The 56507-nt window shown below is 58.7% G+C and carries 52 protein-coding genes, 2 tRNA genes and 1 pseudogene (2 of these 55 only partly in view); 20 read left to right on the top strand and 35 right to left on the bottom strand.

Going from position 1 to position 56507, the window contains the following annotated elements; translation table 11 throughout:
- Positions 1-167, top strand: the 3' portion of a protein-coding gene (locus RMV17_RS01320; protein ID WP_409373123.1) for an RES family NAD+ phosphorylase. Its footprint begins 499 nt before the window's first position; the window shows 167 of its 666 coding nt (coding positions 500-666); the start codon falls outside the window, past its left edge; its stop codon occupies positions 165-167.
- A 43-nt stretch (positions 168-210) separates the two neighbouring features.
- Here the strand turns inward: RMV17_RS01320 and RMV17_RS01325 are convergent, their stop codons facing one another.
- Positions 211-492, bottom strand: a complete 282-nt coding sequence (locus RMV17_RS01325; RefSeq protein WP_034151916.1) for a DUF3077 domain-containing protein — start codon at positions 490-492, stop codon at positions 211-213.
- Positions 493-966: 474 nt separating this feature from the next.
- On the opposite strand from RMV17_RS01325, the pseudogene RMV17_RS01330 reads away from it, so the two are divergent.
- Positions 967-1101, top strand: a pseudogene (locus tag RMV17_RS01330) (transcriptional regulator); the annotation flags it as partial.
- A 302-nt stretch (positions 1102-1403) separates the two neighbouring features.
- Here RMV17_RS01330 and RMV17_RS01335 read toward each other — a convergent pair.
- The 7 genes from RMV17_RS01335 to RMV17_RS01365 form a co-directional block, all read right to left on the bottom strand.
- Positions 1404-1479, bottom strand: a tRNA-Thr gene (locus RMV17_RS01335).
- A 75-nt stretch (positions 1480-1554) separates the two neighbouring features.
- A complete protein-coding gene (locus RMV17_RS01340; protein WP_311884998.1) occupies positions 1555-2391 on the bottom strand; it encodes an FkbM family methyltransferase in 837 nt (278 codons plus the stop codon).
- Positions 2392-2736: 345 nt separating this feature from the next.
- A complete protein-coding gene (locus tag RMV17_RS01345) occupies positions 2737-3972 on the bottom strand; it encodes a methyltransferase (RefSeq protein WP_311885000.1) in 1236 nt (411 codons plus the stop codon).
- Positions 3953-4642: an ABC transporter permease gene (locus RMV17_RS01350; RefSeq protein ID WP_007909164.1), complete on the bottom strand. Its 690-nt coding sequence runs from the start codon at positions 4640-4642 to the stop codon at positions 3953-3955. Before RMV17_RS01350 ends, RMV17_RS01345 begins: the two co-directional genes overlap by 20 nt.
- On the bottom strand, positions 4642-5334 hold the full coding sequence (locus RMV17_RS01355) for an ABC transporter permease (RefSeq protein WP_311885002.1): 693 nt from the start codon (positions 5332-5334) through the stop codon (positions 4642-4644). Before RMV17_RS01355 ends, RMV17_RS01350 begins: the two co-directional genes overlap by 1 nt.
- A 78-nt stretch (positions 5335-5412) precedes the next feature.
- Complete coding sequence (locus RMV17_RS01360; protein WP_311885004.1) at positions 5413-6162, bottom strand: ABC transporter substrate-binding protein; 750 nt, start codon at positions 6160-6162, stop codon at positions 5413-5415.
- A 13-nt stretch (positions 6163-6175) separates the two neighbouring features.
- Entirely contained in the window at positions 6176-6949 is a 774-nt protein-coding gene (locus tag RMV17_RS01365; protein WP_108224284.1) for an ABC transporter ATP-binding protein, read from the bottom strand.
- 554 nt (positions 6950-7503) lie between these two features.
- Here RMV17_RS01365 and gabP point away from each other — a divergent pair.
- A complete protein-coding gene (gene gabP, locus RMV17_RS01370) occupies positions 7504-8895 on the top strand; it encodes a GABA permease (protein WP_034153032.1) in 1392 nt (463 codons plus the stop codon).
- A gap of 312 nt (positions 8896-9207) precedes the next feature.
- Here the strand turns inward: gabP and RMV17_RS01375 are convergent, their stop codons facing one another.
- From RMV17_RS01375 to RMV17_RS01390, 4 genes are all read right to left on the bottom strand, one after another.
- Positions 9208-9660 carry a hypothetical protein gene (locus RMV17_RS01375; RefSeq protein ID WP_311885008.1) on the bottom strand — a complete coding sequence of 151 codons (453 nt, stop codon included), beginning with the start codon at positions 9658-9660 and terminating at the stop codon, positions 9208-9210.
- A gap of 6 nt (positions 9661-9666) precedes the next feature.
- Complete coding sequence (locus tag RMV17_RS01380; protein WP_008080543.1) at positions 9667-10080, bottom strand: hypothetical protein; 414 nt, start codon at positions 10078-10080, stop codon at positions 9667-9669.
- Positions 10081-10109: 29 nt separating this feature from the next.
- Positions 10110-11084 carry an alpha/beta fold hydrolase gene (locus RMV17_RS01385; protein ID WP_311885010.1) on the bottom strand — a complete coding sequence of 325 codons (975 nt, stop codon included), beginning with the start codon at positions 11082-11084 and terminating at the stop codon, positions 10110-10112.
- Between the two features lie 67 nt (positions 11085-11151).
- A complete protein-coding gene (locus tag RMV17_RS01390) occupies positions 11152-12210 on the bottom strand; it encodes a PDDEXK nuclease domain-containing protein (RefSeq protein WP_311885012.1) in 1059 nt (352 codons plus the stop codon).
- A gap of 260 nt (positions 12211-12470) precedes the next feature.
- On the opposite strand from RMV17_RS01390, the gene RMV17_RS01395 reads away from it, so the two are divergent.
- Positions 12471-12920: a hypothetical protein gene (locus RMV17_RS01395; protein ID WP_108224289.1), complete on the top strand. Its 450-nt coding sequence runs from the start codon at positions 12471-12473 to the stop codon at positions 12918-12920.
- Positions 12921-12994: 74 nt separating this feature from the next.
- Positions 12995-13285, top strand: coding sequence for a YceK/YidQ family lipoprotein (locus RMV17_RS01400; RefSeq protein ID WP_196251131.1), 291 nt, complete (start codon positions 12995-12997; stop codon positions 13283-13285).
- A gap of 14 nt (positions 13286-13299) precedes the next feature.
- Here the strand turns inward: RMV17_RS01400 and RMV17_RS01405 are convergent, their stop codons facing one another.
- The 12 genes from RMV17_RS01405 to RMV17_RS01460 form a co-directional block, all read right to left on the bottom strand.
- Positions 13300-13647 (bottom strand): hypothetical protein, encoded by a 348-nt coding sequence (locus RMV17_RS01405; RefSeq protein WP_311885016.1) that lies wholly within the window; start codon positions 13645-13647, stop codon positions 13300-13302.
- A gap of 29 nt (positions 13648-13676) precedes the next feature.
- A complete protein-coding gene (locus tag RMV17_RS01410) occupies positions 13677-15155 on the bottom strand; it encodes a PLP-dependent aminotransferase family protein (protein ID WP_311885018.1) in 1479 nt (492 codons plus the stop codon).
- A gap of 27 nt (positions 15156-15182) precedes the next feature.
- The gene (locus RMV17_RS01415; RefSeq protein WP_311885020.1) at positions 15183-16607 is read right to left on the bottom strand and encodes an L-lactate permease; all 1425 of its coding nucleotides are present in this window, start codon (positions 16605-16607) and stop codon (positions 15183-15185) included.
- 17 nt (positions 16608-16624) lie between these two features.
- On the bottom strand, positions 16625-17239 hold the full coding sequence (locus RMV17_RS01420; protein ID WP_034153023.1) for a glutathione S-transferase family protein: 615 nt from the start codon (positions 17237-17239) through the stop codon (positions 16625-16627).
- Positions 17236-19017 carry an FAD/NAD(P)-binding protein gene (locus RMV17_RS01425; RefSeq protein WP_311885022.1) on the bottom strand — a complete coding sequence of 594 codons (1782 nt, stop codon included), beginning with the start codon at positions 19015-19017 and terminating at the stop codon, positions 17236-17238. The genes RMV17_RS01420 and RMV17_RS01425 overlap by 4 nt, the downstream gene beginning before the upstream one ends.
- Complete coding sequence (gene sbnB / locus RMV17_RS01430) at positions 19011-20042, bottom strand: 2,3-diaminopropionate biosynthesis protein SbnB (protein WP_311885023.1); 1032 nt, start codon at positions 20040-20042, stop codon at positions 19011-19013. The genes RMV17_RS01425 and sbnB overlap by 7 nt, the downstream gene beginning before the upstream one ends.
- A 5-nt stretch (positions 20043-20047) precedes the next feature.
- The gene (gene sbnA, locus RMV17_RS01435) at positions 20048-21022 is read right to left on the bottom strand and encodes a 2,3-diaminopropionate biosynthesis protein SbnA (protein ID WP_080762004.1); all 975 of its coding nucleotides are present in this window, start codon (positions 21020-21022) and stop codon (positions 20048-20050) included.
- A 418-nt stretch (positions 21023-21440) separates the two neighbouring features.
- Positions 21441-21516: transfer RNA gene (locus RMV17_RS01440), tRNA-Phe, on the bottom strand.
- Between the two features lie 104 nt (positions 21517-21620).
- Positions 21621-21893 (bottom strand): oxidative damage protection protein, encoded by a 273-nt coding sequence (locus RMV17_RS01445; RefSeq protein ID WP_016772129.1) that lies wholly within the window; start codon positions 21891-21893, stop codon positions 21621-21623.
- Positions 21890-22957 (bottom strand): A/G-specific adenine glycosylase, encoded by a 1068-nt coding sequence (gene mutY, locus RMV17_RS01450; protein ID WP_034153020.1) that lies wholly within the window; start codon positions 22955-22957, stop codon positions 21890-21892. The genes RMV17_RS01445 and mutY overlap by 4 nt, the downstream gene beginning before the upstream one ends.
- Positions 22954-25179, bottom strand: coding sequence for an AsmA family protein (locus RMV17_RS01455; protein WP_311885029.1), 2226 nt, complete (start codon positions 25177-25179; stop codon positions 22954-22956). Before RMV17_RS01455 ends, mutY begins: the two co-directional genes overlap by 4 nt.
- 78 nt (positions 25180-25257) lie before the next feature.
- The gene (locus RMV17_RS01460; protein ID WP_311885031.1) at positions 25258-25662 is read right to left on the bottom strand and encodes an acetyl-CoA sensor PanZ family protein; all 405 of its coding nucleotides are present in this window, start codon (positions 25660-25662) and stop codon (positions 25258-25260) included.
- A gap of 224 nt (positions 25663-25886) precedes the next feature.
- Here RMV17_RS01460 and RMV17_RS01465 point away from each other — a divergent pair, with 224 nt between their 5' ends.
- The 7 genes from RMV17_RS01465 to RMV17_RS01495 all read left to right on the top strand — a co-directional run bounded on the left by RMV17_RS01465 (position 25887) and on the right by RMV17_RS01495 (position 31875).
- On the top strand, positions 25887-27551 hold the full coding sequence (locus RMV17_RS01465; protein WP_311885032.1) for an OFA family MFS transporter: 1665 nt from the start codon (positions 25887-25889) through the stop codon (positions 27549-27551).
- Positions 27552-27824: 273 nt separating this feature from the next.
- Positions 27825-28418, top strand: coding sequence for an imidazoleglycerol-phosphate dehydratase HisB (hisB, locus tag RMV17_RS01470; RefSeq protein ID WP_007909204.1), 594 nt, complete (start codon positions 27825-27827; stop codon positions 28416-28418).
- Positions 28418-29056 (top strand): imidazole glycerol phosphate synthase subunit HisH, encoded by a 639-nt coding sequence (hisH, locus tag RMV17_RS01475; RefSeq protein WP_311885034.1) that lies wholly within the window; start codon positions 28418-28420, stop codon positions 29054-29056. Before hisB ends, hisH begins: the two co-directional genes overlap by 1 nt.
- Complete coding sequence (locus RMV17_RS01480) at positions 29057-29317, top strand: DUF2164 domain-containing protein (protein WP_007952545.1); 261 nt, start codon at positions 29057-29059, stop codon at positions 29315-29317. It abuts the gene before it with no gap.
- A gap of 101 nt (positions 29318-29418) precedes the next feature.
- Positions 29419-30168 carry a 1-(5-phosphoribosyl)-5-[(5-phosphoribosylamino)methylideneamino]imidazole-4-carboxamide isomerase gene (gene hisA, locus RMV17_RS01485; RefSeq protein WP_034153016.1) on the top strand — a complete coding sequence of 250 codons (750 nt, stop codon included), beginning with the start codon at positions 29419-29421 and terminating at the stop codon, positions 30166-30168.
- Between the two features lie 98 nt (positions 30169-30266).
- On the top strand, positions 30267-31037 hold the full coding sequence (gene hisF / locus RMV17_RS01490; RefSeq protein WP_007909211.1) for an imidazole glycerol phosphate synthase subunit HisF: 771 nt from the start codon (positions 30267-30269) through the stop codon (positions 31035-31037).
- 82 nt (positions 31038-31119) lie between these two features.
- Positions 31120-31875 carry an ABC transporter substrate-binding protein gene (locus tag RMV17_RS01495; protein WP_311885038.1) on the top strand — a complete coding sequence of 252 codons (756 nt, stop codon included), beginning with the start codon at positions 31120-31122 and terminating at the stop codon, positions 31873-31875.
- Here the strand turns inward: RMV17_RS01495 and RMV17_RS01500 are convergent.
- The 5 genes from RMV17_RS01500 to gpmI form a co-directional block, all read right to left on the bottom strand.
- A complete protein-coding gene (locus tag RMV17_RS01500) occupies positions 31856-33226 on the bottom strand; it encodes a Vps62-related protein (protein ID WP_311885040.1) in 1371 nt (456 codons plus the stop codon). The two genes, RMV17_RS01495 and RMV17_RS01500, sit on opposite strands and share 20 nt — an antisense overlap.
- Before the next feature lie 118 nt (positions 33227-33344).
- Entirely contained in the window at positions 33345-34121 is a 777-nt protein-coding gene (locus RMV17_RS01505; RefSeq protein ID WP_311885042.1) for a divergent polysaccharide deacetylase family protein, read from the bottom strand.
- A 2-nt stretch (positions 34122-34123) separates the two neighbouring features.
- Positions 34124-35443: a S41 family peptidase gene (locus RMV17_RS01510; RefSeq protein WP_034153013.1), complete on the bottom strand. Its 1320-nt coding sequence runs from the start codon at positions 35441-35443 to the stop codon at positions 34124-34126.
- 34 nt (positions 35444-35477) lie between these two features.
- Positions 35478-36764: a murein hydrolase activator EnvC family protein gene (locus tag RMV17_RS01515; RefSeq protein WP_034153012.1), complete on the bottom strand. Its 1287-nt coding sequence runs from the start codon at positions 36762-36764 to the stop codon at positions 35478-35480.
- 252 nt (positions 36765-37016) lie between these two features.
- On the bottom strand, positions 37017-38546 hold the full coding sequence (gene gpmI, locus RMV17_RS01520) for a 2,3-bisphosphoglycerate-independent phosphoglycerate mutase (protein ID WP_311885044.1): 1530 nt from the start codon (positions 38544-38546) through the stop codon (positions 37017-37019).
- A 153-nt stretch (positions 38547-38699) separates the two neighbouring features.
- Between gpmI and RMV17_RS01525 the strand changes: the two genes are divergently transcribed.
- Genes RMV17_RS01525 through secB form a run of 3 tightly spaced genes read left to right on the top strand, consistent with a single transcriptional unit; the run spans position 38700 to position 39912 of the window.
- Positions 38700-39113 (top strand): rhodanese-like domain-containing protein, encoded by a 414-nt coding sequence (locus RMV17_RS01525; protein WP_008080560.1) that lies wholly within the window; start codon positions 38700-38702, stop codon positions 39111-39113.
- 1 nt (position 39114) lies between these two features.
- Positions 39115-39369, top strand: coding sequence for a glutaredoxin 3 (gene grxC / locus RMV17_RS01530; RefSeq protein ID WP_034153010.1), 255 nt, complete (start codon positions 39115-39117; stop codon positions 39367-39369).
- Between the two features lie 57 nt (positions 39370-39426).
- Positions 39427-39912 carry a protein-export chaperone SecB gene (gene secB, locus RMV17_RS01535; RefSeq protein ID WP_007909233.1) on the top strand — a complete coding sequence of 162 codons (486 nt, stop codon included), beginning with the start codon at positions 39427-39429 and terminating at the stop codon, positions 39910-39912.
- 122 nt (positions 39913-40034) lie between these two features.
- Here the strand turns inward: secB and trmL are convergent, their stop codons facing one another.
- Entirely contained in the window at positions 40035-40490 is a 456-nt protein-coding gene (gene trmL / locus RMV17_RS01540) for a tRNA (uridine(34)/cytosine(34)/5-carboxymethylaminomethyluridine(34)-2'-O)-methyltransferase TrmL (RefSeq protein WP_027611265.1), read from the bottom strand.
- Between trmL and RMV17_RS01545 the strand changes: the two genes are divergently transcribed.
- From RMV17_RS01545 to RMV17_RS01560, 4 genes are all read left to right on the top strand, one after another.
- Entirely contained in the window at positions 40489-40929 is a 441-nt protein-coding gene (locus tag RMV17_RS01545) for a hypothetical protein (protein ID WP_034153008.1), read from the top strand. The genes trmL and RMV17_RS01545 overlap by 2 nt on opposite strands.
- A 191-nt stretch (positions 40930-41120) precedes the next feature.
- The gene (locus tag RMV17_RS01550) at positions 41121-44471 is read left to right on the top strand and encodes a hypothetical protein (RefSeq protein WP_311885051.1); all 3351 of its coding nucleotides are present in this window, start codon (positions 41121-41123) and stop codon (positions 44469-44471) included.
- Between the two features lie 111 nt (positions 44472-44582).
- Positions 44583-46574: a leucine-rich repeat domain-containing protein gene (locus tag RMV17_RS01555; RefSeq protein ID WP_311885053.1), complete on the top strand. Its 1992-nt coding sequence runs from the start codon at positions 44583-44585 to the stop codon at positions 46572-46574.
- A 119-nt stretch (positions 46575-46693) separates the two neighbouring features.
- Positions 46694-49159, top strand: coding sequence for a hypothetical protein (locus tag RMV17_RS01560; protein WP_311885055.1), 2466 nt, complete (start codon positions 46694-46696; stop codon positions 49157-49159).
- 652 nt (positions 49160-49811) lie between these two features.
- Here RMV17_RS01560 and ntrC read toward each other — a convergent pair.
- The 5 genes from ntrC to glnA form a co-directional block, all read right to left on the bottom strand.
- Complete coding sequence (gene ntrC / locus RMV17_RS01565; protein WP_007909238.1) at positions 49812-51248, bottom strand: nitrogen regulation protein NR(I); 1437 nt, start codon at positions 51246-51248, stop codon at positions 49812-49814.
- Entirely contained in the window at positions 51245-52330 is a 1086-nt protein-coding gene (gene glnL, locus RMV17_RS01570; protein ID WP_064117045.1) for a nitrogen regulation protein NR(II), read from the bottom strand. The genes ntrC and glnL overlap by 4 nt, the downstream gene beginning before the upstream one ends.
- 231 nt (positions 52331-52561) lie before the next feature.
- Positions 52562-53185 (bottom strand): DUF4124 domain-containing protein, encoded by a 624-nt coding sequence (locus tag RMV17_RS01575; RefSeq protein ID WP_311885059.1) that lies wholly within the window; start codon positions 53183-53185, stop codon positions 52562-52564.
- On the bottom strand, positions 53182-53694 hold the full coding sequence (locus RMV17_RS01580) for a DUF4124 domain-containing protein (RefSeq protein WP_311885061.1): 513 nt from the start codon (positions 53692-53694) through the stop codon (positions 53182-53184). Before RMV17_RS01580 ends, RMV17_RS01575 begins: the two co-directional genes overlap by 4 nt.
- A gap of 287 nt (positions 53695-53981) precedes the next feature.
- Positions 53982-55388 (bottom strand): type I glutamate--ammonia ligase, encoded by a 1407-nt coding sequence (gene glnA / locus RMV17_RS01585; RefSeq protein ID WP_007909254.1) that lies wholly within the window; start codon positions 55386-55388, stop codon positions 53982-53984.
- A gap of 328 nt (positions 55389-55716) precedes the next feature.
- On the opposite strand from glnA, the gene thiI reads away from it, so the two are divergent.
- Positions 55717-56507, top strand: partial view of a tRNA uracil 4-sulfurtransferase ThiI gene (gene thiI, locus RMV17_RS01590; protein ID WP_034153004.1) — the 5' portion only. 664 nt of this gene lie beyond the right edge of the window; the window shows 791 of its 1455 coding nt (coding positions 1-791); it begins with the start codon at positions 55717-55719; its stop codon lies beyond the right edge, outside the window.

Consider the following 56507-nt stretch of genomic DNA (forward strand, 5'->3'; position numbering starts at 1 on the left):
AATCGTGGGGACTGCTCTACAACAGCGTTCGCCTGCCGGGCCACGAATGTGTCGCCGCGCTTCGGCCGCCGACGGTGTCGATTCCCAAGCAGGGCAAGCATCTGCGGTATGTGTGGAGTGCGAGTCAGCAGAAGATTTCGTTTGTGCTTGAGATCAGTCAGGTCTGAAACGCAAAAAGCCCTCGCATCGGCGAGGGCCTTACACCGGTGTTTACATCAAGGGTTTGTCCGGCGGCGCATCCATCACTTTCACGACATCATCGATCAGCGCCTTGCTTAACTCCTGCAGATACTGCGAGGCATAAGCATGAAGGTCAGGATCGCGCGCGACTGAAGTGTCCGCAGTGAGCAGTCGTGAAATGTGAAGCAAGTGGGAGGCGTGGGAAAGGGCGGCGATTACCGGCACACCACGGTTGGTGCGGAACATCGCTTGATTGGATTGAAAGGAAAAGTGGGTAAGGCCGAGGGTTTTCAGATCTTGAGAATGGGTCATTTCGCTTCACCTATCGTTCGAGAAGGGCGGCGTGAAGTGACCGGTGTTACTGACGGATCAATGGCATTCATTTGTGAACTCCCTGTATCAAATGAGAGCTGCCAATTCGTTATCAGACGAATGGGTGGCAGCTATGCGCGGGCTGATAAACCGGAGATACAGGAACCCGGCAGACCCGAAGGTCTCCCACGCACAGCCGCCATTGCACGGTAGTGCAGACACAAAAAATGCGCCGGCAAACGTGAGTTGGGGCGCTGGTGCGCCTGTATCTTACCCGGGTTATCAGGCCCGGTCGCTGAATTGGCAGCGACGAACTGAACGGTAGCTTGAGGGAGAGCTGATGCACAATCGTGGCCAGTAGTGGCTTTGCGTGGCTTCTCGTTACAGCAAATTTCTCAGGCTTTCGCGCCATGCGTTTTGTCGGTCATGACTTGTACTTAGCCTTTTCTAAGCAACAAAACGAGGAGATCAGCGATGGTCGATGAACTGGAGCAATTCCAGCAGGACTTACTGGAGTCTGTACGTCAGATGAAGGCCGGTGAGGCAGCGCGGGTAACGCAGATGCTGCTCTCTACGGCGGAGGAACAAAGCGTCGAGGCCTCTATCACTCTTGGACTGGAAAACCGGGTTGCCATTGACTCCGCCGGTTCAGTGAGCTGAGAAACATGGCTGATGCAATTACACTTTTTTATGGGCACGCCATAATTATTGCCAGTTCATAATTTGGCATAAAAGCGGAAATTCGGGTGTTTTGGGCAAAAGCCGTGCTTTGTGGGATAAGGGCGTCTGGCGATTAGACCGACGTGTGTGGAGGAGAGGCGCTATTTCTACTGAAGCAGAAACGCTGCCAAAAATATGACCACCCCAGAAACAACAAAGCCCCTGCATTTCTGCAGGGGCTTCGTTTTGTATGGTGCCGGCACCAGGAGTCGAACCCGGGACCTACTGATTACAAGTCAGTTGCTCTACCAACTGAGCTATACCGGCGTGTGGGCGACGATTATAGCGATTGGGAAGATCCTGTAAACCCCTGAATTCAGACTATTTTTGCATTCGCTCGAATCAAGCCCTGCGCAGCACATTTCGCAGCGTTTGCACCGCCTTCAATGTGCGGCTGTTTTGCAGGGCTGCCAGTTGCGCTTCGGCCTGTTCGGCGCGTTGCAGAGCGTTGGCCAGTTGTTGGGCGGTGTCGACTTCGCTGGCGCTGATCGGGTGGGCGAAGGCGTGGCCTTTGCACAGTTGGAAGTTGTCGAGGTTGCACGGTGGAATGTCGAAAGCCGGTTTGAGCTGCATGTATTCGTCGGCGAGGAACCAGGTGTTGAGGCCGTCGAAGAGGATCGCTTGGTAACCGGCGTCGGTGACCAGCGGTTCCCAGGTGTGGTCGCGTTCCCATGGGGTTTCGATGACGATGATCCAGGGACGGAAACGAGTGAAGTCCATGCCGCGCAAGACGCTTTCTTCGTGGCCTTCGACGTCGATCTTCAGAAAGTGGATCGGCCGATCGGCGGCATATTGTTCGCAGATCGACGTCAGCGTACGGGCCTTCACGGTGAGGCTGCGCACGTCCATGCCTTGATTTTTGTGGTGCTGGGCGATCGCCGGATCGGCTGTGGACAGGCCGGTGTCGGGGATGGCGTAGAAGGTCATTTCGCCGGGCTGATCGCTGGCGATGCATTGCACGGTGGCGTCGCGGGGGCGTTGCTGGCAGAGGGCGTCGTGGTAGTCCTGCATCGGTTCGACGTTCACGCCTTGCCAGCCGTGGTCATAGAAGGCTTTGGTGACCGAGTCGTGATGTGGATCGTTGGCACCGACATCGATATAGAAGCCTTGCTCGACTTGCTTGAGGGCACGCCACAAGCGGACGTCTTCAAAATTCTGCGCATAAGAAATGAACGTCACGGTCGCTTCCTGTCGGTCTGATTGTTCTTGTTTGGAGGTGCGCTGGCGGCACGCTGTGGACTTGTATAGCAAGGCTGGCGATGCGCCGCAATTGTTCGCTTCGAACCGGTGAATTTCGGCAGTTATGTCGTTTTGATTGGCGGCTTATGCACAACGGGCTGGCACGAAACCGTGCTTAGGCGGTTATTTGTGGACTCGTTCTCATCTTGTTTGCAAATCCCTGTTTTATTGGTTTTTTATCAATATGAACAAAAAATGACCAGTGCTGTTAAAAGCTCGAAACAGGCATGGATATTGGATCCACGAAGAATTCATCAACAGAGTTATCCACAGGTAGTCGATGTTTTATTCGCGTTCGGCTAACAGCAGCAGGTTACGTGGTGTGAGGGCTGTTTCGCAGAAGCTGCCGAGGCGTACGACGTAGCCCTGTTCGACGAGGAAAAGCGCCCGATCCAGATTCAGCCAAAGCTCCAATGGCCGCCGGAACAATCCGCGAAGCAATTCGAGGTTGCGAACTTCGGCCAACCGCTGCCAGCCGGCTGCTTCGAGTGCGGGCCAATCTGGCGCACCGATTGTGGATAACTCTTTGAGCGCAGCCAGATCTCGACAGTAATCGGCAAACGGTTTTTCCAGCCAGGCACTGGGCAGGGAGGGCGTCGGCAGGTATTCGTCGACACCGCGCACTTGCCGTTGTAGTAGGTCAAAGGCCAGACGACGGGCCATCGAGGTGTCACGCTGACGTCGGACGCGAGCACCGGCGGTGACGGTTTCGCTCATCGGCAGTGCCAGATCTTCCACCGAGAGTTGTAGGAGCGATCTCGAACCGGCCGAAGACAATGCATGATATTCGTCGCGACTGATGCGGTTGTAGCAGCAGGGCGCGATCGCCATTTGCTGGCAACCTGCAGCACTGGCCTGTTGCATCAGCCGAACATGTAGATCGCCACACGCGTGGAGGGCGACGGGTGTGTGAGTCGCGCTCAGCACGGCAGAGGCATTCGCCGCCAGCACATCCTGTTCCACGTGCAAAGCGTGCAACTGATGACGCTGACTCAACGCCTGCCCGCTGGCGACCAATAAAGGATCAAATTCAACGCAAGTCAGTTGCTGCCCCGACCCCAGCAAGCGCCGACCCAAGTGCCCCTTACCCGAGCACCAATCCAGCCAGTGCGTCGGCTGCGCGGCAAAGGACAAGCGACTGGCAAACGCCTCGATCTGCTGCCATTTGCGCCCCGGCACATCGACATTCAGTCGATGGCCCGCAGCTTCCAATGGATGCCCCGGCAACTCACCAACAGCGCTCAGCTCAGCCGATAACGCCGCCAATGAAGCGAACGGCTCCGGCGCAGCGACAAGATCAGCAGGGGAGTTATGTGCGTTTTCCGCTTCTTCCAGCGACCGCCCGCGTAGCCACAAGGCCAGTTCCGGGTAGGAGGCTTCCCAGGCAAGCGAAAGATGAGTGAACGGTCGAGGTTTCCACAGCGCCTGATGCTCAATCAAAAAAGCATCCAGCGCTGTGAAGCGGGCGAGTAGGTCCTCGCCCGTCAGCACGTAGGAAGAATCAACGCCCTTGGCAGGCATCGACGCGCAGCCAGCGCTCCAGCAGCTTGAAGCCGCGTACGAGAACGTAAGCCATCAGCAGATAGAACACGCCTGCCGCGAAGAAGATCTCCACCGGCAGATAGGTGCGAGCGATGATCGTGCGCGCCATGCCGGTCAGTTCCAGCAGAGTCACGGTGCTGGCCAGCGCGCTGGCCTTGAGCATCAGGATCACTTCGTTGCTGTAGGCCGGCAGGCCGATGCGCGCCGCACGCGGGAGGATGATGTAGAACATCGCTTTGGGCTTGGACATGCCCAAGGCCCGCGCCGCTTCGATCTCGCCTGGCGGAATCGCCTGGATCGCACCGCGCAGGATCTCGGCGATGTACGCCGCCGTGTGCAACGTCATGGTCACAGTCGCGCACCAGAACGGATCGCGCAGGTACGGCCACAACGCGCTTTCACGCACCGCGTCGAACTGCGCCAGGCCGTAATAAACCAGGAACAGCTGAACCAGCAGCGGCGTACCACGGAAAAAGAAGATGTAAGCGTAAGGCAGCGAACGCACGTACCACAGCTTCGAAGAACGGGCGATGCCCAGCGGAATCGCCAGCAGCAGGCCGGCAATCACGGCGATGGCCACCAGTTCCAGCGTGAGGGTCGCGCCCTGCGCCAGTTTCGGCAGCCATTTGATAATGACTTCCCAGTTCATTAAGCGCTCCTCGCAAAGCCGCGAGCGGCGCGTTTTTCCAGGAAGTGCATGCCGGTCATGGCTAGCACGGTCAGGCCCAGGTACATGATCGCGGCGACCATATAGAAGGTGAACGGTTGTTTCGACACGGTTACGCCGATTTGCGCGTGACGCATGATTTCTTCCAGACCGATCACCGAGACCAGCGCGGTGTCTTTCATCAGGATCATGAACAGATTGCCCAGACCGGGCAGGGCGATACGCCACATCTGCGGCATGATCAAGCGGGTGAAGATCCGCCATCTCGACAGGCCCAGGGCCTGGCCGGCCTCACGGTGGCCTTTGGGAATGGCGAGGATCGCACCACGGAACACTTCCGTGGCGTAGGCGCCGAAGCACAGTCCGAGGGCGATCACACCGGCGGCGAAGGCGTTGAGTTGCAGGTCGGGGTTGCCGAAGTACTCACCGAGGGCGCGCATCAGGTTGACCGTACCGAAGTAGATCAACAGCACCCAGAGCAATTCCGGGACGCCGCGCACGAGGGTCGAATAGGTGCCGCCAAGCCATTGCAGCGGCTTGTACGGGGAAGTCTTGGCCAAGGCGCCGAGCAGGCCGAGCACCAGGCCCAGGCACAGGGCGGTGAGAGCCAGTTGGACGGTCATCAGCGCGCCGGCAGCGAGGGCCGGGCCGAATCCGTAGAGGTCGATAATCATGGAATTCTGTTCAAATTGCGGCAGGCAAAGTCGGGAGCCGGCGCCGTTCAATCACGGCGCCAGTCCCACAGGTCAGGATCAGTAGATGCTGAACGGGAAGTACTTGTCGTTGATCTTCTTGTAGGTACCGTCGGCGACGATTTCCTTCAGCGCGGCGTTGAGTTTCTCGCGCAGGGGATCGCCTTTACGCACAGCGATGCCGATCTTGTCGCTTTCTACGACCGGGTCACCTTTGAACTCGTAGTTCTTGCCGGCGTCGCTTTTCAGCCAGTCATAGTTGGCGTACTTGTCGGCAAGGATCGCGTCGACACGACCGGAAGTCAGGTCGAGGTAGGCGTTTTCCTGAGTGTCATAGAGTTTGACGTCGACGTCTGTACCGTAGGTGTCATCCAGCCAGGTACCGGCCAGCGTGGCACGCTGCGTGCCAATGGACTTGCCCTTCAGCGAGTCCTTGTCGGTTTTGAAGTCGACGTTTTTCGGTGCGATGAACTGCAGCTTGTTCGAGTAGTACGGGTCGGTGAAATCGACCGCGCCTTTACGCTCTTCGGTGATCGACAGCGAGGAGATCAGGAAGTCGAACTTCTTCGCGTTCAGGGCCGGGATGATGCCGTCCCAGTCGGAAGTGACTACGGTGCACTCGACTTTCATCTTCGCGCAGAGGGCGTCGCCGATGTCTTTGTCGAAGCCGACCACGTTGCCGCTGGCGTCTTTGTTGTTGAACGGCGGGTAGGCCGCTTCGATGCCCATCTTCAGGGTTTCAGCCATGGCACCGGCGCTGAACGCGAGGGTTACGGCGGCGGCCAGGAAGACCTTCTTGAAATTCTGCATGCATGTTGCTCCGTTAGCGGTTGCTGGACATGAATTGTTTGCAGCGCGCCGAAAGCGGGTTTTCGAACACCTGCTGAGGCGATCCTTGCTCTTCTATAAGGCCTTGATGAAGGAACACCACTTCGCTGGAGACCTGACGGGCGAAACCCATTTCGTGGGTCACGAGCAGCATGGTGCGGCCTTCTTCAGCCAATGCGCGGATGACACTAAGTACTTCCTGAACCATTTCCGGGTCAAGCGCCGAGGTGGGTTCGTCGAACAGGATCACCTTCGGTTGCATCGCCAGCGTGCGGGCAATCGCCGCGCGCTGTTGCTGACCGCCGGACAATTGCGCCGGGTAGGCGTGGCGCTTGTCGGCGATGCCGACCTTTGCCAGCAGCGCTTCGGCGACTTCGATGGCTTCGGCCTTGCTCTGGCCGAGCACGCGGCGCGGCGCCTCGATGATGTTGTCGAGGATGCTCATGTGCGGCCACAGATTAAAGTTTTGAAACACAAAACCAATCTCGGAGCGCAGGCGGTTGATCTGTTTGCCATCGGCGGCAACCAGTTCACCATTTTTGGCGGACTTGAGCTTGAGTTCTTCACCAGCCACCAGAATCTGGCCCTGATGTGGATTTTCCAGCAGGTTGATACAACGCAGGAACGTGGACTTGCCGGAACCGGAGGAACCGAGGATCGAGATCACATCGCCGTCGCGGGCGGTCAGCGAGATGCCTTTAAGCACCTCAAGCTGTCCGTAGCGTTTGTGCAAGTTGCGGATTTCAAGCGCGGGCGTGGCCTCAGCCATGTGCGTTCCTCATATATGTTGCGCTCCAGCTGTTGGATGGCCGTCCTGGCGAGGCGGCCAAGCTAGCATAGCGTTTCAATGGCAGCCAACAGCGCTACGAGCGGTTAACGGGTGGCATGTGGCAGGTTGTCGCATCGGCACAGCAGACTGTCGCCCCATCAACAACCGAACGGGTGTTTGATCGTGCAAACCCGTGGGTGTCGCGTAAAAAAAGGCGCGATGTTGCCAGCTTTGGCGGGGTGTTGGAAGCGCTATCCGGCCGAACGTTCCTGATTCGCCCTTTTATTGTGCATCCCGCACTTTTTCAGTGTGTTTCTAGTGCGCGAATTCGTCTTGAAAGTGAGTCGCAGGGTAACGCTCTGGCGAATAGCCATTAATCTCAAGGACTTGCGATGACTGTCCGGTCTCGCGCAAAACCGCAGCCCAGAAGAGTTTGAAACATTTTGGCGCATTTATTGCGTGCAGAATCCGGAACGCCCCGTTGGTTTCTTTTTACGAGAAAGAAAATGCCAGACGGGCCGGACGCAATCGCTTTCCTTGCAAAGGTAGTTTCGATGAGCAGTACCCCAAGCTCCAATGGCCTCGAACAGGGGCTCAAACCGCGTCATGTGACCATGTTGTCGATCGCCGGTGTCATCGGCGCCGGTCTGTTCGTTGGCTCCGGCCACGCCATCGCTGCCGCCGGCCCTGCCGTGCTGCTGGCTTACGCCGCCGCCGGTACCCTGGTGGTGTTGGTGATGCGCATGCTCGGCGAAATGGCTGTTGCCTCGCCGGACACCGGTTCGTTTTCGACTTACGCCGACCGTGCCATCGGACATTGGGCCGGTTTCACCATCGGCTGGTTGTACTGGTGGTTCTGGGTCTTGGTGATTCCACTGGAAGCCAACGCCGCCGCAACCATTCTCCATGCATGGTTCCCAGATGTCGGCATCTGGGCGTTCGCGCTGATCATCACCATGTTGCTAACCGTCACCAACCTGTTCAGCGTGAAGAATTACGGCGAGTTCGAATTCTGGTTCGCCCTGATCAAAGTCCTGGCGATCATCGGCTTTATCATCCTTGGCCTTGCGGCGATCTTCGGCTTCCTGCCGAACAGTCAGGTCAGCGGTGTTTCGCACCTGTTCGACAGCGGCGGCTTCCTGCCAAACGGTATGGGTGCGGTGCTGGGTGCAATCCTGACCACCATGTTCTCCTTCATGGGTACCGAGATCGTGACCATCGCGGCCGCGGAATCGAAGAACCCGGGCAAGCAGATCTCCAAGGCCACCAATTCGGTGATCTGGCGGATCGGCCTGTTCTACCTCGTATCGATCTTCATCGTTGTGGCCCTGGTGCCTTGGAACGATCCTACGCTGGCCAACCTCGGTTCCTACCAGACTGTGCTTGAGCGTATGGGCATTCCTAACGCGAAAATGATCGTCGACATCGTGGTACTGGTCGCGGTGACCAGCTGCCTGAACTCGGCGCTGTACACCTCGTCGCGTATGCTCTTCTCCCTCGGCAAACGTGGCGATGCACCGGCCATGTCGACCCGTACCAACAGGAGCGGCACGCCTTACTGGGCGGTCATGCTGTCGACTGGCGCAGCATTCCTGTGCACCTTCGCCAACTACGTGGCCCCGGCGGCGGTGTTCGAATTCCTGCTGGCCAGCTCCGGCGCGATCGCACTGCTGGTGTACCTGGTGATCGCCTTCTCGCAACTGCGCATGCGTAAACAACGCATGGCGCGCGGCGAGAAAATCGTCTTCAGCATGTGGCTGTTCCCGGGCCTGACCTACGCGGTGATTATCTTCATCGTCGCGGCCCTGACCATCATGCTGTTCCAGGAAGCGCATCGTGTTGAGATCCTCGCGACTGGTTTGCTGAGTTTGATGGTGGTGGCTGCCGGTTTGCTGGTTGCCCGCCGTCGCAAGCTGGAAAAACGTGGTGCGGTGGTGTTGAACTGATCCGTTACGCGTAACGCAAAACGGCCGCTGTCAGTAATGACGAGCGGCCGTTTTTGTTTGTGCTACCGGTGGCGAAATATTCTGCGCTTCAGATCCGAATCAGCTTTGTTCTCGTGAGAGCGTGAAGTCTGGGCTGCATTTCTCTCCGTCGAACCATTCATCCCAAGTTGGTTGTTTGAGAGATTTAACAGGGTCGCTCTCGAGGTTCGCTGCTGAGTCTTCTGCTTTCGGGATTTGCCCGTCCTCGCGTGAGTCTGCTGTCTTCATCTGACTTCCTTTTCCTGATCGTGCGTGGACGTGAAGCGGAAAAAATTACTCGGCCTTGGGTTCGGTGTCGTCCACCGACTTGCCATAAGCATCCAGCGCAACCCCGAAATCGGTGATGAACTGTGGCTCGCTCAGCCAGGCCTGGGCCTCTTCGATCGTTACGCCTTCGGCCCACATGCGGTAGTCGATCAACATGTCGGCGGCCAGGTGGGTGGCGGCCATGCCTTCGTTGTCGGCGTTTTCCATGTCCAGCAGCTCTGGATGGTCAACGATGACGAACGCCAGTTCGCGCAGCAGGGTCAGCAGCATGTCGTTGCGGCTGATGGCTTCGGCGTCGCGCATTTTGCTGAACATCGCCAGGGTGTATTCCGGGATCGGTTCGGCGAGGTGGTCGAGGTCTTCGTCCTGGTCCAGCGGCTTGCGGCCGACCATACGGATTTGCTTGGCTTTGGCCTTGGCGCGTTTGGCGCGTTTCTGTTGCTTGTTCAGGGATGCCATGGGAGCTCAGTTCTTCTGTTGGGTTTGCGCGGCGATCGCGTCGGACGCGGCCACATAGTCGGCCTGGAAGGCCGGGGATTCGATCCACGCCAGCGCGCCGGCTTCGTCGGTTTCCTGCGACCACTGGCGATACTCAATCAGTGCCGCAAGGATGAAATCCATCGCGCCTTCTTCGCCTTCCTGTTCGTAGACCAGCTCCAGCAGCGGGTCTTCGAGGAACGCGGTGCACAGCGCTTGCTGGCTGATCTTCTCGGCGTCGATCATTTTCTTGAACAGCTCGGTCAGGTCCACCGACTCGAAATCGATGCGGTCATCGTTCGGGTCCAGCTCGACCGGCGCTTCGGCGCGTTTGGTGCGGTTCTGCTTGGCCTTGGCTTTGGCCCGGGTGGCGCGTTTTTGCTGCTTGTTGGCGGAGGCCATGATGTGTTCCGTCGTGCGTTGAGAGGGGCTCAGCTGTGCGGGACTTGCCGCCCGGGTGTGTCGGGGGCCAGTGCGCCGGTTTGCAGCCAGGTCAGAGCGATGGGCCATAGTGTGGCTTGGTATGCGCTGCGAAAAAAGGCGAAATGTCCGACTTGTTGTTCGCCGATGTCCTGCGGTTCGATGCGCAGATGAATTTTCCGGGCATTGCTGAAGTAATCGAGCAGGCGTTCGATGGCCGCAATTGTGCCGTAGGGATCGTCGCTGATGCTGATGGCTAACGTCTGTGCACGGACATTGGCGAAGGGCAATGTTGCATTTTTCGCCAACATTTTGCGGCCACTAGGACGCCGTTCATAGCGGGCGGCAGGCGTGCTCCAGTCGCGCACTACACCGGCCGGCGTATCTTCCAGCCAGCCAAGACGTTTGCCCGGAAAGTAACCGCAGATCAGCGTCAGCAGCGGCATCAACACATGCCATTTGCCGAACATGCGCCAGCGCTGTTCGGGGGCGTAATCGCGCCAATAGGCGAACTGCGCACCGACGGTGACCAGCCGTCGGATAACCTGACCCGACTCACCGAGGCCAGCGGCGCAGCCACCAAAACTGTGGCCGACCACATCGATCGGCTGACCTGAAAACTCCCGTTGTGCGCGTTTGAGCATCGCTTCGAAATCCAGCGCGCCCCAGTCTGTCCACGAGGCCTCAAGGCCTTTCATTGAGTCGGGTCTGGATTCGTCGATGCCACGGTAGTCGAAGATGATCACGTCGAAACCATTGGCGAACAGATACGCCGCGAAACGCGAGTAATGGCGACAGCGCACTGACGTGGCGGCGTTGATGATCACCACCGGGCGCTGAAGGTCGGGCAGGGCATGACGCCAGGTGAAACCGCCAAGGACAAAACCGTCGGCGGCTGTTTCCTTGAAGGGTTCACTTTGCAACTCGGCAGCCAATGGCGGCTTGCGCTGCACAGCTGGCAATGGGGGCGTGTCCTGAAAGCTCATGGCGCTCGACCTTCGCGGGTAGCTGCCAACAATAGTCTCAGCGCATCCAGCGGACAATCCGCAGCTCTTAATCCGTGGATTCAGAAAGCATGCGTTCCTCGATCAATGCCTGTTCTCTTTGCAGCTCCGCTCGCAGTTCTTCCACACTTGGCAGCACCGTTTTATAGCTGCTGGCAAACAGTTGCTCACTGCCTTTGAGTATTGAGTAGCGCGCGACGGCCTCGTTGTCCTGTGAACACAGAATGATCCCGACAGTGGGTTTGTCGCCTTCACTGCGTTTGAGTTCGTCGTACATGCGCACATACATATCCATCTGCCCGACATCGCGTGCGCTGAGCTGGCCGCGTTTGAGATCAATGATCACGAAGCATTTGAGCAGGTAGTTGTAAAACACCAGATCGATGTACAGATCCGAGCCACCGGCGCTGATGCGTTGTTGTCGAGCCACAAAAGAGAAGCCCTTGCCCAGTTCCAGCAGGAAGCTCTGCAGGTGATCGATGAGCGCTTGCTCAAGTCCGGTTTCGTTGACCTTGCCCGGCGATGGCAGGCCGAGAAATTCGAGAATGACCGGGTCGCGAATGAACTCGCGTGGATTGCAGTTCAGGGCGGCAATGTTGGTTGTGGCTTCCTCGATCACACCGGTCTTGTCCCGGCTCATCAGCAGGCGTTCGTAGTAGAGCGTATTGATCTGGCGATCCAGAGCGCGGCTTGACCAGTTGAGGGTGGCGCATTCGTCCATATACCACTGGCGAGCCTTTTCACTGTCGACCCTGAGTAGCCTGCGATAGTGCGTCCAGCTCAATTCGGGACGCAGTGCGTCTCGAATTGGGAAGGTCTGATAGAAAAGGCGCATCTTGCGCAGGTTGGTCTCATCAAATCCCTTCCCGAATTGAACCGTCAGATCCTTCGCCAGTATGGCCAGCAACTGCTTGCCATACCCCGCCCGCCGGGCGCCGTCCTGTTCAAACTCAACAATATGCCGGCCAATCTGCCAACAGGTCTGAACCTGAATCGTATCGACCACACGCAGCACTTTTTGCCGTGCCTGACGGATCAGTTCGCCCAGATCACCCAGCAACGAATCGATTTTCGGGTCTTGCAGGTCAGCAGGTTTCAGCTGGCTCATCGAATTTCCGCATCATTGAAAACAGAAGCGCCAGCATGCCGAGAACCGCTTGCGAAGGATGTCGGCCGAGCCTTGGAAGCCAGCAGGAAGAGGGGATAGGTGTTGCAGGAAGTTTCTGGCCAGGGACGCTTTTGCGGGGTTTGGTCTGTAGTCCGTTTCGTACACATCCCAAGTTCGAATCATTCTGAAACGTCACCCTCCCGCACTGAATCCAATACAGGGTAACGATTGGGTTCTGTCAGAGCCCGGGAGTCGCCATCATGAAACGTGTCCTTTCCTGCGTGCTGCCTGTCGTCGCGGTTGCTGCATTGTTATTTGCCGCGACGGCGCAAGCCGCCAGTCTCGAGCCTGTCGACAGCGCAGGCGTGCAAGTTCAACAGCAGCAACAAAACGGTATCAGCTATCTGGCCGGCGGGGTCGGCGAGGATGAAGCAAAAGCCATCCAGCAAACCGTCGGCTACAACCTGCACATGACCTTTTCGGTGGGCATGCAGAACGAGTACACCTCCGACGTCGATGTGACGATTGAAAATGCTGCAGGACAAACCCTGCTGGCCCTCAATCAGACCGGTCCGTTGCTGTACGTAAAATTGCCGACTGGCAAATACACCGTGGTTGCCACACGTAAGGGAGAGGTGCGGCGCGATGTGACCGATGTTGCAAACGGTACAGCGCGCAATCTGGTGTTTCACTGGAGCGACAGCGATTGATCACGGGTGCCAGGCGCGGAGGGCGCGGTTGATTGTGCGTACAATCGCGGCCCTCACGCTTTACGGTCAGAAGGATGTTGGCATTGAAAGGGATTTTGCGTTTTGGCTCCGTGGCGAGCCTTGTTGCGCTGTTGGCCGGTTGTGGAACGATGACGGGGCGCTTGAGTGGCGCCTCGCCAGAGCCTTACTACAAGGGTGTCGACGGTAATTTACGCCTGCTCGGCGTGAGGGATGACGACGGCAAGCCAACAGCGGTCATTTGTTATGTCACGATCGTTTGCCCTTTGATTACTGTCGTATCGCTACCGGTAGATGCCGCCGTGGATACCGTTCTGTTGCCCATCGACTACGTCAACACGCTCTGAAACCGCTCACCCGATTATCGTCGTATGCGCTTGCCTTTGGGCTTCTCCGCCGGCTCGTGCACTTTGCGATAAATCCACAGGCCGAACACCCCGGCAGCCAGCAGAAACACGGTGCCTATGCTTTGCGAGACAAACTCGATCCAGAACCGTCGTGGTTGTACAGCCAGGTGATAGGTGTGCTTCGGGCCACGGTTGGTGGTGGTGATGGCGCCGCTGATCCAGCTGTCGATCAGTATGTAGATCGATGCACAGAGGGCGAAGGCAATCAGTACGCCGACGAGCACGGTCAGCCAAAAGGTTGTCCGGCTCTGGCGATACGGCGGCGGATGGGGCAGGGGAATGCGGGTTCTTTTCTGATTCATGGAGTGTTACTGCAAAGGTCCTTTTGCGCTCAGGAAACGGCGGTCTCTTGATGTTGCTCAGTCAGGTTTTGCCGCCCATCCGAGGGGCGCCCGGCGAGGTGTGCGCATTCGGCAATCACCTTGAGGATCTCGATCACTCCCGGAGTCAACGCAGTGCCAAGGCAGATGCGCACACCCGTGGTTGCATGCCCGTCGGCGAAGAAGATGCCGTTGCCGGCCACGTGGCAACCGCGTTCGCTGGCTAAATCCTGCAATGCCGACATGTCGGTGTGCAGCGGCAGTTCAATCCAGTGGATGAACCCTCCACGCGGCGGCACGTACACGGTGCCCGCAGGGAAATCCGTACGCACCAGCGCTTCGACAAAACTGGCCAGCGAAGACAGTTGCGAGCGGAGTCTGGCGCAGTGCTCTTCCATGTAGCCGCGCCCGATAAATTCGTTGAGGACATTTTGCGCAAGGCTGGAAACCGCCAGATTGCGCGAAAACATCTGCGCCAGAATGGCATTGCGGTATTTGCCAGCCAGACACCAGCCGACGCGATAACCCGGCGCGATGGTCTTGGAGAACGACGAGCAGTAAATCGTCTGCCCGCTGGTGTCGTAGCTCTTGATGGCGCGGGGGCGATCGCCTTCCGGCACCAGGTCGAAGAAGATGTCGTCCTCGATAATCGGCACGTCCGCTTCGCGCGCGATCTGTGACAGCCGTGCGCGAGTCTCGTCGGGCATGATGAAGCCTCGCGGGTTCTGCAGGGTCGGGTTGAGAAAGATCACCGCGACCTTTTTCAGCTTCAACGCTTCTTCGAGGTGATCGACATCGAGACCGAGTTTGCCGTGCGTGCGGATGGGCAAGGCGCGCATGCCCAGACGTTCGATGGTCTGCAGGATGCCGTAATAAGTCGGCGTTTCGATGGCGACCGTAGCGCCTTTCGATGCGACGGCTTCAAGTGCCAGCTCCAGAGCAATGGTGTCGCCCGACGTCACCAGAATATCGTCCGGCCCGCAGACCACACCGCGGGTCAGCATCAGCCCGGCAATGCGTCGTCGCAGTGCCGGCAGACCGGGCGGTGCGACCAGCCCGGTCAGCGAGTTGTCAGCTTTGCCAGCCAATACCGACAGGCATTTGTTGAGCAGCACATTGGGTGTCAGGTCGCTGTGCAACACCGCTGAATTCAACGACGCGGTGGTGCGCGAAGCTGCTTGGGAGAGCATCGCGACCACCGCATGATTGACGTTGACGGTGACACTGGAGAAGTCAAAACTTCTGGTGGGTTTTGCTTGTCCGGAGGCTGAGACGAAGTAGCCGATGCGCGGTTTGGTCGAAACGTAAGCATCGGCTTCCAGATCCGCCAACGCGCGCTGAACGGTGGTGATGCTGGTTTCAAACATTCGCGCCAGCGTACGGATCGAGGGCAGTTTCGCTTCGGCTGCCCACTCACCGCTGTCGATCTGACGAATAATCCAGTCCTTGACTATCCGCCAGCGCTTGTCCGGTAGATCAAACCTGTCCATAAGTTCTCTGTGATGTTTCGAAACAATTCAGAGAAAGTAGAGCAAAACGATCCCCGTTGCAGCAACTATGACGATGTTGAGCGCAACCAGGCCGAAGGCGAATCGGATCAGGTTGTTTTCTTCATGCCGATTGGCGCCCGCCAGCCCGGTGATCAGCGACAGGATCGATAGCGACCCCAGTGCGCCATGCCCGGCGGCACTGTTGACCATCGCAGCCAGCCATGCACCGTGTTCGCTGCTCAGCGCAGCAATGGACGGCATGACGAGGGTGTTGCCGCCGACGTTGGAACCGGTGACATAACCGGCAATTCCTGCCAGCAATGCGATGGTTGGCGCCAGGGAAATCCCGGACAACGATTGCAGCGTGCGCTGCGCTTCAACCAGGAAACCGGCGTTGACCATCACCTGCGAAAGCAGCAGGAACAGGAAAATTGTCGTGACCGGAAACTTCGCCCGCTTGAACAGTGCTCGCCACGGGAAACCTGCTGCGGCGCTTTGCTTGATGGCCATCAACAGCGTGACGATCAGCAGCGCCAGCCCCGGGGAGGCCAATGGCTTCCACGAAACATGCTCGCCTTTGATGATCCACAGCGCATCCCAGCCCGACAGGACGAACAGCCCGCGCGACGCAACGATTACCCCCAGCAAGGCCAGATAGGGCCAGGCTGCTTTCGGCCAACGCACCAGTTTCTTCCGTTGTGCATAAGAGATCCCCAGGCCGACGCAAGCCACCGCCAGACCCGCCAGTACACCGGAGACTTCCGGGCCGATCCACAGGTTGATTGAAAACAGCACCGCGACGAACAGCGCCGTCACCACGATCAGTCCAAGCCACGGCGATACCGTGCGGATGCCACCCTGCCACAAAGCAATCGCCGCCAGGCAGAGGAACACTGGCGCACTGATCAGCGCCGAATGGCTGCCAAGGGTTTCTGCCGGCAAGTGCGCCAACAGCGCGCCGATCACGGTGGCCAGACCCAGTGTGCCCCAGGGCATGATGACCATCCCGGCGAGGGCGATTTTCATCCCCGACTGGCGGGTGAACAGCCCCATCAGCAATGGCACGGTTGCGATCAGCGAAACGCCGAAACCGGTCATCGCTTCAAGCAGCGGTGCGAGGCCCAGCACGATGAAGATGACCTGCGCCGGCGGTGTCCAGCCGAGCTCCTTGACCCAGGCGCCGATGGCCTGCGGCGCACCACCGCGCTCGACCAGGATGACGAAGGCCAGCCCCGGGACGATCACGCACGCCGTGCTGAGAAACAGGATGGTGGTGTCCTGAAAGATGGCCGTGCTGATTGCCGCCGACACAGGCCCGGCTGCGCCCAAGGCCCACAGCACGAGCACCAGCACTACGCCGGCCAGTGCGGCTTGCACCGGTGGGCGGCGCACGATCAGGATCAACGCGATCACCAGCGCGATCGGTGACATTTGCAACAAGAGAGAGCTCATACCCGGTTTTCCTTAACTTAATCGTGAGTCTGCCCGCTGTACTCGGTCGCCCGCATGGACGCCCGCTCACAAAAAGTCTGATACCACTCGGTCAGGCGTGCTTGAGCGGAAAAGTCCGAGAGTTGGCGAAAGGCGATCCAGTCGAGCGCGGTCGCCAGGGCAATGTGACCGAGGGTGATCGGGCCATTGAGGTCGACGTGTTCTTCGATGAAGCGGTAAGCCTCCTTGAGTTTGAACGCCTGACCGTCGGCGTAGGCCGGATAGCGCAAGGCCTCGGGGCGGCGCTCGACTTCCCAGCGCAGCTTGATGCCGACATCGCACATGCCCTGCGCCAATGCTTGCAGGCGCAGCGCCTTGTAGCGCTCAGGGCCGTTTGCCGGGATGAGTTTCGGCCCGTCGCTCAGGTCGTCGAGGTATTCACAGATCACGATGGAATCGAACAGCGCCGTGTCGTCAGGCAGGATCAGCACCGGCACTTTGCCCAACGGGTTGGCTTTGTAGATGGTTTCGTTTGGCGACGTCGGACTGGTCTCGTGGTGGATCACTTCCAGGCTCGACGCGATGCCGAGTTCGTGAGCCAGCACCAGCACCTTGCGGGCGTAGGGTGAATGCGTCTGGTAGAAAAGCTTCATGCTGAAGTCCCTGTCTCAAGGATGGCAGTGGCTGCTCGATGGGCGTCCATGAACAGACGCGAAGGCGCGCCCGCCGAGGTGACGTAGTGGTTGTAGTAGCAAGAACCTTCGGCGAGCGGGCCGAGTACCCAAATGTTGCGCACCGGTTCGCCAGCGCTCGATTTCGGGTGGCACGCGGCGTCGACATCGATGCCGTCGATGCCCGGTTCGTCGGTTCGCGGGCGGATCAGGCCCAGCCGCGCCAGATCACGCACGGGCGCGCAGTCGCTGTTGCTCACGCCGCTGCTCTGGACATAACCGGCGACGCGTTTGAAGTCGCTGATCGCAGGGCGCGAGCCGGGCTTGAGGAATGTCAGCAGGCCGGCGTCACACAGGGCGAGCAGGTCGGCGTGGCGCTCTTTTTGCGGACCCGCAACGAGGCGGTTGATCGCCTTGTGCCAACGGCCATAGAACTGCCGATGCGACGCGTAGGTCAGCCCGTCGAAATCGACGGCCTCACGCAGGCGGTCACGCAGATCGCGCCAGACTTCGATGGCGGCTTTGATCGCCGATTCTCCGCGCCCCAGTCGCGATTCGTGCAAATCGGCTTCGAGGGTGTCGTAGATCCAGGCGTGATAGTTGTAAGGCAATACTTCTTCGGGCAGTGCGTGGCAGATCAGTGCCTGTGGGTCGATCGCACCGCCAGTCGCTTCGTAATCGCGCAGCAACGCTTCACAGGCGGCAACACCGGGTTCGCCAGCAACGCTGACGGCCCTGAGTCGCTCCAGCACCTGCTCTGGCGCTGATGGGCTATGCACGACGGCGACGGCCGCCGCACGCATCTCCAGCAGCATCAGCGGCAGGATGTCCTGTTCGAAGTCCAATTGTCGGTTATTGCTGCTTGCCCGCAGGGATTCGATGCGCGCACTCGTCAGCAGTACGGCGCGATGGCGCGGGCATTCAATCAGGCCGTTGGGCCGGGTGCGAAACGGCAGCCCGTCCCGCGACTGGATAAAGATCACCGGCTCCTGGCCCGAAGGCTGATAGGCGTGACTGCCGTCGGCCATGCGCTGGTAGCGCCCGCCCCTGCCGGAGGTCAGCGCAGCCAGGGTATCCATCGCACCCAGCCCCAGCCCTTCGACCAACACGGTTTCGCCAGGCTCGATGGTGGCGAGGCTGCCGGGCAGCGGATAGACATCATCAACGCGGTCGCGATCCGCCGAGCGCAGGCGACCGGTATGGCCGACCGTCAGAATCAGCCGATCCACGGTGACCGCAGACCCCGAAGCGGTTTGCAGCAGGTATTGCTGACCCGCGTTGCTCTCGACCGCGGTGACGGCCTGCTGATGCAGGTTCACGCTCACCCAGTGCGGCGCCGTCGCGAGGATTTGCGTGAAGGCGTCCGCCAGATAGGCGCCGAGCAAATGCCGCGGCAGGAAATCCTGCGGCTCGACGTCACGGCCGACGGCGGCGAGCAGTCCGCTGTCGGCGTCGACCTTGATGCGCTGCTCGTGGCACCACGTCAGGAAATCCGCGCCCGGCCGTTCCCGTGCATCCGTCAGGTTTCCGAATGCCGCTGCGTCGGGGAAAACTCCGAGCTGGCCAGCGACGGTGTTGAGCAGCAGATAGTCCGGTTGATCCGGCCAATGTGCGCCGCTTCCGAGCACGTTCGGATCGAAAATATCGATGACGACTGGCTGCTCCGGACGCGTTTCAGCAAGGCTCAGCAGGCGTTCGAAAATCGACAGGCCGCGCGATCCGCAGCCCACCAGGCCGATGTGCAGAGGCGCCTTCACCATCTGCGCTCCTCCCCGAAGAAGGAGGGGATGGCGACCGCCGAACCGTCCTTGACCGCGATGTCGTGGATCATCCGGCCAATCGCCAGATCGAGGATGCCCATGCCGAACGGCGAATAGATCAGCGGCTTGTCCGTGGCGACGTGCAGGTCGCCGCGAATCAATTGCCCGACGGTGCCGGTAACGAAATCACGATGCCCGTATTTTTGCTCAGCCAGATGCGGCGAGGTATTGGCTTTCAGGCAATGGGTCACGTCGTCGAAGTAGTTGTAACTTTCTTCGATGATCTCGGCGCCGATATCCCGCAGCGAGATGTTCAGCACGATCTGCCCCGGGCGGAACGTGCCTTTGCCCTTGACGTAGGGTTCCCCGGCACTGGTGGCGAACACCACGATGTCGGCGCTCAGTGCCTCGTCCAGCGACAACAGTTGTACATCCGGCACCCCGAGTTGCTTGCCGAACGCCGACAGCGCTTGTGCTGATTCTGCATTGAGGTCGTGAATGCCCACGCTGTCGAACGACCAGTCATCGGCGATGAACGTCTCAAGGATGTTCCGCGAAATCACCCCGCCGCCAATGATCGAGAGTTTTGCCGCGCTTTTGCTTTGGCCATTCAGCCACCAGGCTCCGAGCACCGCCGACGCTGCGGTGCGCACGGCACTGATCAGCGCGCCTTCAAGCAGTGCGTAGGGATAGCCGGTGTCCGGATCGTTGAGGATCAGTACCGCCGAAGCACGAGGGATGCCCGACTTGATGTTGTCGGGATAGCTGGCAATCCACTTGATCCCGGAGACGGACTGATCGCCCTCGCTGTCGACGATCGCTGCCGGCAAGGCAATGATCCGGTTCGCCGGTTGCGCCGGAAAACGCAGGAAGTAGCTATCCGGGTTAACGGTTTCGCCGCGCTCGTGGGTCAGGTAGGTCTGGGCGACCATGTCGATGGTTGCGTGACGCAGCCCGTTGAGGATGTCCTTGACGACAGCGCCTGGGATGACATGAAACGGTTGAATCGGGTTGTGTGTGGTCATGGGGATTACGCCGAGAGTGCCAGAGCGATTTCTGGGAAGAGGGGTTGCAAAGCGTTTGCGCCGATCCGCTGGGTGACCCAGTCGTCGGAGTAGATGGTTTCGAGGTAGCGCTCACCCATGTCGGGGGAGATCGCCACGACGACATCGTCGGGACGGATGTGCGGCGCCCATTGCTGGATGCCCGCCAGGACAGTGCCGGTGGAGCCACCGAAGAGAAGACCGTAGCGTTGCGCCAGCCAGCGGCAGACCTTGATCGTCTGTTCCTCGGCGATCGATACGAAGTCGTGAATCCCCGACGGCTCGAAGATCTCCGGCAGACGACTGGTACCCAGCCCCGGGATATGCCGCGTACCGCCCGGCAGACCGAAGGTCACCGAGCCGAGCGTATCGACGGCAATCACTTTGGTGTGCGGATGGTGTTCGGCGAAGTAGTTCTTGCAGCCCATCAAAGTACCGGTGGTACCGGCGCCGACGAACAAGTAGTCCACGTGTGGAAATTTATGGGCGATGGACTTCGCGGTCGCTTGATAGTGAGCGAGGGGGTTGGTCGGGTTTTTGTATTGATTGAGCCAGATGTAGTCGGAGTTCTCTGCGACCAGTTGCTCGATCAAACGGATACGCGAATTCAGATAGCCGCCGTTTTCGTCGCGCTGATCGACCATGATCATTTCGGCACCCAGTGCCTGCATGAGTTTTCTGTTTGGCGCAGAAATGTTCGGGTCGATCACACAGACAAACTTGTAACCCTTGGCGGCGCAGACCATGGCCAGCGCGACCCCCAGATTCCCCGAGGAAGACTCGACCAGGCGAGTCTTATGGTGAATCCGGCCCTGGTTTTCCAGGTCCGTGATCAGGGCGTGGGCGGTTTTGAGCTTTATCGATCCGGCAGGATTCAGCCCTTCGATTTTCAGCTGGATCGTTGCGCTGCACAGATCACCAATCTGCACATAACTGTCTTCATTGATAAGTTGCTTGATCATACGTAGTCCGTTTCGCTCTTTTGCCGGGCGCACAGGGGCGCCAGCATTCATCCTGGAATGTTGGAAAAGCAGTAAATGCAGTTCGCCTGTTAGGTTTGTTTTTAGATTTTTTAGCTGGACAGGAAGTGACCTTGCGGTGGACGCCGATCTATTCAAAAAATCAGGTTTTGCGCTCTGAGGGCTTGAGGAGCCGAGAGTGTTGCGGGGCGTAAAGTAGAGCCAGTCATTGGCTCGCCAAGGCTTGAAGGAATACTGGCGAATTTTCCTACACGGGGAGAGATACAGATTTTGGGTATTTTTCAGTACAGGCGGGTTTGAGATGTATCGAGAGGAGGGCGTTGCGGGGCGCAGAGAGAGGCGTGATCAAATCGCAGGCATAAAAAAACCCTGAATCTTGCGATTCAGGGTTTTCGGTATTTGGTGCCCAGAGACGGAATCGAACCGCCGACACGGGGATTTTCAATCCCCTGCTCTACCGACTGAGCTATCTGGGCAACGGGGCGCATTAAAAGGGTTTTTCGGATTTACGTCAACGACTTTTTTAAAATTTCTTAAATTAATTCCGTCGCTTACGATCCGACCCCCGATTTTGCAGGGTTTATTCAGCAGGCGGAACGTAGCCTTCGGCCTTGGCGTATTCCTCGCCGGAGAAGTACTTGTCCATTTCGCCCTGAAGATATTTGCGATCTTCGGCGTTCATCATGTTCAGACGCTTTTCGTTGATCAGCAGAGTCTGGTGTTTCTGCCAGTCAGCCCAGGCCTTGGCGGAGACGTGGTCAAAAATATCCTGACCTTTGGCGCCCGGGAAAGGGGCACGTTCCAGCGCGGGCAGTTCTTCTTTGTACTTGCGGCACATTACGGTGCGGGTCATGGCGACTCTCCTGCATTCAAGACGGCGGCCGCGCGTTCGAGCAAGGTTTTGACCGGGGCGGCGAGGCCCAGGCGCGGCGGGGTGGCGAGGTTATACCAGAGCCAGTCGGCCTCGGCCACGTGATGGGCGGCCTCCTGCACCTGAACCAGCCAGGGTTCGATGGACAGCTGGAAATGGCTGAACGTGTGGACGAGGCTTGGCAGCGCCTGCTGCTCGCCCATGGTCAGCGAGTGCTGATCGGCGAGATGTTGCAGGTCGTTGAGGTCGTCGAGTTCCGGCAGGCTCCACAAACCGCCCCACAAACCGCTCGAGGGACGACGGTAAAGCAGAATCGCACCATCGCCGTTGGCGAGCATTGGCATCAGCGTGCGCTTCTGCGGGATGGCTTTGCGCGGCTTGGGAATCGGGTAGCGGGTTTCCAGGCCTAGCATGTGCGCTTCGCAGCCGCGCTCCAGCGGACACAGCAGGCAGCTCGGCTTGCTGCGGGTGCAGAGTGTTGCGCCAAGGTCCATCATCGCCTGGGTGTAGGCGTTGACCCGATCGTGCGGCGTAAAGCGCTCAGCGTTGGCCCAAAGCTGTTTGGCGACCTTCGGCTCGCCGGGGTAGCCCTCTTGCGCAGTAAAACGCGCCAGCACGCGTTTGACGTTGCCGTCGAGAATCGGCGCGCGCAGGCCCATGCTGATACTGGCGATGGCGCCAGCGGTGGACAGGCCAATGCCCGGCAGATCGGTGAGCTTTTCAACGTCCCGGGGAAATTCGCCGCCGTACTGGCTGACGACGATCTTCGCGGTCTTCTGCAAATTGCGCGCGCGGGTGTAGTAACCCAGGCCCGTCCACAGGTGCAGCACTTCGTCTTCCGGCGCCTCGGCCAGCGCTTCGACCGTCGGCAGCGCGGCCATGAAACGGTCGAAGTAATTGAGCACGGTGCTGACCTGGGTCTGTTGCAACATGATCTCGGACACCCACACCCGATACGGGTTGATGTCCTGCTGCCAAGGCAGATCGTGGCGGCCGTGGCGGTCGAACCAATCCAGCACCGCCGTGGAAAATTGCTCCGCTCTCATCGCTTGAACAGCCCCTTCAATGCGTTTTTCAGTTCCGGGCTGACCTTGTCACCGAGTTTTTCGTCGATTTTTTCACTGAGCTTGTCGCCGGCCAGTTTGGTCGCGACCTGACCGAGGCGATCGTTGTCGACGCGGCAGGCCTTGGCGCCCAATTCCAGCGGGCCACGGCAGCGCAGCGGCCATTCGACTCCGACGAATTTTTCGCCGACCTGACACGCCGGATCCGGCATGGCGCTGGTGTCGCCTTCGACGATGATGCCGACGCGGTAGTCCATGCCGAGCACGCGCAGGTCGATGTCGCCGTCACCGTTGACGGTCATGCCGGGGATGCGCACTTTCAGGTCAGGGTTGCTGGCGACGCCGTTGCGGAAGGTCAGGTTGCCCTTGAGTTCCTGGAATGGCGTGTCTTTGCCGCGTGGCTCGCCGCTGAGGGTTTTGCGGTTGAGCGTGGCGATGCCTTTGCACAGTTGCTGTTCAAGGTTGGCGTTGAGCAGCACGCCGTTGTTGATCACGAAACTGGCGTTGCCGTTAAGCGTATCGATCAGTGCCTGCTGGCTGTTGCCGCTGCCAGTGACATTGCTGGTGAGGGTTACCAGGCCTTTGACCGGCGGGTTCTTGCCTTGGCTTTCGAGGATTTTTTCTACAGGCACGCGATTGAGCTTGGTCTGCAGGTTCAGCACAGGCGCGCTCGGGCGTACATCGAGGGTGCCATTGGCGGCGAAACCGCCGTTGTACAGTTCGCCGCTCAGGTTGGTCAGGGTCAGCAAGCCGCCCTGGCCGGTGGCTTTCAGTGCGGCGTTCTGGATCGGCAGTTTGTCGAGGGTCAGTTGGCCGAAGGTCAGATCGGCATCGACGTCGAGTTTGGCCAGGCGTTCAACCGGCAACAGGCGCTCGGTACTCCAGGCGGTTTTGCTTGGTTTGTCCGGCAGTGGCGTTGAGCCCGCGCCGGCCATGGCATCGGCTTCGGTGCTGGCGACTTCGGCCTGGCGCGTTTGTGTGGCGTTGGCGGCTTTTTCCGATTTTGGTGGCAGGTAACGGTCAGCGTTGAACGTGTCAGCCTTGAGGATCGCCCGCAACGATTGCTTGGCGAAGTCTTCGACGGCGATGCGGCCGCTGAAGCTGCTGTCGTCGAGTTTCAGGTTGATGTTGTCGAAAGCAATGCTGGTGGGCGTGGCGGCAACGCGGCTGACCAGTTCGACCTTGCTCAGGCTGCCCTCGGCCATGGCCGGCAGTTTCTGACCGATGCTGTCGACGAATTTCGCCAGATCGAACTGGGCGATGGAGAGCCCGCCAGTAATCTGCGGGGTCTTGTCGAGGTCGTTGGCTTTCAGCTCGCCCAAGGCGCGCAACTGGTTGGCGGAAATCTTGATGCCGGTCCATTCGGCGACGTTCGCGGCTTTATCCAGCGATAACTGGCCCTGAGCTGCGAAGGTCATGGTCTTGCCTTGCAAAGGATCGCCGGCCAGTTCGCCGGACAGTTTCATGTCTTCGAACCTGTAGCGTTGCAGGGCGCGCTCGATGCGCAGCTCGCCGGTGAGTTCGGTACGCACACGCAGGACGGGCTGGTTGGTGCCGAGGAATGCCGTGGCTTTCACCGGAATATTCGTCGAATCGTGTACCGGGCCGGTGCTCAGCTGGATACTTTCGGCGCTGAATTGCTTTCCGGTCTTCTCGTCGTTGTATTCAACGCGGGCGTTGTTGACGGTCAGGCTGTCGATGTCGAGGCGGATCGGCTGCGGCGGTTTTTCCACCGCTACAGGGGCTTCGCTGGCCGGCTGGCCTGGAGTAGCGGCTGGCGGCGTTGCTCCGGCCGGGGCGGGCACCTTGCCGATGTCTTCCCAGTTGCCGTGACCGTCCTTGTCGCGTTTCAGGCGCAGGTTCAGGCCTTCGACGCGCACATCGCTCATTTGCACTTCGCGGCGCAACAGCGGTAGCACGCGCACGGACAGGCCGAGCATCTGCAGATCGGCATACGGTTCGGTCGGATTGATCAGGGTGGCGACGCTGGCCTCGTGCAGTTCCAGGCCAAGCCACGGGAACAGGCTCCAGCCGATGTCGCCATTGAGCGTCAGCTCGATGTGGGCCTTGTCGCGGGCTATCTGGCGGATCTCGTCTTTGTAATCGTTGGGATCGAAGAGGTGGGTCAGGGCAAAACCTGCCGCCACAACGATCAGCAACAGCCCGAGAAGTACCAGACCCAGGATTTTGCCGAACGCTTTCATGGGCGAGTCCTTGTAGTTAGTCGAATTCGTAATTTAGCCGGGGAGTATAGCGCTGCAACTGCCCGGTTCGCTGTGACGTCATGTTGCCAGGACGTCCAGCGGTATCTGCAACCTGGCGGCGAGTGCTTGAGCCTCGGGATGTTCCGCAGGGGCCAGCAAGCGCAGTTCGGCACCCGCTTGCGACGCCATTTTCTGCGCTTGGTTCACCAGTCTCTCGGCGACCCCACGGCGACGGGTAATTTTTCGTACGCATAAATGGGACAAGTACCAGACGCCTTGATGCCTTTGCAGAATGCCGGCACCCAGCAAGCGGTCGTTGAAGCGGCCAGCGATAAAAGAGCCGTCCGCGAGGGCGCCTTCGATCAGGTCAGCCTCCCCGGAAAACGGTGCGAACAGCCATTCCGGGGCATCGCGATAGATCTTCTGCAAATCCTGCTGATCCTGATAACTGGCGTCTTTCAGGGCTTGGACAATGATCGGCATGGCGCTTTCCTGAGTGGTACGAGAACAGATGACATAAAAAAGGTGATATCAGTTTGGTTTTTCTGTCACGTGCAAATGGTAACCTTCGCCCGTTCGTCCGTCCTTCTGCGACTTAACGTCGCGCCTTCAAGGAGCTTCACCCAAAAAAACGGTCATGCCTGCGTGCATAAAGGCCGGGGGTGAACAGTGGCTGGCGAACCATACTAATAATTGGGGGATACACAATGAGCACGAGCATCACGGCGGACGGCCTCAAAGCCGATCAGCCCGCGTTCCTGTCCAAGGAGCGCATCATCGCCAAGCCCGGTTTCAACCGTTGGCTGGTTCCACCGGCCGCTCTGGCCATCCACCTGTGCATCGGCATGGCCTACGGCTTCTCGGTGTTCTGGTTGCCGCTGTCCAAGGCGCTGGGCGTTACCGCCCCGGTGGCTTGCGCGCCGGACATGAGCTTCATCGCACAAGTGTTCTCGTCGCAATGCGACTGGCCGATCTCGATGCTCGGCTGGATCTACACACTGTTCTTCATTTTCCTCGGCTGCTCGGCAGCGATCTGGGGTGGCTGGCTGGAACACGCCGGGCCACGCAAGGCTGGCGTGGTCTCGGCACTGTGCTGGTGCGGCGGTCTGCTGATCTCGGCGCTGGGTATTTATACCCACCAGATCTGGCTGATGTGGATCGGTTCCGGCGTGATCGGCGGTATCGGTCTGGGCCTGGGCTATATCTCGCCGGTATCGACCCTGATCAAGTGGTTCCCGGACAAGCGCGGCATGGCCACCGGCATGGCAATCATGGGCTTCGGCGGTGGCGCGATGGTCGGTGCACCGCTGGCAACTGCGCTGATGAGCCACTTTGGCTCGGCTGAAGGTGTTGGCGTCTGGCAGAGTTTCGTGGCCATGGCCGCGATCTACTTTGTATTCATGATCGGTGGCGCTCTATCGTACCGCGTGCCGCCAACCGGCTGGAAACCTGAAGGCTGGACCGCTCCGGCGAAAAAGGCTTCCAACTCGATGATCACTCATCGCCACGTGCACGTGAATGTGGCGTGGAAAACCCCGCAATTCCGTCTGGTCTGGCTGGTGCTGTGCCTGAACGTATCCGCCGGTATCGGCATCCTCGGCATGGCTTCGCCACTGCTGCAGGAAGTGTTCGGCGGTAAATTGCTGGGTGTTGATGTTCCGTTCGGTCAACTGGACGCCGGTCAACTGGCTTCGATTGCCGCCATTGCTGCCGGTTTCACCGGTCTGCTGAGCCTGTTCAACATCGGTGGCCGCTTCTTCTGGGCTTCGTTCTCGGACTATCTGGGGCGTAAAAACACCTACTTCGTATTCTTTGCGCTGGGTTTTGCCCTGTACGCGCTGATTCCGAACATGGGCCATCTGGGCAATGTTGCGCTGTTCGTGGCGGCGTTCTGCATCATTCTGTCGATGTACGGCGGTGGTTTTGCCACTGTTCCGGCCTATCTGGCCGACCTGTTCGGTACGCAGATGGTCGGTGCGATCCACGGTCGTCTGCTGACGGCTTGGGCTGCGGCTGGCGTACTGGGTCCAGTGTTGGTGAACTACTTGCGTGAATATCAGTTGAGCATCGGCGTTGAACGCGCTGCCGCTTACGACATCACTTTGTACATCCTCGCCGGCCTGCTGGTGCTGGGCTTCCTGTGCAACCTGATGGTGCGTCCGGTGGCCGACAAGTACTTCATGACCGACGCTGAGCTGGCCGCCGAACAGGCGCTGGGCCACGACAAAGGTGCTGACGCCAGCACCGTTCTGGAGTGGAAAGCCGCACCGGGCAGCAAGCCGCTGGCAATCGCCGCGTGGCTGGCTGTAGGTATTCCGTTGGCGTGGGGTGTGTGGGTGACCCTGCAGAAAACGGCGGTACTGTTTCACTAAGGTGTTAGCTGAATAAACACCGAACCTGTGGGAGCGAGCCTGCTCGCGAAGACGGAATGTCAGTCAACTTAATTGTTGGCGGACCCACCGCATTCGCGAGCAGGCTCGCTCCCACATTTGTTTTTGCGCTGCCTGTAATGGCTTGTATGGACATGTCTACCCGCGACAGCCGGGGGTTCTATCCGTCAGCCATCTCACCTCTCGTGTTTCTGTTTCGGCCCCGCGTGCCTATAATGGCTGCCTTTTTCGCCCAATGATTTTGCGGAGCTGGTGATGGCCGAACGTAAGGCTTCTGTCGAGCGCGACACTCTGGAAACCCAGATCAAAGCCTCGATCAACCTTGATGGCACCGGAAAGGCCCGATTCGATATCGGTGTTCCTTTTCTTGAGCACATGCTGGATCAGATCGCCCGTCACGGGTTGATCGACCTGGATATCGAATGCAAGGGCGATCTGCATATCGACGACCACCACACGGTGGAAGACGTCGGTATCACCCTCGGCCAGGCATTTGCCAAAGCCATTGGCGATAAAAAAGGCATCCGTCGCTACGGTCATGCCTACGTGCCGCTCGATGAAGCGCTGTCGCGTGTGGTGATCGACTTCTCCGGTCGTCCAGGCCTGCAGATGCACGTGCCATACACCCGCGCTACCGTCGGCGGTTTCGACGTTGACCTGTTCCAGGAATTTTTCCAGGGCTTCGTCAACCATGCGTTGGTCAGCCTGCACATCGACAACCTGCGTGGCACCAACACTCACCACCAGATCGAAACCGTGTTCAAGGCTTTCGGCCGCGCGCTGCGCATGGCCGTCGAGCTGGATGAGCGCATGGCCGGGCAAATGCCATCGACCAAAGGCGTTCTGTAATGCAGACGGTTGCAGTTATCGATTACGGCATGGGTAACCTGCACTCGGTGGCCAAGGCCCTCGAGCACGTCGGCGCCGGTAAAGTGCTGATCACCAGCGATGCGGACGTGATTCGTGAAGCTGACCGCGTGGTGTTCCCCGGTGTTGGCGCGATTCGCGATTGCATGGCGGAGATCCGTCGCCTCGGTTTCGACTCGCTGGTGCGCGAAGTCAGTCAGGATCGTCCGTTCCTCGGTATCTGTGTCGGCATGCAAGCGTTGCTCGACAGCAGCGAAGAGAACGATGGCGTCGACTGCATCGGCCTGTTCCCGGGCGCGGTGAAGTTCTTCGGCAAAGACCTGCATGAAGACGGCGAACACCTGAAAGTCCCGCACATGGGCTGGAACGAGGTGAAGCAGAAGGTCAGCCACCCGCTGTGGCATGACATTCCGGACATGGCGCGTTTCTACTTCGTGCACAGCTACTACATCGCCGCCGCCAACGCGCGGCAGGTGGTCGGTGGCGGTCATTACGGCGTCGATTTCGCTGCGGCGCTGGCCGATGGTTCGCGTTTCGCCGTGCAGTTCCACCCGGAGAAAAGCCATACCCATGGCCTGCAATTACTGCAGAACTTCGCCGCGTGGGACGGTCGCTGGTAAATGGCTGCCAAGAAGTCCAAGCCGCCGATCCTGACCCTCACTCCCGAACAGGAGAGCGAGGCCAATCGCAAGATCCAGCGGTTCATGGAAGACCGCTTCGAGCTCGATCTGGGATCGTTCGAAGCGGCGGAAATTCTTGAGCTGTTTACCCGCGAAATTGCTCCGCACTATTACAACAGGGCGATTTTCGATGTGCAGACCCACCTCAAAGAGCGGTTTGAAAGCATCGAAAGCGACCTGTGGGCGCTCGAAAAAAATTAGGAGCAGCTGCAAGCCGCAAGCTTCAAGCTGCAAGAACTGGTACACCGCATGCTCGCAGCTAGTCGCTTGCAGCTTGCCGCTCTTTTGACGAAGGAAAAAGCATGCTGATTATTCCCGCTATCGATCTTAAAGACGGTGCCTGCGTACGTCTGCGCCAGGGCCGCATGGAAGATTCCACAGTGTTCTCCGATGACCCGGTGAGCATGGCTGCCAAGTGGGTCGAGGGCGGTTGCCGCCGTCTGCATCTGGTCGATCTGAACGGCGCGTTCGAAGGCCAGCCAGTCAATGGCGAAGTGGTCACCGCGATCGCCAAGCGCTACCCGACCCTGCCGATCCAGATCGGTGGCGGCATCCGTTCGCTGGAAACCATCGAGCACTACGTCAAGGCTGGCGTCAGCTACGTGATCATCGGCACCAAAGCCGTGAAAGATCCGGCGTTCGTCGCTGAAGCGTGCCGCGCGTTCCCGGGCAAGATCATCGTCGGTCTGGACGCCAAAGACGGTTTCGTCGCCACCGATGGCTGGGCTGAAATCAGCACCGTGCAGGTCATCGACCTGGCCAAGCAGTTCGAAGCCGACGGCGTGTCCTCGATCGTTTATACCGACATCGCCAAAGACGGCATGATGCAAGGCTGCAACGTACCGTTCACCGCTGCGCTGGCCGCTGCCACCAGGATCCCGGTGATCGCGTCCGGCGGCATCCACAATCTGGGTGACATCAAGTCGCTGCTCGACGCCAAGGCGCCGGGCATCATCGGCGCCATTACGGGTCGCGCGATTTACGAGGGCACGCTGGATGTGGCAGAAGCCCAGGCTTTCTGCGATAGCTACGCGACCAGCTCCAAGCTGTAAGCTGCGAGCTGCAAGTTAGAAGCGCGACGCGTCCGCTCTTTCTTGCAGCTTGCAGCTTGAAGCTTGAAGCTTGCAACTCTTGATCGGAGATTAAGCCCATGGCGTTAGCCAAACGCATCATCCCTTGCCTGGACGTGGACAACGGCCGGGTCGTCAAAGGTGTGAAGTTCGAGAACATCCGCGACGCCGGTGACCCGGTGGAAATCGCCCGTCGCTATGACGAGCAGGGTGCCGACGAGATTACCTTTCTCGACATCACCGCCAGCGTCGATGGCCGCGACACCACGCTGCATACTGTCGAGCGCATGGCCAGTCAGGTGTTCATCCCGCTGACTGTCGGCGGTGGCGTGCGTACCGTGCAGGATATTCGCAACCTGCTCAATGCCGGCGCGGACAAGGTGTCGATCAACACCGCTGCCGTGTTCAACCCGGAGTTCGTCGGTGAAGCGGCGCAGCATTTCGGTTCGCAGTGCATCGTTGTTGCCATCGATGCGAAGAAGGTTTCTGGCCCGGGCGAAACCCCGCGCTGGGAAATCTTCACCCACGGCGGGCGCAAGCCAACCGGCCTCGACGCGGTCGAGTGGGCGAAGAAAATGGAAGGCCTCGGTGCCGGCGAAATCCTGCTGACCAGCATGGATCAGGACGGCATGAAAAACGGTTTCGACCTCGGCGTGACCCGCGCGATCAGCGATGCGCTGGGTATTCCGGTGATTGCTTCCGGTGGCGTTGGCAATCTGCAGCACTTGGCTGACGGCATTCTCGAAGGCCACGCGAGCGCTGTGTTGGCGGCGAGTATTTTCCACTTCGGCGAATACACTGTGCAGGAAGCCAAGGCCTACATGGCCAAACGCGGCATCGTGATGCGCTAAGCGTCAAAATCCATACAGGCCAGTGGACACCATGGCGCACCCAAGGCACTCTTGGGCACGCCATGGATTTCGGTAGCCCGACATGATCAAACGCCTGCTTCTTGTTCTCGCCAGCGCCTCGATGTTGCTCCTCAACACGGCTCGCGCCGAAACCAGTCCCGACACCGATCTGGTGCTCCTCACCGAAAACTTCCCGCCGTACAACATGGCGAAGAACGGCAAGAATTTCGCCCAGGGCGAGAACATCAACGGTATCGCCACCGACATCGTGCGCGAAATGTTCCAGCGAGCCGGCATCACCTACAGCCTGACCCTGCGTTTCCCATGGGAACGCGTCTACAAACTCGCCCTGGAAAACCCTGGTTACGGGGCCTTCGTGATGGCGCGTCTGCCGGATCGCGAAAAACTGTTCAAATGGGTCGGCCCGATCGGCCCGGACGACTGGATCATGTTGGCCAAGGCTGACAGCAAGATCACCCTCGAAACCCTCAACGACGCGCGCAAGTACAAGATCGGCGCTTACAAAGGTGACGCGATTGCCGAGACGCTAGCCAAGCAGGGCCTGAAGCCGATAGTGGTGCTGCGCGATCAGGACAATGCGAAGAAACTGGTCAATGGTCAGATCGACCTGTGGGCCACCGGTGATCCTGCCGGGCGTTACCTCGCGCGGCAGGATGGCGTTACCGGGCTCAAGACCGTGTTGCGCTTCAACAGCGCAGAACTGTATCTGGCACTGAACAAGGATGTGTCAGATACAGTCGTCGCCAGGTTGCAGACTGCGCTTGATCAGATGCGCAAGGACGGTGTTGTCGACGAGATCATGGGGCGCTATCTGTAGGCACTGGCAATTCTGTGCTGGCGGGCAACGCTGGGACTGCGTTATCCGCTGCGTGATCGACTGTTGTGCTTTGCAGGGGGGCGGCCTCGGCAGGCGCGACTGTCGCGTTCGGTTGCGGTGGTGTGTACACGCTGAAGTGCAGGTTCTTGCTATCGGTGTAGCAAACGTCGTTGGCAACCTGTGTGCCGTCCGCGCGAAGCAGTCTGTAAGTGCTCTGAGTCAGATACACCGCTATTGAACTGTTTTTGGCCACGATAGCCGCGACTTCGATCGGTGCCGGGTTGAGCCATTCGTTCGATTGCGTTTCACACTGGGTAAAATCATTGTTCAACCGCGCCGAAAACAGAAAGGGCCGGTGCAAGTTGCTTTGCCACTGTGTGCCGAACCCGATCGAAGTGGCGTAGGTGAACAGGCGCAGGCTGTCGTTTTTCTGCATGCGAGGGGCGGTCCAGCGGACCGTCTTGTTGTTGCCCTCGTTATGGCAATGACCTACGAGCTGATAATGATCCGTGCGCTGCAGCAGGTACTCAGGTGAACGACTGTGCTGCTGAGGAGGGGACAGTTCGGGGTCTTTTACCGTGAACCAAGGCAGTCGTGCGGTGTAAGTGGGGTGTTCGGGTGTCTGTAAGACGGGAGGAATTTCACTGTCAAGGACTGGCGCAGCGGGGCGTGTATTGGCCTCCAGCAAAATCGGAATGCGTAACGAGTAAACAGGGAAATTGGCAGGTCTGTTATAGCCCTCGAAACCGACAAAGGTCCCCGGCGCCAGATGGATTTCATCCAGAGGCGGCGATGGCGGAACGGCACTCCACGCGCTGATACTTTGTCGGCCGCGGCTACCCTTGTCTGTCCACACCGATTCACTGAGGCCAGAAGCAATCAGGAGATCGTCGCGGACGCAGCGGACAGCATTTAAGGAAGGCTTCCCGTGGCCGTCGGAGCAGACCGAACCCAGCGCCACGTACCCTTGCGGAGGAATGGGGCGCCAGATCGCCCCGTCCTTTTTCGAACCTGTACCTGTGTCTCGCCAGATCAGTTCGTAGTCATCAGGGCGGCGCAACGCGCTGCCTTTTGCGGGATCCGCACTGGGGGTTGCCGCTTCGCAAACCACGGCCACCACGTGCCTGCCGGTGATGTTTTCGCTGTCAGTAACGGCCACGTCGCCCAACGGAAAATAACCCGGCAGCACATCGGCAGGCGGCGTGGGCCGCCAGAAGGCCGCCGGTTTCGCCCGGGAACCAGTGGTATCCCAGATGCGCAGAAACTCCGTCGTGAAGCTGATCAGCAAGTTGTCGTTTCGGATAGGTTGCATTTGCCCGGTTGGCAAAGCGGTAGTCTCATGAGTAGTCATTGCAATTCCTGATAGTTGAAAGGCGACGCAAGGGCGTCGCGACCTGTTGCAGGTCTCACTATCCGGAAAGGCCGCGGGTGTCTGGCGGTAACTGTGTATTGTGCAGCGTTACAGCGTATTACCGGTAAACCCCGTTTTTACCATGGCCGCTCATGGCCCGATTGCTGCGCACGCTGATCATTTGCTTGATATCGATCCACTCGATTCCCTGAGCCTTCAACTTCGGCAACTCGCGCTCGAGCACCGCTAAAGTCTGCGGATACGGATGGCCGATCATCACCGCCGAACCCTGTTTGTGCGCCAGGCTGATCGCGGTCTGCAACTGCGTATAGATCGCGGTTTCAGTGCGCTCGTCATCGAGAAATACATCCCGCGACACACTGGCCAGATCGATTTTCTGCGCCTGCTGCGCCGCCACGGTCTGTGCGCTGGTACGGCTGTCGACGAAGAACTTGTGGCGGCGCTGCAACTCGCCCATCAACCACGCCATCGCCACCGGTTGCGCAGTCATGTGGCTGCCCATGTGGTTATTGATGCCGGCGGTGTACGGAACCATTTTGAACGCGGCGTTGAGGCGTTTTTCCAGCTCTTCGATGGGCAGTTCGGGGTGCCAGGCATAAGGCCCGGTGGCCGGATCCATGGGCATATGCAGAATGACGATCTTGCCGGCACGATGGGCCTCGCGGGCGAACTCGGTGGCGTGCGGGGTATCAGGCATGATCGCCGTGGTCACCGGGCCGGGCAGGGCCAGCACGCGGCGATCCCGGGGCAGATTCTGCCCCAGGTCGTCGATGATCAGTGTCAGGTAGGCTTTGTGTGGCTTTGGGCTGGCGGGCTCTGCGTGAGCAGCACCCGCCAGACAGCACAACAGAACGAAGACGAAACGCAGAGACATCCTCAACGGCCGGACGTGATGCTCAGGCCTTTGAGCAGGCTCAGGGCCTGGGCCAATTGGTAATCGTCATCCTGCGGCATGGCTTTAGGCTTGGCGCCGGAACCGGTTGGTTTGTCGGCGCCGCCGTTGCCGTTGCCCAAGTGACCTTGCAGATCGGCTTCTTTGAAGTAGTCGCCGTCCGCCTCGTTGGTGATCTTGGCTTTGCGCACTTCGATGTCCGGGACGATGCCCTGCGCCTGAATCGAGCGGCCGTTCGGCGTGAAGTACAGCGCCGTGGTGATCTTCAGTGCGCGGTCATTGTTCAGCGGCAGCACGGTTTGAACCGAGCCCTTGCCGAAACTGGTGGTGCCCATGACTACCGCGCGTTTCTGATCCTGCAGGGCGCCGGCGACGATTTCCGAAGCCGAGGCGCTGCCACCGTTGATCAGCACAACCATTGGCACCGCTTCGCTTTCGTCTTTGCCGGTCGCGGAGAAACGCAACTCGGAGTTGGCGATGCGGCCCTTGGTGTAAACGATCAGACCTTTGGTGATGAAGTGGTCGACCACTTCCACCGCCGCCTGCAACACGCCGCCCGGGTTGTTGCGCAGGTCGAGAATGATGCCGTTGAGCTTCTTGCCGTTGTCCTTGCGCAGCTTGGCCAGAGCCTTGGAAACTTCTTCGCCGGTCTTGACCTGGAACTGAGTGATGCGGATGTACGCATAGCCGGTTTCCAGCAGCTGCGCCTTGACGCTCTTCACCTGAATCACCGCGCGGGCCAGGGTCACGTCGAACGGCGTGCCGCCGTCGCGCACCAGGGTCAGGGTGATTTTCTGGCCGATCTTGCCGCGCATCTTGTCCACGGCTTCGGTCATGGTCTGGCCGCGCGTTGGCGCACCGTTGATCTTGACGATGAAGTCGCCGGCCTGAATACCGGCCTTCGACGCCGGGGTGTCATCGATTGGCGAGACCACTTTGATGAAGCCGTCTTCGGCGCCGACTTCAATGCCCAGGCCGCCGAATTCACCGCTGGTGCTTTCCTGCAGTTCGGTGAAATCTTCAGGGCCGAGGTAGGCCGAGTGCGGATCAAGGTTGCTGAGCATGCCCTTGATCGCGTTTTCCAGCAGGGTCTTGTCGTCCACCGGCTCGACGTAGGCAGCTTTGATCCGGTCCATGACCTCGGCAAAAGTGCGCAACTCTTCCAGCGGCAGTGGCGCCTTGGAAGTCGCGGCAGTGCCTGCCGGAGCGACGGTCGGGGCCGGTTGCGCGGCGAACGCCAGAGGCGCGCCGATCACCAGAGCGATCGTCAGGGCCAGCGAGGTAAGGCGGGACAAATGCAGCATGTCGAACGAACTCCTAATGTAGGTGACTCAACGCCTATCCTTGCGCGCGGCACCATTGCGCCGGATCACTCGGGTGACCCTGCTGACGAATTGCGAAATACAGCGCTGGTGTGTCCTGACCACCACTGTTACCGACAGTGGAGATCGACTCACCGGCTTTTACCACGTCGCCGGCCGACTTGAGCAGCGTCTGGTTGTGACCGTAAAGACTCAGAAAACCGTTGCCATGATCGAGGATCACCAGCAGCCCGGCACCGCGCAGCCAGTCGGCGAACACCACGCGACCACCATGTACGGCATGCACCTGGCTGCCGGCGGAGGCGCTGATCATCACGCCGTCCCACTTGGTGCGGGCGTCGTCGCCACGGCTTTCACCGAAGCGTGCCAATAGTCGACCATCAACCGGCCACGGAAGTTTTCCCCGGGTTGCAGCAAAAGGGCCACCGAAGGTCTCGCCGCTGCTGGAAACCAGCGCGCCGGGAGTGGATCTGGCGGGTTTTCGTGGGGCGTCGCTGTTTTCAGCCTGCGCCTCACGCAAACGCTTTTTTTCTGCTTCCTGCTGGGCGATCAGCGCTTTCTGCCGCGCTTCTTCTGCCTCACGGGCCTGGCGGGCCAGGGTTTCTTCAATGGTTTTAAGGACTTTAGACAGGTCTGCCTGATCCTGCTCGCGGGCGGCGAGTTTCTGGTCGCGGGCTTTCACGTCATCGTTAAGCTTGGCGAGCACTTGCTGGCGTTCCTTGCGGACATTTTCCAGTTCGTCGCGCTGGGTATCGAGGCTGCTTTTCTGCACCAGCAATTGCGCCTGCTGGGCGGCAATATCTTTTTCGACATTGGCCAGTTGGCGCAGGGTTTCGTTGAAGTTCTTCAACTGTTCCAGCCGGGCCTGGCTCAGGTAATCGTAATAGGTGAGGGTGCGGGCGAATTTCTCGGGATTCTGCTGGTTGAGCAGCAGCTTGAGGTATTCCTGGCGACCGTTCTGATAGGCCGCACGGGCCTGAATGGCGATCAGTCGCTGCTGTTCAGTGCGCGCGCTCTGGAGTTTTTTTTTCTCTGCATCGAGTCGCTGCAGCTCGGATTCGCTTTTCTGCAGTTCTTTCTGCAGCGCGTCGACCTGCTTCTGCAGTTTACCCAGCTCGGTTTCAGTGCCCTTGAGCTCTTTCTGCACTCCGGACTTTTCTTCCTGGACTTTGCTCAGCAGCTTTTTCAGCTCGGCAATGTCCTGACGCGTGGCGTCCAACTGCTGTTGGGTTTGCGCGCGCTCGTCAGCGAAGGCCGGTTGGAGCAGGCAGGTCAGAGCGAGGGCGATCAGGACGCGGAGCATAGAGGCGGGCGGCACCAGGGTAAGGGACGGCCTAGTATGCCCGCCCGAGGCTGCAAAAAAAACGCCCAATTGGGGCTGTGTGATAACTGGACCAAGCAATACACCGAATTCCATTTCGAAAACTCCATAAACCACTGTGGGAGCTGGCTTGCCAGCGATGGCGTCTGCACATTCAACATAGATGTTGGCTGTCAGATTGCTATCGCTGGCAAGCCAGCTCCCACAGGGTTTTGTGGTGTTTGAGCGGGCGGATTACACCAGGATAGACGTGCCGGTCATTTCCGCCGGTTTTTCCAGGCCTAGCAGCTTCAGCATGGTCGGTGCCACGTCAGCCAGCACGCCGCCCTCACGCACTTTCAGGTCACGCTTGCCGACATAAATGAACGGCACCGGCTCAGTGGTGTGCGCGGTGTGCGCCTGGCCCGTGGATTCATCAGCCATCTGCTCGACGTTGCCGTGGTCAGCGGTGATCAGCGCTTCGCCGCCAACCTTTTCCAGTGCATCAACGATGCGACCGACGCAGGTGTCGAGGCATTCCACCGCCTTCACGGCTGCGTCGAACACGCCGCTGTGGCCAACCATGTCACCGTTGGCGTAGTTGACCACGATCACGTCGTAACGCTGGTTTTCAATGGCCTCGACGATACGGTCGGTCACTTCCGGTGCGCTCATTTCTGGCTGCAGGTCGTAAGTAGCGACTTTCGGCGACGGGATCAGGATGCGCTCTTCACCCGGGAACGGTTCTTCGCGACCGCCGGAGAAGAAGAAGGTCACGTGGGCGTATTTTTCGGTTTCAGCGATGCGCAGCTGGGTTTTGCCGTTTTTCGCCAGATAATCGCCAAGCACGTTTTCCAGGCTGCCCGCCGCGAACGCCGACGGTGCAGGAATGCTCGCCGCGTATTGGGTCAGCATGACGAAGCCGGCCAGTTTCGGTTGGCGTGCGCGTTCGAAATCCTGGAAGTCGTCTTCAACGAACACGCGAGTCAGCTCGCGGGCGCGGTCGGCACGGAAGTTCATGAACACCACGGCGTCGCCGTCTTCGACTTTCACCGGCTCACCGATGGTCGTGGCTTTGACGAATTCGTCGCTCTCGCCGCGCGCGTAGGCAGCGTCCAGACCTTCCTGCGCGGTGGCCGCGTGGAATTCGCCGTTGCCGTCGACGATCAGGTTGTACGCCTGAGCGACGCGGTCCCAGCGGTTGTCACGGTCCATGGCGAAGTAGCGGCCGATGATGCTGGCGATACGGCCCTTGCCCAGCGCCTGGAAGGTCGCGTCGAGCAGTTCGATCGACGATGCAGCGCTTTTTGGCGGCGTGTCGCGGCCATCGAGGAAAGCGTGCAGATAGATTTTTTCGGCGCCACGCTTGAAGGCCAGTTCGGCCATGGCGATCAGGTGATCCTGGTGGCTGTGCACGCCGCCGTCGGACAACAGACCCATGAAGTGCACGGCTTTGCCGGCGGCCACGGCTTTATCCACAGCGGCGCAGATGGTCGGGTTCTCGAAAAACTCGCCGTCGCGGATCGATTTGGTCACCCGCGTGAAGTCCTGATACACCACGCGGCCGGCGCCGAGGTTCATATGGCCGACTTCGGAGTTGCCCATCTGGCCGTCCGGCAGGCCGACGTCCATGCCGCTGCCCGAGATCAAGCCGTTTGGCACCGTGGCCCAGAGGCGATCGAGAACAGGCTTCTTCGCCGCAAAAACGGCATTGGATTCGGGGCTGTCGCTGTGACCGAAGCCGTCGAGAATCATCAGGACCAAAGGTTTAGGCGTGGTAGTCATGGAATCCACTCGTGGCTAATAAAGAAGAGGGCGATGGAAAAGGGAGTTGGAGTTTAAAGCTAAGTTCCGACCGCGTCACCGCCGGACGGGGTTTGGCCGACCATAGTGGCTGTGTATACTGGCCGACATTTTAACGCCCTGGAACCTCCTTCGATGGTTGCTCACCTGATTGAATTTGCCACTAACCACTACATTCTTGTCGGTATCTTCGTCGTACTGCTGGCTCTGCTGCTGGCGCACACGATGCAGGGCGGCGGTAAAAGCCTGAGCACCGGCGAGCTGACTGCACTGGTCAATAAAGACGCAGGCGTGGTGGTGGACATCCGTCCGGCCAAGGATTTCGCTGCCGGCCACATCGTTGGCGCGATCAACATTCCCCAGGACAAACTGGCTGCGCGCACCGCCGAGCTGGAAAAACACAAGGCCAAGACCATCATTCTGGTCGACGCCCTGGGCCAGACCGCCGGCACCCACGCCCGCGAGCTGATGAAATCCGGCTTCACCGCCGCCAAGCTGTCCGGCGGGATCTCCAGCTGGAAAGGCGACAACCTGCCGCTGGTGAAGTGATATGAGCGAAGTCATCGTCTACTCCAGCGATTACTGCCCTTACTGCTCGCGCGCCAAGTACCTGCTCGAGAACAAAGGCGTGGCCTTCAAAGAGATCAAGGTCGATGGCAAGCCGCAGGTGCGCGCCGAAATGGCCCAGAAAGCCGGACGCACGTCCGTGCCGCAGATCTGGGTCGGCAGCAAGCACATCGGCGGTTGTGATGATTTGTATGCCCTGGAGCGCGCCGGCAAGCTCGACGCGCTGCTCAAGGCCTGAACGGCTGCACCCACGTACAGCACTCCCTAAAAGACCCAAGATCAGAAAGGATCTGAGATGACTGACCAACAGAACACTGCAGCCAGCGAAGAAGAAACCGCACCGCAATTCTCCTTGCAGCGCATCTACGTACGCGACCTGTCCTTCGAAGCCCCGAAAAGCCCGGCGATCTTCCGCCAGCAGTGGGATCCGGCGGTCGCTCTGGATCTGAACACTCGTCAGAAAGCACTGGAAGGTGATTTCTACGAAGTCGTACTGACCCTGTCCGTGACCGTCAAAAACGGTGAAGAAGTCGCCTTCATCGCTGAAGTGCAACAGGCCGGTATCTTCCTGATCAAGAACCTCGATGCGGCTTCGATGAGCCACACCCTGGGTGCGTTCTGCCCGAACATCCTGTTCCCGTACGCGCGCGAAACCCTGGACAGCCTGGTGACCCGTGGTTCGTTCCCGGCCCTGATGCTGGCCCCGGTGAACTTCGATGCCCTGTACGCGCAAGAATTGCAGCGCATGCAGGAAAGCGGCGAGACGCCAACCGTTCAGTAAGACGGTTCAGCGACACCCATGTGGGAGCGAGCCTGCTCGCGAAAGCGGTCTGTCAGACACATCAATGTTGCCTGACACTCCATATTCGCGAGCAGGCTCGCTCCCACATTTGTTTTGCGGTGTTACTTGAAGTCGTTCTGGCGCCAGGCTTCGTACACGGCGACCGCGACGGTGTTGGACAGATTCAGGCTGCGGCAGCCTTCGCGCATCGGCAGGCGCAGGCGCTGTTCCGCCGGCAGGGCGTCGAGTACTTCCGCTGGCAGACCACGGCTTTCCGGGCCGAAGATGAACGCATCGCCAGGAACAAACGCGGCATCATGAAACGGCCGCGAGCCCTTGGTGGTAAACGCGAACAGCCGCGGGTTGCCAAGGCTTTCCAGGCAACTGGCCAGATCCGCGTGACGTTGCAGCGTGGCATATTCGTGGTAATCGAGACCGGCACGGCGCAAGCGCTTGTCGTCCATCTCGAAGCCCAGCGGTTCGATCAAATGCAGGTGGCAGCCGCTGTTGGCGCACAGCCTGATAACGTTGCCGGTATTCGGCGGAATTTCTGGTTGAAAAAGGATGACGTGAAACATGCACGGCTCCGAAGGTAAAGATGAGCGGCATTCTACGCCGCCTGTGGACAACCGTTCGAAACTATTCCCGCGGGTGATCGGTTCGCTGGCGATTGTCGGCGTGATGATCGGTTTGATGATCGGCCGCCTGACCACGCCGGATCCGACTGTATTGCAGCAGGTTGAAGTAACCGATGGCGGTTTGGTGGTGTGGTTCAACAACGAACCCAGCCTGCACGGCGAGATCATCGACGGCACCGTGGCGCTTTTGTTCCAGGCTGAGGGCCGGGCGCAGAAGGGGCAGCTCAAGCTCGATGGCAAAGACGTCAACTGGCGTATGCGAGCGAGTGACGGTGGGCTATTGCTGACGGTGCTGGCGGCGCGGCCGCTGCAGGGCGATTGGGTCGGCAGTGAGGTCGATGACCGCTGGCGTCTGGAGATTCGTTTGCAAACGAACTGATCGGAATTCTGCTGCCCTTCTCGTTTACTCCTACGCTTCTTGACGCCATTTCCCATCCCGTCAGTCCTCCTTTCCGCTCTCCTTCAATGCCTGCGCACGTTATCGTGCGCTCCTCATTCAAACCGGCAGGATGCCAAAATCTTCGTCCCTCGCGCGAAAGCCGAGGGTGACTTCTTCAAGGATGAAAACCCATGCCCGGAAAACCACCCACCGGTGGCGGCCCCCCCGCAAAAGTAAATACGACGACCAGCCCCACCCGAGCGGCGAACGTGGAAACTCCACTCGCCGGCCCATCGGGCCGCAGAGGTTCAGGTTCGGGTATTTATCCCGATTCGCAACCGCAAGCCGGATCATCGGGTGCTACAAACGTCGGCATCATTCGCCCGGCGGTTGACCGGGTGCTTGACAGCGCTTCGGTTGAAGTTCCTCAGCCCGACGCTCAATTGTCGTTCGTTGATTACTTGGTCAGCCTCGAATCGGTGCTTCCAGAAGTCAACAGCGAAGGCTTGAGGGTTAACAGGAAAGTCACCTACGCCGAGTTGACCACCGGCAAATTTGTTCCTGTTCGCGTGGATCCGAAGACAGGGCTGTATCGGGCCCGACGGCCAAGCGAGTCGCAATTGGGCCCGGTGATGTTACGCGATGCCGACAGTGGGCTGTGGTACCCGCGTGAAGTCATTGAGCCAACCACCCGGGCGCAGGTCCAAAGATACCTGCCGGAAACGACCGATCTGGACGCAGATGCCTTCATCGCCCGCTTTGGCGACAAGGATGTGGCAGATGTGGAGCTCAAACGGATTGAGCGTGGGCTTGCTGATATGGAGCTCGATATCGATTTTTTAATGCAAACGGTTTATCACGACTCTCCTGATGCTGGCGTGGTCATGGCGAGTAAGCTACGCAGGCTTTACAAGTGGCAGGGCGAACCCAATGAGCGTGTCTATCACGCAGAGCAACCAGTGGGTTTCAAGATGGATATCGATCTCGATTTCTGGCCAGTCGCTTTTCCCAACTCAACAAAATTCAACTCTGTTGTCGCCCTTACCCTCAGGGCTGGTGACCAGCAAATCCCGAAGTCGGTACTTGCGCAGTTTCCCAGCATTGAAAGTCTTGCGGCGGTTAGTCAATGGCCCACATCCCCTCGCCCTGGCGATCAGTTCCGTTTCCCCGGTGGCCGGCCCCGTACCTTCTCCAGGTTCAAGATTGATCAGGACTTTGTTGAACAATTGACCAGACTTCCCCATTTACGCGAGCTGAATCTGCAAGACGGCAATCTGCCTGCCGGGTTTTCGCTGACAGGCATGACCGAACTGCGGGCACTGTCACTTCGCAACGTTCAGGGGGTGACGGATCTGACCGGTATGGTGAATGTCATGCCAGGGCGGTTGGGCTTGCAGGTCCTGGATCTGCACCAGAATGCGTTCTTGAAAGTGGCGCCTGACGTGACAGGGATGACCGAGTTGCGTGTATTGGATCTGACACAGACCGGCATAAACCAGCTCCCGCTCGGTCTGGATGCTGACAATGGGCTGTTACGACTGGAAGTATTGAAGCTCGGCGACAATCCACTTGCTGTTATGCCCTCGCTAAAAGGCAGGACTGCGCTGCAGGAGCTGGACCTTTCCAACACCGGTCTGGACAAGTTTCCGGAGGGCATCACGTCCGAAATTCCCGGGGAAGTGCTGAATCTTTCGAACAACCGCATTACATCGATCCCTGAGTCCGTTGAAATCAGAGCGGGTTTCAATCTCATCGGCAATCCCATAACGGATCTGCCGACCCTCCGGCGGCTGATGGACGCGCGTATAAAAACAGGTACTGATATTTGGCTGGGAGAAGGAGGTACTGATAGCTCGCCAAATGCCTGGCTACGACATTTGCCGCTAGAGGATCTGCCTGAAAATCTGAAACTTTGGAACAGCGTTGACGAACCCTGGCTCGAGGTGAGGAAAATCGTCTGGCAACTGTCGCGTACGCCCGAATTTCACGTTGAACGCGCGCTTTTGCAGCAACGGGTCTGGCGGTTTTTCGAGAGCTACAGTAAGGCTGAACCCGGCGCTCGGGCCAGGCTGAAAGACATTGTGAAGGGTGAACTCAGTCCCATGAAAAAGCTGGAAAGACTGGAAGCGGAAACAGGTCTGTCAAGCGAATCACTGCCGCCGGACTCATTACTGCGCAGTGATACCGGCAGCGGCGCCGGGCGCTTGCTCAATGCCGCTGAGCCAACCACCCAAGCGCAGTTCCGAGAATACTTCCCGAAAGCGACCGATCAACAAGCCGATCACTTCAGCGTGCACTTCGGTGACAACAAGGCGGCAGAGGTGGAGCTCAAACGGCTCCAGCTTGGACTTGCCCGACTGGACCATGAGGTCAGCCTTTGGAAAGATGTCTATGACGCCAGCAGAAATGCGTTGGGTCTCAAGTTGCGCCGTCTGTACACATGGCAAGGGGAGCCTGACGAGTTGGTCTTTCACGATAGGCGGCCGGTGGGTTTCAAGCTCTCTCTGCATCTTCAGGAATGGCCAGATCTTCAGCCCCCTCCAACGACTTTCAACTCTATCGTTTCCCTTGACCTGGGGGGGCTGGGTCTGACTCTTCCGGAAGGTTTTTTTACAATATTTCCCAACCTTGAAAGTCTGAACGTGGGTTATCGATATGGTATCGATCCTGCGAATCGCAGACTGAGGCTCACCATGGAGTCAGGCAGTCTCGAAGAATTGGCAAGGCTTGCGCGTTTACGGGAATTGAAGCTGCGAAAGAGTAACTTGCCGCCTGATTTTTCGGTGGCCGGCATGACCGGGTTGCGTGTATTGGATCTGGAGCAGACGGGAATACATCATCTCTCTGGACTTAATGCTGACAACGGGCCGTTGCGACTGGAAGTATTGAAACTCGGCGATAATCCGCTCTCTATTGTGCCTTCAGTCAAGGGAATGGCTGCTCTGCAGGAACTTGATCTTTCCAACACAGGGTTAGACAGATTTCCGGAGGGCATCACCTCCGAGATTCCCGCAAAAGTGTTGAATCTGGCGAACAACCGTATTGCATCGATCCCCGAATCTTGTGAGATCAGAGCGGGCCTCAATCTCATGGGCAATCCCATAACGGATCGGGCGTCCTTTCGGCGGCTGATAGAGGCACGCAAAAAAACAGGCACCGACTTTTGGCTGGGACCGGTCAGCAATGATCGGTCGGAAAACCTTTGGCTGCAAAGCGTGCATGAAGATGTAGGTAAAAAACGGAAACTGTGGAACACGATCGGTGAACTCGACCCTGACGTTAGAATCAGGATCCGGAGCCTGAGTGCGACACCGGAATTCCACGCCGAGCGTCCGCTTCTGGAGCGTCGCGTCTGGTGGTTTCTCAGGGATTACAGCGATGCCGACATTAGCGGGCGGATACGGCTCAACGATATTTTGCTCAATGAACGCAGCCCCGGAAAAATGCTGGACAGGCTGGAAGCCGACATACGCGAAAATGATCCAAAGCGGCAAAACCCGCCCCAGCATCATTTGCCCAAGCGTCCGAGGCTTGATCCGTAAACGTCTCGACGGGCAATACCAAAGCGCGGCGTTCCATTGATATCGGCAGGATGCCAACACCATCGTCCCTTGCACGAATGCCAAGGGTGATTTCTTCAAGGATGAAAAAACATGCCAATAAAACCACCTACCGGTGGCAGCACTCACGTGAAAGTGGATGCTTCGACCAGCCCGACCCGACCGGCGGAGGTGGACATTCCACTTCCCGGCCCATCGGTTCGCAGAGGAGCGGGTTCAGGTCTTTCCGATGATCCGCAACCGCGAGCCGGTTCATCGGGGGCTACAGACCTCGGCGTCATCCGCCCGGCGGTTGACATGGTGCTGAACAGCGCTCCGGTTGAAGTTCCTCAGCCCACCTCTCCGTTGTCGTTCGTTGATTACTTGGTCAGCCTCGAGACGTTGATTCCAGAAGTCAACAGCGAAGGCTTGAGGGTTACCCCGAGAGTCACCTACGCTGAGGTGGCCGACCGCAAGATTGTTCCTGTTCGCGTGGATCCGGAGACAGGGCTGTATCGGGCCCGCCGGACAAGCGAGTCGCAACTGGGCCCGGTGATGTTACGCGATGCCGACAGTGGGCTGTGGTACCCGCGTGAAGTCATTGAGCCAACTACCCGAGCGCAGGTCCAAAGATACCTGCCGGAAACGATCGATCTGGAGGCGGATGCCTTCATCGCCCGCTTTGGTGACAAGGATGTGGCAGATATAGAGCTCAAGCGAATTCAGCTCGGGCTTGCGCAACTGGGCATCGCGCACGTCAGCATGCCGACCCATCACAATCACGGTACAGGGACCTCTTGGATAACAGAGGTCTTTGGCATGTGGCACACGCTGCGCCAATTGTACAAGTGGCAAGGTCAGCCTGATCAGCGAGTCTATAGCGATGGACAGCTATCCGGTTTCAAGCTGGACATCAATCTCACACTATGGCCTGTCGATAAGCTGCTTTCATTGAAATTCAAGTCAGTCGTTTCTCTGACGTTAAGAGGTCATGCGCCGCTGAACCCGGAGGTGTTTTTTGCGCAATTTCCCAACATTGAAAGTCTGACGGTAACAAGCCAGATAATCACCAGAGGAACCTTCGAGTACTCCTCATATGAGCGTGTTTACTCAAGATTCAATTTGGGTTCGCGCTTTGCCGAGCAATTAGCGAGGCTCCCCCATTTACGAGAACTGAACCTGCGGGATTGTGACTTAGAGGATGATTTTTCGGTGAGGGGTATGACCAGACTGCAGGTGTTGAGGCTTGGTGAAACACATGTGGCAGCGCTGAATTTTTATCCCGACCCGGTGCGCTCTCGGTTGTCTGTTCAATACCAGAACATTTTGTTTCTGACGGATCCTGACATTTCCGGGATGACCGAGTTGCGTGTGCTGGATCTGACAGGCGCCGGGATACGCCGAATCCCTTTCGGGCTTGAAGCCGACAACGGGCCGTCGAGACTGGAAGTATTGAAACTTGGCGACAATCCGCTCTCTATTGTGCCTTCAGTCAAGGGAATGGCTGCTCTGCAGGAACTTGATCTTTCCAACACCGGTCTGGATAAGTTTCCGGAGAGCATCACGTCCGAGATTCCCTCAAAAGTGTTGAATCTGGCGAACAACCGTATTGCATCGATCCCCGAATCCTATGAAATCGGAGCGGGCCTCAATCTTATGGGCAACCCCATAACGGATCCGGCTTCCTTTCGGCGGCTCATAGAGGCACGCCAAAGAACAGGCATCGACGTTTGGCTGGGAGAAATCAGCAATGATCAGTCGGCGGACCTTTGGCTGCAAAGCGTGCATGAAGATGTAGGTAAAAAACGGAAACTGTGGAACACGGTCGGTGAACTCGACCCTGACGTTAGCATCAGGATTCGGACCCTGAGTGCGACACCGGAATTCCACGCCGAGCGTCCGCTTCTGGAGCGTCGCGTCTGGTGGTTTCTCAGGGATTACAGCGATGCCGACATTAGCGGGCGGATACGGCTCAACGATATTTTGCTCAATGAACGCAGCCCCGGAAAAATGCTGGACAGGCTGGAAGCCGACATACGCGAAAATGATCCAAAGCGGCAAAACCCGCCCCAGCATCATTTGCCCAAGCGTCCGAGGCTTGATTGACTCCGGGATCAGCGCTTCGCTACTTACTTTAAATCTGGTTCTCCATTAATACCGGCAGGATGCCGATGCTGTTGTCCCTTGCGTGAATGCCAGGGACGACTTTTTCAAGGATGAAAAACATGCCAGGAAAACCACCTGTTGTTGGCATTACTCGAGTGGATGTTCACGTCAATCCGACTAAAAGGCCGGATGGGGATTCAGCACATGCTGTCAAGCCGGGCCGAAATGGCGTGGATCCGTGGACGCGTGTCGATGATCCGAAGTTGCAAAACAAGTCACTTGGCAGTGATGCAGATCTTGATGCAATTTTGCCGGCGCCGACGATCACGGTTCATCAGGCGTCGCTCCGGGCTGAAAACCTTCCCGTCGCATACACGTCGCTGGAGAGTTACGAGATAAAGTCATCGGCGGAGCTACCGAGTGCCGACGGCGAAGGCTTCATGCTGTACAAAAATCGCCAGTATGTGAGTGTACACGAGGGCGTCATCGTTCTTGTCGGGGTGGATCCGGACACGGGGCAGTATCGGGCTCGACATTCAAACGAATTAGTACCCTCCGGGCCGTTGCTGCTGCGTGACACCGAAAGTGGCCTCTGGCATCCGCACAACGACTTCAATGCACACACCATTCCTCTGACCGACGCAAGCTTGCATGCCTTTCGCACAGAGCTGGATGTCAGCGGTGTCGAACCCGGTAGCGACGGCCTGTTGCGTCACGATGGCAAGATCTATGTGGTCCTCGACGAAAAGGCGTATCAGGTGATGCAGGATCTTGATGCGTCGCGCCCGGAATACAAAGTGTGGCGTCTGGTCAATCCCAAGGATCCCGTCGCCACCGACAGTGCGAACATCTATCGCGCCAGCCGCAGCGGTGAAACCCGAGCCATTACCCGCAACGCGCAGAACACCTGGGTCTCTATCCTCACGGGTTTGCGGGGCGGCATGGACCGCAATGACCCGGCACACGCCAACCCGTTTAACTTTCATCGCCCCTGGCTCGCCAACCCGGGACCCTCAGGCGCTCAACCGCCGGTCGTTGTCGCGACCACGCGAGCACAGGTCAAACGCTACTTTACCGACGCGAAAGATCATCATGCCGATGCCTTCATCGCGCGATTTGGCGAAACGGGTGCGGCAGAGGTGGAACTCAAGCGGCTTCAACTTGAGTTCCCCCAACTGAGCCGTGAGATCCGTGCCTGGGAGACCGCCTATAAGGGCAATGACAGCGCGGAGCGCCGTCGGCGGCTCGCTGTAGGTGACAGGATGCGCCGACTGTACAAGTGGCAAGGTGAGGAGGCGGAGAAAGTCTACCGTGATGGTCGAGTGGTCGGCTTCAAGCTGGAACTGGATCTGGGGGAGCGAGGGAACCTGGCGTTGCCGGTGTTTTCGACCCGACTAAGCTCCGTCGTTTCTCTTGGCCTGACAGGAAGCACCTCGAAAAATCTGGGCGGTTTATTCTCGGTGTTTTCCCACATTGAAACCCTCGAAGTACACCGACTCAGGGGCAAGAATAATAGCCTGCTTGGCGAAATCGATAAACTTGCCGCGCTGAAGGTTCTGGAGATACGCGAAACCAGTCTTTGGCTACCGTCAATCGGTCTTGAACATTTCACCCGATTGAACCGTTTGCAGGAGTTGAGCCTGACAAACTGCAGTATCTGGCCTCGTCTTTCGGTGCGCGGTATGAGCGAGTTGCGGGTACTGCGCTGTCGCTCCTGTGATTTATACGGTCTGCCGGAAGGGTTGTCTGATCCAGTTTCGATGTCACGTTTGCAAGTGCTCGATCTGCACCATAATCCGAATTTGCATGATGCCCCTGACGTCACCAACATGCCCGAGTTGCGAGTACTCGATCTGTCCCGTACCTACATGAGCCAGCTGCCGGCCGGGCTTGGTTTGCCGAACGGTCCGAGGCGACTTGAGGTATTGAAATTCGAGCACAGCAGACTTGCTGTAGCGCCGTCGCTCGGCGGAATGACAGCCTTGCTGGAGGTAGATCTTGGACACACTTACATAACCCGCTTTCCGGAAGGTGTCACATCCACGATTCCCAAAACTCGTTTGAGCCTGGTCTATAACAGGATCACATCGATCCCTGAAACCGTAGAACTCAGAAAAGGTTTTGAGCTGGAGGGCGCGCTGATTTCCGACCCCGTTTCCCTTCGACGACTGATTGCTGCGCGTCGACAAACAGGCATCGATTTCTGGCTGAGAGACTGGCAGGCTGATTTGGGGATCAATCATTGGCTACATAATGTGCCGCAGGCACAACACCCAGGAAAATACGGCCTTTGGGGCTCGCTAGCCATTCCGTTAAACAGCGTGATGATGGTCAAAATAAGAAAACTGGTCCGCACGCCCGAATTTCTGGTCGAACGCGCACTTTTGCAACGTCGCGTCTGGTCCTTTCTTGAACATTTCCAAAAGGTCAGTCTGGGTGAGCAAGACGGTTTGCGGGATATTGCGTTGACTGAACCCAGCCCCGGAAAGATGCTGGACAGGCTCGAAGAGGAAATAAAGAAGTTTGACCCGGATTGGCAAAACCAGCCCCGGCATCATTTGCCTAAACACCCGAAGCTGGGATGACGCTGGGTTGCGAGGCGGTGTAAAAGCGGGAATCCCTGACCTGCCTGTATCAGGGTTCCCAAAACGGGATGGACTTCGCGTGACGCGTCGGTCCGGTGTAAAGAGGGAACCCCCGGCCTGCCTGTACCAAGGATCCCAAAAAGGTGGGCTCGTCGCGATGCGGTGTGAGCCCGATGTAAAGAGGGGAATCCCCGGCCTGCCTGTACCAAGGTCCCCGAAACGGGTGGTGAATCGAATCACCTGTAAAGGTTATTGCAGGGGGCGTGCCAGGTTTTAATCTGTTGAAACAAAAAAGCTGATGAGAAACGCGAAAGCCCCGGAATTCGGGGCTTTCGGGTTTTTGAATAAAGGGTTCTTCAGTGTTTTCAGGAGTGGTTCTGGCGATACGACCGTGCGCGATCACGGGTCATTGTGCATTGATGCGGTGCACGGTGGCCCTCACCCTAACCCTCCCGAAACGTCGGACCGCCCATAGGGAGAGGGGACTGACCGGGTCGCCCGTCAAGTTACGCCGACCTGCAATACCCCGCCGAACTCAGGTCTTGAAAATCATACAAATCGGCTCCCTTTCCCCCTCTCCCCTATGGGGGGAGAGGGCTGGGGTGGGGGGGATGGATCCTGAGTACACAACTACCCTCAAGCGAACAAGGTTTTAACCCTCATCCCCCTCATCATCATCCCCACCATCAACCTTCATCCCCAATTCCTTGATCTTGCGCGTCAGGGTATTACGCCCCCAACCCAGCAAAACCGCGGCATCTCGACGCCGCCCGGCGGTGTGCTTCAGCGCCGTCTCGATCATGATCCGCTCAAACGCCGGCACCGCGCTGTCGAGCAGACTCGACTGGCCACGCGCCAAGGCCTGATCGGCCCACTGACGCAGCGCCTGCTCCCAGTTGGTCACCGGCGCCGAGTCCTGTGGCAGGTTCAGCAGTTCTGGCGGCAAGTCGCTGATGTGCACTTCGCGCCCGGACGCCATCACGGTGATCCAGCGGCAGGTGTTCTCCAGCTGACGCACGTTGCCGCCCCACGGCAGGTTCTTCAGGTATTCCTCGGTCTCGCTTTTCAGCAACTTCGGCTCCACCGCCAATTCTTGCGCGGCGCGGCTGAGGAAGTGCTTGGCCAGGGTCGGGATGTCTTCACGACGATCCGACAGGCGCGGGATGTGGATGCGGATCACGTTGAGGCGGTGGAACAAGTCCTCGCGGAATTTGCCGGCGTGGACCAGGGTTTCCAGATTCTGGTGGGTCGCGGCGATGATGCGTACATCGACCTTCACCGGCACATGCCCGCCGACGCGGTAGAACTCGCCATCGGCCAGAACCCGTAGCAAACGGGTTTGCGTATCCGCTGGCATGTCGCCGATTTCATCGAGGAACAGCGTGCCGCCGTCAGCCTGTTCAAAGCGGCCGCGACGCAGGTTCGCCGCGCCGGTGAACGCGCCTTTCTCATGGCCGAACAGCTCGGATTCCATCAGGTCTTTCGGGATTGCCGCCATGTTCAGCGCGATGAACGGCGAGGCCGCGCGCGGGCTGTGGCGGTGCAGTGCGTGGGCTACCAGCTCTTTACCGGTGCCGGATTCGCCGTTGATCAGCACGGTGATGTTGGAGTGGCTCAAGCGCCCGATGGCGCGAAACACTTCCTGCATCGCCGGCGCTTCACCGATGATTTCCGGGGTGCGAGTCAAGGCTGGTACGACTTCCAGGCCTTGTTGTTCCTGTGCGTGTTGATTCGCACGTTTGACCAGCGACACTGCTTCATCAACGTCGAACGGCTTCGGCAAGTATTCGAAAGCGCCGCCCTGATACGAGGCAACAGCGCTGTCCAGATCGGAATGAGCGGTCATGATGATGACCGGCAACCGTGGATGCTGCTCGCGAATACGCGCCAACAAATCCAGACCGCTGGCACCGGGCATGCGAATGTCGGAAATGATCACGTCAGGCTGCTGACGGGCCAGACGACTCATCACGCCATCAGCACTGTCGAAGCTCTGGGTGGTCATGCCTTCCTGCTGCAAGGCTTTTTCCAGAACCCAACGGATAGAACGGTCGTCATCGACGATCCACACGGTTTCACTACGGCTCATGTCGATGTGGCTCCTTGTTCCAGTGGCAGAAAGATCGAGAAGGTGGTGTGGCCTGGATGGCTGTCACACTCGATCAGGCCCTGGTGCTGGCTGATGATGTTCTGGGTAATGGCCAGGCCGAGTCCGGTACCGTCCGGGCGTCCGCTGACCATGGGAAAGAAAATGGTTTCCTGAAGTTCCGCCGGGATCCCCGGGCCGTTGTCGATGATCTCGATCTTGGTTACCAGACGATGGCGGATGTGGCCGATGGTGAACTGGCGCATTGCGCGTGTGCGCAGGCTGATGCGCCCCAGGCGCAGCTCGTTCTGGCTGCTGATCGCCTGCATCGCGTTGCGCACAATGTTCAGCACGGCCTGAATCATTTGCTCGCGATCGATCAACACGTCGGGAATGCTTGGGTCGTAATCGCGCACCAAGGTGATGCAGCCCTGGCTTTCGGCTTCAACCAGTTGGCAGACGCGCTCGAGCACTTCGTGGACGTTGCACATCGCCAGCGACGGCAGCTTGTTCGAGCCGAGCATGCGGTCGACCAGATTGCGCAGGCGGTCGGCCTCTTCAATGATCACGTTGGTGTAATCGCGCAGGCTGTCTTCCGGCAGCTCGCGAGCCAGCAGTTGCGCGGCGCCACGGATGCCGCCCAGCGGGTTCTTGATTTCGTGGGCGAGGCCGCGCACCAGCATCTTGCTGGTTTCCTGCTTGGACAGTTGCGCTTCTTCCTTGGTGATCCGCAGCAAGCGGTCACGCGGATGGACTTCCAGCAGGAGCATGGTCGCGCCGTTGCTGAGGATCGGCGTCACCGCGTAATCCACGGTCAACGTCTGACCGGTGAGGGCGGTGAGCATCGCTTCGCGTTTGGTAAACGGATGCGCCTGTTCCACGGCCTGGCGCAGGGAATTCAGCGCCTCGGTGGATTCGGTGAACAGCTCGCTGATGAATTGCCCATGGCTGCGCTGCCCGCTGATGGCGAGCAGCATCTCCGCCGCCGGGTTCATGTACTCGAGGCGCAATTCGGCGTCGAGCAGGATGGTGGCGGTGGTCAGGTTGTCGAGCAGCAAACGGTGGATTGCGTCGCTAATAGTCATCGGAGCCTCTTTTGGGGGCGGAGCGTGCGCAACAAGCAAGCGTCGGTATCGGGAAAATGCAAAAACCAAACCAAGGCTCTGAAAAGAAGCGTTCAACGCCTGAAACAGGCGTTTGACGCTCGTTTGAGTGGCAGGGTGCCAGCTCGAACGGGAAGTTTCGAACCAAAATGGGTTGGGTTGTGGGTACGGTGCAAACTATTGCACCAATATAGTGCGCAAAGCTGAACGGCGTTAGAAGAAACGCAGGAAGGGGTTTTTCGGCTCTTCGGGTTTGTCTTTCAATGGGCATTCCGGGCGCACGCCGTAGTCTTCGGCGACGCAGGGTTTGACCTGGCGTTTTTGCGCGAGGGAAATGCGTAGCATGTGGAAGGGCTGGTTGGCGGTGCGTTCGACTGTTCTGCCTTCAGCGTCGAGGATTTCGACGGAAAGATTGTGGCTGCCGCGATCAATATTGTTCAGCGGGAACACCGGACTCAGGCCGGGTTCGCCGGTGGCCTGCCCATCCAGCAGCAAGCGATAGCGGTGGCCGCGTTGCAGGCCCGGCTCGCTGGTGACACTGACGATGATTTCGCCGGCGCTGCTGCGAATGGTTGCATCGGGTTCGGGCACCAGAATGCGCAGCATGTCGTAGTGGAACAGCGGCTGTTCCGGGGATTTTTTTGCGGTGGTGATCGGTGCGGCAGCGGTTGAATTGGCGGACATGCGATTGCTGGTCGCGATCGGTACGCGTTTGGCGTTGCCGCGCGGTTGATCGGTGTAGACGCGATTGCCCTGCGCATCGATGTAAGTGAATACTTCGGCTGAGGCTTGCAGTGTCACCATCGCCATCGCGACGATCAGCCATGCGCGGATCATGGCGTGTGCACCCGTTGTACGCTGAGGGCGACTGGCGGGCTCTGTTGAATGATCATCTGACCGTCGATGACCTGCACGGCGAGACGATGCTCGCCGCGATCGACGTTCACCAACTGCAGAATCGGCACATTGCTTGGCTGGCCGTAGGGTTCGTCATCGAGTACCAGCCTTAATTGATGCGGCGGTTGCAGACGCGGCTTGATCAGCACGTTGACGATGAAGGTGCCGTTGTTCGCGCGCAGGGCTTCTTCGGTGGGCAGCCCGGCGAGTTCGAGGATGTCGTAGGCGTTGCGCTGAGGTTCGCGGTTGTCGCTGACGGGCGCAGGGGGTGCGCTCGGTGCTTGCGGCTCGACGCGATTGAGCGGCGGCAATTCCACGGGCTGCGCCTGTACGCCGTCCGGCGAATGATCGCTGTACACCGTGTTGCCATTGGCATCGGTGTACTTGTAGATCTGCGCGGCGGCGGGCAGGGCGATCAACAATAGAATGTAGAGAAAGGTGCGACCCATGAAATCGACCGGGATAGAAAGCGATGGGGTGCAGCATAGGTCAGACGCGACGGTTGGCCCAACCCTGCACACATCCAGAGATTATTCAGACACCACAAATCCCCTGTGGGAGCGAGCCTGCTCGCGAATGCGGTGCGTCATTGGCAGTGATGGCGACTGATACGACGCCTTCGCGAGCAGGCTCGCTCCCACAGGGATCTGCGTGACGCCATAAAATCGCGGGCAATAAAAAAGGCCTCCCGAAGGAGGCCTCTTTCACTCACGCCACGTAACGCGGCGCTACCGGATCAGCAGCTGTAGTACAGCTCATATTCCAGTGGGTGTACGAAGGTGCGAACCTTGATTTCTTCTTCCGATTTCAGCGCGATGTAAGCGTCGATGAAGTCGTCGGAGAACACGCCGCCCTTGGTCAGGAACGCGCGGCCCTTGTCCAGCTCTTCCAGGGCTTCTTTCAGGCTGCCGCAAACTTGCGGGATCTCTTTCGCCTCTTCAGGCGGCAGGTCGTACAGGTTTTTGTCGGCAGCGTCGCCCGGGTGGATCTTGTTCTGGATACCGTCCAGACCGGCCATCAGCAGTGCTGCGAAGGCCAGGTACGGGTTGGCAGCCGGATCCGGGAAGCGTGCTTCGATACGGCGGGCTTTCGGGCTCGACACGTAAGGAATACGGATCGAAGCGGAACGGTTGCGAGCCGAGTAGGCCAGCATTACCGGAGCTTCGAAGCCTGGTACCAGACGCTTGTAGGAGTTGGTCGCCGGGTTGGTGAAGCCGTTCAGGGCCTTACCGTGCTTGATGATGCCGCCGATGAAGTACAGAGCGGTATCGGACAGGCCGGCATAGCCTTCACCGGCGAAGGTGTTCTTGCCGTCTTTCCAGATCGACATGTGTACGTGCATGCCCGAACCGTTGTCGCCGTACAGTGGCTTCGGCATGAAGGTCGCGGTGCGGCCGTAAGCGTCAGCAACGTTGTGGACAACGTACTTCAGGGTCTGGGTTTCGTCGGCTTTCTTCACCAGGGTGTTGAACTTGACGCCGATTTCGTTCTGGCCGGCAGTCGCCACTTCGTGGTGGTGAACTTCAACGGTCAGGCCCATTTCTTCCAGTGCGTTGCACATGGAGGTACGGATTTCGTGGTCGTGGTCGAACGGTGGAACCGGGAAGTAGCCGCCTTTCACGCCTGGACGGTGACCCTTGTTGCCGCCTTCGATGTCCTGGTCGGACATCCACGAACCTTGCTCGGAGTAGATCTTGAACATCGAGCCGGAAATGTCCGACTTGAATTTCACCGAGTCAAAGATGAAGAATTCTGGCTCTGGACCGGCGAACACGGTGTCACCGATACCGGTGGCTTTCAGGTGTTCTTCGGCACGCTTGGCGATCGCACGTGGGTCGCGGTCGTAGCCTTGCATGCTCGAAGGTTCGATGATGTCGCACACCAGGATCAGAGTGGCGTCTTCGGTGAAAGGGTCGAGAACGGCAGTTTCGTCAACCGGCATCAGGATCATGTCGGAGGCTTCGATGCCTTTCCAGCCAGCGATGGAGGAACCGTCGAACATCTTGCCGACTTCGAAGAAGTCTTCATCCAGCGCATCGCGAGCCGGCATGGTCACGTGGTGCTGAGTGCCTTTGGTGTCCGTGAAGCGCAGATCAATCCACTTGACGTCATGATCTTTGATGAGTTGAACCGTCTTCGACATATGTCCTCCGGGTGGCTTCGGGCTTGGTAGTGGATGCCCTTGAATTTGGGTGATGCCGGCGCGAATACTCTGCCAAGGCAACCTGCCTCACAAGGGAGCAAATTGCATGCCAGTGCCCCAGCATGGGTTTTTTGCCCCAAATTCACGCTTATAAAGGCTTCAAACGCCTGATCGCTGGAAATCTCGCCCTCTAATGTAGCGTCTTGATTCGAAAATGACCTGTTTTGGTGCGTGCAAAACCTTCTGCACATTAACTGGTTAAACCTTGAGCAATTTCCGCTATAATCCGCGCCCCCCTTTTTCGGCTGGCCGTTCGCGCGCTGTTTTCATGAAACTAATCGTAAAAGTCTTCCCCGAGATCACCATCAAAAGCCGACCTGTCCGGACGAAGTTCATCCGCCAGTTGGCCAAGAACATCCGCACCGTGCTCCGCGACCTGGACCCGGCCGTGGTGGTGAACGGTGTGTGGGACAATCTCGAGCTGGAAACCCGCGTTACCGACGCCAAAGCCTTGAAAGAGATGGGTGAGCGCCTGACCTGCATGCCGGGCATCGCGCACTTTCTGCAGATCGACGAGTACCCGCTGGGCGACTTCGACGACATCACCGAAAAGTGCAAACAGCACTACGGTGATGCGCTGGCCGGGAAGATTTTTTCGGTGCGCTGCAAGCGCGCGGGCAAGCACACGTTCAGCTCGATGGATGTCGAAAAATACGTCGGCAGCAAGCTGCGCCGTGAGTGCGGTGCCGCCGGTATCGACCTGAAAGCGCCGGAAATCGAAGTCCGTATTGAAGTTCGCGACAAACGGTTGTTTGTCATCCACAGCCAGCACAACGGCATCGGCGGTTACCCGCTCGGCGCCCTCGAGCAGACGCTGGTATTGATGTCCGGCGGCTTTGACTCGACCGTTGCCGCCTACCAGATCATTCGTCGCGGCCTGATGACGCACTTCTGCTTCTTCAATCTTGGCGGTCGTGCCCACGAATTGGGCGTGATGGAAGTCGCGCATTTCATCTGGAAGAAGTACGGCAGCTCGCAACGCGTGCTATTTGTCAGTGTTCCGTTCGAAGAAGTGCTGGGTGAAATTCTCGGCAAAGTCGATAACAGTCATATGGGCGT

The sequence above is a fragment of the Pseudomonas sp. VD-NE ins genome (assembly GCF_031882575.1).
GTDB lineage: Bacteria > Pseudomonadota > Gammaproteobacteria > Pseudomonadales > Pseudomonadaceae > Aquipseudomonas > Aquipseudomonas fluorescens_BZ.

Bases quoted from the DNA above. Each gene is read 5' to 3' on its own strand.
- RMV17_RS01420 (WP_034153023.1), bottom strand. From the start codon at position 17,239: ATGAAGCTTTTCTACCAGACGCATTCACCCTACGCCCGCAAGGTGCTG.
- RMV17_RS01390 (WP_311885012.1), bottom strand. From the start codon at position 12,210: ATGAGCCAGCTGAAACCTGCTGACCTGCAAGACCCGAAAATCGATTCG.
- RMV17_RS01410 (WP_311885018.1), bottom strand. From the start codon at position 15,155: ATGGACAGGTTTGATCTACCGGACAAGCGCTGGCGGATAGTCAAGGAC.
- RMV17_RS01495 (WP_311885038.1), top strand. From the start codon at position 31,120: ATGATCAAACGCCTGCTTCTTGTTCTCGCCAGCGCCTCGATGTTGCTC.
- hisA (WP_034153016.1), top strand. From the start codon at position 29,419: ATGCTGATTATTCCCGCTATCGATCTTAAAGACGGTGCCTGCGTACGT.
- RMV17_RS01395 (WP_108224289.1), top strand. From the start codon at position 12,471: ATGAAACGTGTCCTTTCCTGCGTGCTGCCTGTCGTCGCGGTTGCTGCA.
- glnL (WP_064117045.1), bottom strand. From the start codon at position 52,330: ATGACTATTAGCGACGCAATCCACCGTTTGCTGCTCGACAACCTGACC.
- grxC (WP_034153010.1), top strand. From the start codon at position 39,115: ATGAGCGAAGTCATCGTCTACTCCAGCGATTACTGCCCTTACTGCTCG.
- RMV17_RS01345 (WP_311885000.1), bottom strand. From the start codon at position 3,972: ATGCCTGCCAAGGGCGTTGATTCTTCCTACGTGCTGACGGGCGAGGAC.
- RMV17_RS01400 (WP_196251131.1), top strand. From the start codon at position 12,995: ATGTTGGCATTGAAAGGGATTTTGCGTTTTGGCTCCGTGGCGAGCCTT.
- RMV17_RS01445 (WP_016772129.1), bottom strand. From the start codon at position 21,893: ATGACCCGCACCGTAATGTGCCGCAAGTACAAAGAAGAACTGCCCGCG.
- RMV17_RS01365 (WP_108224284.1), bottom strand. From the start codon at position 6,949: ATGGCTGAGGCCACGCCCGCGCTTGAAATCCGCAACTTGCACAAACGC.
- RMV17_RS01375 (WP_311885008.1), bottom strand. From the start codon at position 9,660: ATGGCATCCCTGAACAAGCAACAGAAACGCGCCAAACGCGCCAAGGCC.
- ntrC (WP_007909238.1), bottom strand. From the start codon at position 51,248: ATGAGCCGTAGTGAAACCGTGTGGATCGTCGATGACGACCGTTCTATC.
- RMV17_RS01455 (WP_311885029.1), bottom strand. From the start codon at position 25,179: ATGAAAGCGTTCGGCAAAATCCTGGGTCTGGTACTTCTCGGGCTGTTG.
- hisH (WP_311885034.1), top strand. From the start codon at position 28,418: ATGCAGACGGTTGCAGTTATCGATTACGGCATGGGTAACCTGCACTCG.
- RMV17_RS01385 (WP_311885010.1), bottom strand. From the start codon at position 11,084: ATGAGCTTTCAGGACACGCCCCCATTGCCAGCTGTGCAGCGCAAGCCG.
- RMV17_RS01515 (WP_034153012.1), bottom strand. From the start codon at position 36,764: ATGCTCCGCGTCCTGATCGCCCTCGCTCTGACCTGCCTGCTCCAACCG.
- RMV17_RS01505 (WP_311885042.1), bottom strand. From the start codon at position 34,121: ATGTCTCTGCGTTTCGTCTTCGTTCTGTTGTGCTGTCTGGCGGGTGCT.
- RMV17_RS01415 (WP_311885020.1), bottom strand. From the start codon at position 16,607: ATGAGCTCTCTCTTGTTGCAAATGTCACCGATCGCGCTGGTGATCGCG.
- RMV17_RS01460 (WP_311885031.1), bottom strand. From the start codon at position 25,662: ATGCCGATCATTGTCCAAGCCCTGAAAGACGCCAGTTATCAGGATCAG.
- RMV17_RS01425 (WP_311885022.1), bottom strand. From the start codon at position 19,017: ATGGTGAAGGCGCCTCTGCACATCGGCCTGGTGGGCTGCGGATCGCGC.
- sbnA (WP_080762004.1), bottom strand. From the start codon at position 21,022: ATGATCAAGCAACTTATCAATGAAGACAGTTATGTGCAGATTGGTGAT.
- RMV17_RS01480 (WP_007952545.1), top strand. From the start codon at position 29,057: ATGGCTGCCAAGAAGTCCAAGCCGCCGATCCTGACCCTCACTCCCGAA.
- RMV17_RS01465 (WP_311885032.1), top strand. From the start codon at position 25,887: ATGAGCACGAGCATCACGGCGGACGGCCTCAAAGCCGATCAGCCCGCG.
- RMV17_RS01500 (WP_311885040.1), bottom strand. From the start codon at position 33,226: ATGACTACTCATGAGACTACCGCTTTGCCAACCGGGCAAATGCAACCT.
- RMV17_RS01550 (WP_311885051.1), top strand. From the start codon at position 41,121: ATGCCCGGAAAACCACCCACCGGTGGCGGCCCCCCCGCAAAAGTAAAT.
- RMV17_RS01525 (WP_008080560.1), top strand. From the start codon at position 38,700: ATGGTTGCTCACCTGATTGAATTTGCCACTAACCACTACATTCTTGTC.
- glnA (WP_007909254.1), bottom strand. From the start codon at position 55,388: ATGTCGAAGACGGTTCAACTCATCAAAGATCATGACGTCAAGTGGATT.
- hisF (WP_007909211.1), top strand. From the start codon at position 30,267: ATGGCGTTAGCCAAACGCATCATCCCTTGCCTGGACGTGGACAACGGC.
- RMV17_RS01350 (WP_007909164.1), bottom strand. From the start codon at position 4,642: ATGAACTGGGAAGTCATTATCAAATGGCTGCCGAAACTGGCGCAGGGC.
- RMV17_RS01405 (WP_311885016.1), bottom strand. From the start codon at position 13,647: ATGAATCAGAAAAGAACCCGCATTCCCCTGCCCCATCCGCCGCCGTAT.
- trmL (WP_027611265.1), bottom strand. From the start codon at position 40,490: ATGTTTCACGTCATCCTTTTTCAACCAGAAATTCCGCCGAATACCGGC.
- hisB (WP_007909204.1), top strand. From the start codon at position 27,825: ATGGCCGAACGTAAGGCTTCTGTCGAGCGCGACACTCTGGAAACCCAG.
- RMV17_RS01555 (WP_311885053.1), top strand. From the start codon at position 44,583: ATGCCAATAAAACCACCTACCGGTGGCAGCACTCACGTGAAAGTGGAT.
- RMV17_RS01355 (WP_311885002.1), bottom strand. From the start codon at position 5,334: ATGATTATCGACCTCTACGGATTCGGCCCGGCCCTCGCTGCCGGCGCG.
- RMV17_RS01510 (WP_034153013.1), bottom strand. From the start codon at position 35,443: ATGCTGCATTTGTCCCGCCTTACCTCGCTGGCCCTGACGATCGCTCTG.
- RMV17_RS01545 (WP_034153008.1), top strand. From the start codon at position 40,489: ATGCACGGCTCCGAAGGTAAAGATGAGCGGCATTCTACGCCGCCTGTG.
- gabP (WP_034153032.1), top strand. From the start codon at position 7,504: ATGAGCAGTACCCCAAGCTCCAATGGCCTCGAACAGGGGCTCAAACCG.
- mutY (WP_034153020.1), bottom strand. From the start codon at position 22,957: ATGAGAGCGGAGCAATTTTCCACGGCGGTGCTGGATTGGTTCGACCGC.
- RMV17_RS01325 (WP_034151916.1), bottom strand. From the start codon at position 492: ATGACCCATTCTCAAGATCTGAAAACCCTCGGCCTTACCCACTTTTCC.
- RMV17_RS01575 (WP_311885059.1), bottom strand. From the start codon at position 53,185: ATGATCCGCGCATGGCTGATCGTCGCGATGGCGATGGTGACACTGCAA.
- RMV17_RS01580 (WP_311885061.1), bottom strand. From the start codon at position 53,694: ATGGGTCGCACCTTTCTCTACATTCTATTGTTGATCGCCCTGCCCGCC.
- secB (WP_007909233.1), top strand. From the start codon at position 39,427: ATGACTGACCAACAGAACACTGCAGCCAGCGAAGAAGAAACCGCACCG.
- RMV17_RS01360 (WP_311885004.1), bottom strand. From the start codon at position 6,162: ATGCAGAATTTCAAGAAGGTCTTCCTGGCCGCCGCCGTAACCCTCGCG.
- sbnB (WP_311885023.1), bottom strand. From the start codon at position 20,042: ATGACCACACACAACCCGATTCAACCGTTTCATGTCATCCCAGGCGCT.
- RMV17_RS01380 (WP_008080543.1), bottom strand. From the start codon at position 10,080: ATGGCCTCCGCCAACAAGCAGCAAAAACGCGCCACCCGGGCCAAAGCC.
- RMV17_RS01560 (WP_311885055.1), top strand. From the start codon at position 46,694: ATGCCAGGAAAACCACCTGTTGTTGGCATTACTCGAGTGGATGTTCAC.
- gpmI (WP_311885044.1), bottom strand. From the start codon at position 38,546: ATGACTACCACGCCTAAACCTTTGGTCCTGATGATTCTCGACGGCTTC.